The organism is Amycolatopsis sp. NPDC059027 (assembly GCF_042739735.1).
Lineage (GTDB): Bacteria > Actinomycetota > Actinomycetes > Mycobacteriales > Pseudonocardiaceae > Amycolatopsis.
This window is the reverse complement of sequence record NZ_JBHYIK010000053.1, coordinates 13,972-68,171: the sequence shown is the minus strand read 5'-3', so window position 1 is coordinate 68,171 and position 54,200 is coordinate 13,972. Positions and strand designations below refer to the sequence as shown.

The following is a 54,200-nucleotide window of genomic DNA, read 5'->3' as shown; positions in this document are numbered from 1 at the left end:
GCAACGCCCGCGCCAGATCACCGCTGCGATTCTTCGTCGCGGCGGTCGCCCGGTCGTCGGCGCCCCCGGCGGCTGACAGGTGCACCAACTCGCAGACACAACCGGTCGACAACGCGCCCCCCCCCCCCCCCCATTACTGGTCAGCTGGCGGGCCAGCGCAGCGCGTGTAACTGACTGTCCCCCGCGGTGTGCCCGATACCGGCGATCGTGCCGTCGGTGGTGATCCCTTCGGCGTTGGTGTCCCCGCCGTCGGGCAGCGCGCCGAGATCGGTCACGGTGCCGTCGAGGTTCCAGCGCACCGCGTGCGACGGCGCGCCCGTCGAGTTGGAGAACCCGACGACCACACCAGCCCTGTTGATGCCCCCGGCGCCGCTGTTGTCCCCGCCCGGCAAGGTGGGCAGCGTCGTGACCGTGCCGTCGGTATTCCAGCGCGTCGCGTGGTTCTTCCTGGCCGCCGTCTGCGACGTCCCGGCAATGGTCCCGCCGCCGTTGATCGCCAGTGCCCAGCTGACGGCAGCCCCAGGCGCGGTGCCGAGGTCGGTGACCGTGCCGTCGGTGTTCCAGCGGATGGCGTGCCAGCGCTTGTAGTCGCTGTCCATGGCTTCTCCGACGATCGTGCCGTCGTCGTTGATCGCGTGGGCCTCGCTGACTTCGTAGCCTTCGGGCACCCCCAGGTCGGTGCTCGTCCCGTCGGCGTTCCACCGCACCGCGTGCTTGATCGAGCTGAAGCTCAGGTAGGCGTAGCCGACGGCGACCCCGGAGTTGTTCACGCCGTTGGCGCCGCTGTAGGTGCTTCCGGGCAGGGTGCCGAGGTCGACGGCGGTGCCGTCCGGCGTCCACCGCACCGCGTGCACGCCCACGTTTCCCGCGTCCGCCTGGCCGACGACGACGCCCGAGTCGTTGATGGCACGCGCGCTGCTGGAGGTGCCGCTGCCCAGCGCGGGCAACGCGACGGCAGTGCCGTCGGCGTTCCACCGCACCGCCCGCGTCGGCCCGGTTCGCGTGGAGGACCAGCCGACGACCACACCGCTGTCGTTGATACCCGTGGCCGTGGCCTGATATCCGCCCGGCAGCGGCGCGAGCTCGACGGCCGAAGCAGGGGCCGCCGACGCCGGTACCGCCAGTCCGATGGTCAGCGCGACCGCGATTCCGGGCATGACGAATCTTCGTTTGTGCACAGTGGACTCTCCCCAGTGGAAGGATCTTGACGTACGCAGACTAGCGCCGGAACTCCAGCCGTAACCAGATCCGGAGTGCGGTCTTCCTCGCTCAGCCCGCGTCGCGGGGCACAGTCCAGTTCGCCAACGAAGCGGCGACGTCGCGATAGGCCTCGGCGCCGGTCGCGGTCGCGATCACCAGGTTGTAGGCGTCGTCCTCCGGTGCGTCCAGGTCGAGTCCGTTCAGTCCGCAGAAGACGAAGGCGGCCATCCAGCTCAGCCGCTTGTTCCCGTCCACGAGCGGATGATTGCGGACGATCGACTCCAGCAGCACAGCGGCTTTTTCGACCGGCTCCGGATAGGCGTCCTCCCCCATGACGGAGGTCCGGGGCCGCTCTGCCGCCGCATCGAGCAGACCGAGATCACGCACCTGGGGCACCCCGAGGTCCGCGGCAATTGTCAGGAGATCGTCCAGCGTCAGGTACTCGGCCATCATTGCGCCAGCCGATCGAGCAGCAATGCGTACCGGGTTCGTCCTTCTCGGGACAGGGCCGCAATTCGCCCGGCTCGCACACGCGCGGCTGCCTCGGTAATGGCGCGTACAGCCGCATCCTGCTCGCTGAGGCCGTCCGCCTCGGCGAGCTGCCTGAGCGCGTGCGCCTGCTCTTCGGTCAACCGCAGTGTCATGTCCACCCGATCAACCTACCGCCATGACCTGAGAGGCAGCGACTTCTTTGTGGCAGCAAGGAAATCGTGCCGTTCAGCCGGTCTAGGCTTTCGCTCGGAACCAGCCATCCGAACGGAGGAGCACACCATGATCGACGTGACGGTGAAGGACCAGGAGAACGCAATTCTCCAGGTGGGACCCCACTGACCTGAAACTGGCCAAAACCTGTGGGCGGGCGTGAGGGATTCCTGATCCCGCGCACGGCGGCTACCCGATCCGAAACCGCTCCCGGTACTCGCCCGGCGTCGTGTTCAACGTCCGCCGGAAAGACCGTGTCATCGTCGAGACAGTGCCGAAACCACAGGTGCCGGCAATGCGCGACAAGGTCTCGTCGGTCGTCTCCAGCCTGTGCCGAGCCGCCTCGACGCGGGCGTGCTCGACATAGGCGGCGGGAGTCATCCCCAGCTCGGCCTTGAACACCCGCGTAATCTGCCGATCCGTGACGTGCGCATGCGCCGCGAGGTCGGCGACCGTCAGCGGCTCCGCGAGGTGGGCGGCGATGTGGTGACGTAGCTCGTCGACCCGCCGGGTCGCGGACACCGGCTCGAGCGACACGCTGAACTGACTCTGCCCGCCCGGCCGCCGCAGGAACATCACGAGCTGGCGCGCGACCCGGGAGGCCAGTTCCGGGCCGAAGTCGTCGGCCACCAACGCCAGGGCGAGGTCGAGACAGGCACTCAGCCCGGCCCCGGTCCACACCGTGCCGTCGTGGATGAAGATCGGGTCGGCGTCGACGGTGACCTCGGGGTGCTCCGCGGCGAGTTGCCGGGCGGTGGACCAGTGCGTGGTGGCGCGCTTGCCGTCGAGCAGCCCGGCCGCGGCGAGGATGTGCGCGCCAACGCAAACCGACGCCACGCGGCGGGTGTGCCCGGCCAGCAGCCGCACCGTCTCGACCACGGCGGGGTCGCATCGGGCGACGATCTCCCGGCCCTCCCCGACCGTCACCGCCCCCGGCACGACCAGGGTGTCGATCGCCTTCCCGGACAACTCCCCGAAGGTCACGTCCGGCAGGACCCGCACTCCGGCGGAGGTGGTCACCGGGTCCAGCGTCTCGGCGGCGAGGACCACGCGGTAGCCCGTCGGACGCTCCATTTCCCGCTGGAGCAAGGAAAAAACCTCGGCGGGACCGGTCACGTCGAGGAGGTCGATCCGGTCGAACAGGACCACGGCGATGAGTCTCTCGGGGGCCTGCCGTTCCGATCTCTTCATCCCACTCCGCTCCGCCATGTCGGTTTCTGCGCTTTGCATGTCATTGCCGACATCCTCCCCCGAGTCTAGCGTCGGTTGTGCCTGGTCAAAGGGCGGGCAAAGAACGAACGAGAGGACATCCGAACATGGCGAGGACGACGCTGCGGGAGCTCAACGGGTTCGACCAGACCCCGGCGGCGCTGGCCGGCTCGACGCTGATCATGGTCGACTACCAGAACACCTACACCCGCGGCGTGATGGAACTGGAGGGATGGCGGCCCGCGCTGGCCGCGGCCAAGGACCTGCTCGCCAAGGCCCGCGCCGCCGGAGCGAAGGTGATCCACGTCGTCAACGACGGTGGGGAAGGCACGCCGTACGACGTGCGGGCCGAGATCGGCGGTATCCACCCGGACGTCGCCCCGGCCGAGGGCGAGCCGGTCGTCGTCAAGGGCGCGCCGAACGCCTTCGTGAACACCGACCTTGGCGAGCAGGTCGACGCCGCCGGGCACGAGAACGTGGTCATCGCCGGGTTCATGACCAATATGTGCGTCACGTTCACCGCCGAGGGCGCGTTCCTGCGCGGCAACCGCCCGACAGTCGTCGCCGACGCCTGCGCCACCCGGCCGTTGACGACGCCGGTCGCGGAAGTGAGCGCCGAGCAACTGCACCACAGCGCCTTGGCGACCATCGCCGACCTGTACGGCGTGGTCGTCCCCGGCGTCTCCGGTCTGCAGTAGTCAGAGAATCCGGCCCGAGATCCGGTCCTCATTCCGGGAGCCCCGGCAGGATCACCATCCCGCTGGGGCTTCCATCCGACTACCGACTAGACATTGAAGCGGAACTCGACCAGATTACCGTGCCATGCATTGCCGTCGGGCCCCAGGCATCAGACTGGGCTCCTCTTCGCGATTCCGATGTCCTATCCCCGAGCACCTGTGACCGTCAGCAAGGTGTCCCAGCTATTCGACTGGCTCAGATGCTCCTCGGTGGCGAACAGGTACTTCCATGTCCCGAACTGCCCAAGTTCGGTTACTTCCTTCGCCCATGCTTCGGCGGCCTCCTTCTTAGCGAGCACCGACTCGCTGGCCGCCTCCGCGTTGGATTTGCCCTCGACGAGCCAGCGCACGCCATCCTTGTCTATGGCGATGAAATCAGGGTAATAACGCGCCCCGCTGGCGAGCTGGATGTACGTACCGCTTCGCGATTCGAGCCGCAACCACCACTCAATCTTGGAACTATCGTCCATTAGATTGGCAAGCTTGACCTCAGTCGACAGCGCGTCGAAGTGCACGACGGGGAGAATGGAGCTACTCCAATCCGTGTAGCCCATGCCCTTGATGACTTTGCCGATAATCTGCATTTTCGGCATCGTCGGTACCGGCCACGACTGAGCCGGAGGCGGAACGATCACGGTCACGAGCTCGTACTCGGATGTCGCGAGCTTCTGCTTGAAGCTGGAGGCCACCAGATTCTCCAACTGTGACAGCGCGAGATCCGCCCGAGCTTCCTCCCAGGGCGTACTGTCCTCCGCGTCAACCTCGATCGCTGCGCCTTCGATCGCCGCGCCGAGGAACACTCGCACGATCTCCTGCGCAGCGTTGACCTCCTCCGTTGTGAGCTTCAACTGCGGCAGGTTAAGGATCCGTTCTTCGAGGTCCTCCCTGACTTTCGAAATCGGCCAACTACGTTGAGTCGCGACGCTGGACTTCTGATCCTGCGTGTGAATAGTTACCGTGCCGTCGAGCCCGCGCGAGGCACTGATCGCCTTACGCTTCAAGTCAACCTCTATCACATCCTTGAATCGCTTCCCCATGTTCACGACAGCGTCAGGGTTTACGAAGGAGAGACTATACGTGTCCGGCTTCTCCAACAGACGCTTGCTGGGGAACTTGATACTCGGCGCCCCCTCGGCAGGCTTCATGACCTGCCGGATTTGCTTCTTCTCGACCCCGGCTTCAGCAAGCCGGTGCTCCATATCCGCCAAGCCGATGAATGCTGCCTCAGACGTCTCCGTGCCGAAACCACCGTCCCTAACGGGCGCCCCGGCGGTGAAGACCAACATCCCTTGTGTCTCGACCTCCCTGTATCCCGGCAAGGGACTTGCGCCACCGGGCCGGGGAACCCCGACGCCAGCCTTCGCGGCCTTCTGAGGAAGGACATGTTCTAGTAGCGCTTCCTTCGAGGCCAGGAGCTTTCGGTACGAGTCGTGCGCAATGATGTCGACGGTGTCGACCATTGAGAACCCGACGCGCTCGCCGTAGGGGAGGCGGAGACCACGACCAAGGATCTGCTCGGTAAGGGTCTCGGAAGCGAGGGTGCGCAGCGCGACGATCACGCTGATGTTCTTGACATCCCACCCTTCCTTGAGCATGTTGACGGACACGACTGCCCGCACCGGGGAATCGGTGTCCTCAATGCCTGCCAGCGCTTCGAGCGCGTCCTCCTTGCTGCCCGAGGTGATCTGCAATACCGCTTCGGGGTCATCGATGAATCCGGGACCGGTCAGCATGGCGGCTACTTCGGTGGCCTCGGCGACGCTCTGGCACACAACAAAGAGGACGGGGTTGACCATAGGCAGCCTGTTGCTTTCAGCCCAGTCCCGAGTCGTCTCCTCCTTCACTCGGCGCAGCTGACAAGCATCGGCTAACTGGGTAGCGATGTCCGTGTGCCCGTCCTCCCGATAGACGATGACGGGGATCTTCACCAGCCCATCCGCGATGGCCTCGGCGAGTGAATACTGGAACACAACCCGGTCGGGCACCCTGCGATCCGCCTCGTCAGGGGTAGCCGTAAGACCCACAAGCGCGCGAGATTCAAGATCCCGGACCGCTTCGTGGAACTTTTTTGCCTCGCTGCGGTACACGTGGTGCTCATCTGCGATGATGACCAAATCTTCAGCCGTACGCAGATGGTCGTAGAGCGCGGTCCCGATGAACTCATCGGTCATGTGCGCAGTACGCGAGGTCTTGGCAGTCGGTTTCGTAAGCAACTGGACGTTGAAGATGAAGACCTTCAGCGCATCAGGATCATGCAGCGCGTCGCCAACTCGCCCTCCGGCATAGTTCTCAGGCGTGATAACGATGGGCTCGTAGTTCGCCCCAGGAACAAACTTCGGGTGACCGGGATTAAAGTTATTGACGGTCTTCCTCTGGATGGTTCGGCCCGGAGTGACGATCAGAATGTTGCGAACGCCCTGGTCTGCGAGATAGTCGATCAGAGCTCGGCAGATGTAGGTCTTTCCCACGCCAGTTGCCAGATCGCAAACGATTTCTCGCCCGTCCCCCGACTGAATCTCCTCAACGATCTTGGCCACGGCGCGACTGTTTGGGTCCCGCAGCTCCATGCGAGTAGCAAGGTCCTCGATCGTCGCCTGGTCGTACCTGATCCAGCTCAACGCAGTACACGTCCCTTCATGTCCAACAGGTCCTGAGGAGCCTTCTTGATACGCGAGCCGGGGCTAATGTTCTCCAGTAAGCTTGCTGCCTCACGCAAGTAACTCTTGGCAACGATGAGCACCCTCTCGTTCTCACTCAAGGCCTCAACAACAGACCGAACCGTGCTCTCGGATACAAGCCCGTCGACAACAGCGAGTCGCTGTCGCCCCTTTCGGCCGACAAACGGCCGCTCGGCACCCAGCTCCAACTCGAAGCCAGGGAGCTGCGCACAGGCAGTCTCGACGAAGGCGTCCCCGACCACCCAGGAGGCAAGGAGTAGCCGCTTACCTACGCATTCGTACATGCTGGGAGCAACTTCGAGATAGCGGAATCCTCCGCCTTTCTCCCACCCTGATGAGTCCGTAATTCCGCCGGAATCGTCTCCGTTGACAACCTTCTCAAGCCGGGGACGAACGAAACTCTCCACAGTATCCGCTTCACGCTCGACCGTTACCCATCTGCGCCCCAGCTTGTGCGCAGTGGCGACTGTGGTCCCTGAGCCGCCAAAGCAGTCCAGGACGATGTCCTCCGGGTCGCTCGCGATCGTGATAACCTGGCGCAGAAGTCGCTCAGGCTTCGGAGTAGCGAAAACATCACCCACCAGAGCGCGGACCTCCTCCTTGCCGTTTCGGACGAACCCCACCTCTTCTGGATGCCAGACCGAAGATGGGACACGCCCCTGTTTCACCTCGGTGAGGTATCGCTTCAAATACGGTCGGCTGTTTCCATCCGGCCCCCAGTAGATCCGACCTTCAGCGTCGAGGCGCTTCAACTCCTCCTCGGAGACACGCCAATAGCTTCCTGACGGAGGACCGGAGATCTTCCGACCACTAGGGGTTACAACAGGGTAGGTTCCCTTGGAGTAGTAATTCCGGGCTGCGAGGTCACCGCGCCGCCACGGTCCACGAGGATCGCTGTCGGGGTTGGTGTAGGCGGAGTCCATGGCCTCGGTGCGCGGAAGCTTGTTGAAGTTCAGCGCATCAATGTTCTTGGCAAACACCAAGATCGAGTCATGATCACCCGAGAGGTACTGCGCCGTGTTACGGGGATCGTTCCGGCGCTTCCAAACGATCGTTGAGATGAAATTCCTGCGGCCGAACACTTCATCCATGAGCACCTTGCAGTAGGCCATTTCCGCGTCATCGAGGTGCACCCAAACGCTTCCAGAGTCGGCCAGAAGTTCGCGAATGAGTAAAAGTCGATCGCGCATCATCGTGAGCCAAACGGAGTGCTCAAGCCCGTCGTCATAGTGCTCGAAAGCCTGCCCCGTATTGAAGGGCGGGTCGATGTATACGAGCTTCACCTTTCCCAGATACTTGTCCGAAAACTCAGGAAGTCTCGTGAGAGCCCGCAGCGCGTCCCCACTATCCCCCGCAATCAACAGATTGTCTTCGGCGCGCTTGAGATCGTCGTGCACCTCTCCCACCACCGCGACATCACGGAGGAGGCGTGTCTCGGACACCCGGAAGTCATCCCGGTCGACCCACTCATAGCCACCGTTCTGGGTGCTGATGAGCGACCTGTCCTTATTGATCCACGACAAGCTGAGACGCCCCGAAGTACCCATGTCTTTCCTCCAACCGTGGTGACCTTGGGAAGCGTACCGGGACCAGGCCGCACTGACGCCGAAGGCCGGTTCGCGGTTCGTCCGGCACAAACGCCTCAGTCACGGGACACCGCTCGCTGCCCCCTCTGGACTTGCGAGGGAACCGCCCCCTTGCCACAGAAGCGACCCCCTTAGCCACCCCGCTGATGGCGACGCACGGGCGGTCGTCATAGCCCTCGACGGTCGCCGTATCCGTAGCGACAGTCACTGTGGCCACCTGGGGCTAGGACGGTTGTCGTCCTCGCCCGCCACAGCGATGCTTGCAATGCGTGGTAACCAAGGCTGGGTTTGACCTGTGTCCAACCTGCCAGTTCGAGCGTGCCCTGTTGGCATCCCACGTCAGCAAAGAAGGGGTTCTGAGGGGTGCTTCCAGGTCAGCACAGGCACGGGTAAGAGGTTGATCCTGAAAGACCAAACCTACCTGACCTGCATGGTTGCAAGATCACCAATGTGGTGGTATGTCGCACTTCAGACGTTGAAGCGGAATTCGACGACGTCGCCGTCGGCCATGATGTAGTCCTTGCCCTCCATGCGGACCTTCCCGGCGGAGCGCGCGGCAGCCATGGCGCCGGCCTCGATCAGGTCCGCGTAGGAAACGACCTCGGCCTTGATGAAGCCACGCTCGAAGTCGGTGTGGATGACCCCGGCGGCCTGCGGCGCGGTCGCGCCCTGCGGGATCGTCCACGCGCGAGCCTCCTTCGGGCCCGCGGTGAGGTAGGTCTGCAGGCCGAGGGTGTGGAAGCCGGCGCGCGCCAGCGAGTACAGGCCCGGTTCGTTCTGGCCGACCGACTCCAGCAGCTCGCGGACGGACTCCTCGTCGTCCAGCTCCAGCAGCTCGGCCTCGACCTTCGCGTCGAGGAAGACGGCGTCGGCCGGGGCGACCAGCTTGGTCAGCTCCTCGCGGCGGGCCTCGTCGGTGAGCACGGCCTCGTCGGCGTTGAAGACGTAGAGGAACGGCTTCGTGGTGAGCAGGCTCAGCTCCCGCAGCGCCTCGAAGTCGACCTCCTTCTGCGCCTGGAACAGGGTCCGCCCGGCGTCGAGGATCTCCTTGGCCTTCTGCGCGTTGTCCAGCGCGGGCTTGTTCTCCTTCTTCGTCCGCGCTTCCTTCTCCAGCCGCGGCAGCGCCTTGTCCAGCGTCTGCAGGTCGGCGAGGATCAGCTCGGTGTTGATCGTCTCGATGTCGCTCGACGGGTCGATCCGGCCGTCGACGTGCACCACGTCCGGGTCGTCGAAGACGCGGATGACCTGGCAGATCGCGTTCGCCTCGCGGATGTTCGCGAGGAACTTGTTCCCGAGCCCGGCGCCCTCGGAGGCGCCCTTCACGATGCCCGCGATGTCCACAAAGGACACGACGGCGGGCACGATCTTCTCCGAGCCGAACACCTCGGCGAGCTTGTCCAGCCGCGGGTCGGGCAGCGGGACGACACCGACGTTGGGCTCGATCGTGGCGAACGGGTAGTTCGCGGCGAGCACGTCGTTGCGGGTCAGCGCGTTGAAGAGGGTGGACTTGCCGACGTTGGGCAAGCCGACGATACCGAGGGTAAGGCTCACGACCCCGCAGTGTACGTGGCGCCTCCTCCGCCGCTGTGCACCAGCACCCACTCGGCGACTTCGACATGGGAGCCGTACCAGACCCCGTCGTGACCTGCGATGTGTTCGACGAGTTCCCGCAGCGCCACCAACCGTGACCGGTGGCCGATTACGTGCGGGTGCATGGTGAGCTGGAACACCCCGCCCTCGGCGTAGGCGGCGTCGAACTCGTCACGCCAGATCTCGAGGACCTGCCGCGGCGCCATGGCGGGCCGCGTCGGGTCACGCGGGAAGAACGGCGCGTCGTCCCGGATCCATTCGACCGGGATCTCGACCAGCCCGGTCGGTTCGCCGTCGGCCAGCACCTCGTACGGCTCGTCGTCGGCCATCAGCGAGGAGTCGTAGCGCAGGCCCAGCTCCCGAATCACGTCGAGCGTGTCGGTGCTGAAGTCCCACGACGGCGTGCGGAGGCCGACCGGCCGGGTACCCGCCAGCCGCTCCAGCGTATCCGCGCTGCGCAACGTCAACTCGCGTTCGACGCCGGGCGGCAACGCGGTGTTGCGCTCGTGGATCCAGCCGTGCAACGCGACCTCGTGCCCGCCCTCGACGAACGCCGTGATGTCGCCGGGATGCAGGAGCGCCGACACCGCCGGGACGAAGAACGTGGCGGTGATGCCGTGCTCGGCCAGCAGTCGCAGCACCCTCGGCACACCGGCCCGGCTGCCGTACTCGCCCTGCGACAGCTGACAGGGGCTGAACTCCTTGTCCCGCAACGGAATTGTCTCGTGGTCGGAATCGAACGACAGGGCCACCGCGACCTTCGCCCCACCAGGCCAGTGCTCGGGCACCAAGCGCCTGCCCGCGCGCACCCGGCCCACCTGGCCGCGCCACTCCGGTTCGTCCCACTCCCATGGATGCCCGGCGATCGTCATGCCGTCACAGTATCCCCGCGCCCGCGAACGTCCTGTCGGATTTCCGCCAGTCACACGTCTGACCTGCTGGCATCATCGAAGTCATGACCCAGCAAACCGCCACCGCGCCGCTCTCGGCGGCCCCGGCGATCTGGCGCGACACCGAGCGCTGCTACCGGGTGGTGGCCGCCCGCGACTCCCGCTTCGACGGCCAGTTCATCATGGCCGTACGCACGACGGGCATCTACTGCCGTCCGTCGTGCCCGGCGCTGACGCCGAAGGCGAAGAACGTCAGCTTCTACCCGACGTCCGCGGCCGCGCAGGCGAACGGCTACCGCGCGTGCCGCCGGTGCCTGCCCGACGCCGTGCCCGGGTCGCCGGACTGGAACATCCGCGCCGACCTCGCCGCGCGGGCGATGCGGCTGATCTCGGACGGCACGGTCGAGCGCGAGGGTGTCCCCGGCCTGGCGCGACGGCTCGGCTACTCGGAACGGCAGCTCGGCCGGGTGCTCACCGCGGAACTCGGCGCCGGGCCGCTGGCGTTGGCCCGCGCCCACCGCGCACACTCGGCGCGGCTGCTCATCGAGATGTCCGAACTGCCCCTGACCGACGTCGCGTTCGCCGCCGGGTTCTCCAGCGTCCGGCAGTTCAACGAGACCATCCGCGAGGTGTTCGCGACGACGCCTTCGCAGCTTCGCGCCGCCAGCCTGCGTCGCGGCCGTCAGGACACCGAGGGGCTCAGTGGTGCCACGCGGCTGAGCCTGCGCCTGCCGTTCCGTCCCCCGTTCGACGCGGACGGCATCCTGCGATTCCTGGCCGATCGCGCGATTCCCGGTGTCGAGCACGTCGTGAGCGACGACAACGGCATCACCGGCTACGGCCGCACACTGCGGCTCGCACACGGGAGCGGCACGGTGTGGCTGAGCCCGCGACCGGATCACGTGCGCTGCGAACTGCACCTGACCGACCTGCGGGATTTGAGCAGCGCGGTCAGCCGCGTCCGCAGGCTGCTCGACCTGGACGCCGACCCCGAAGCGGTCACCCGGGTGCTGGGCGCCGACCCGGCACTGGCACCGCTCGTGGCCGCGGTACCCGGGATGCGGGTGCCGGGGGCGGTCGACGGGGACGAGCTGGTCATCCGCGCCCTGCTCGGGCAGCAGGTCTCGGTCGCCGCCGCGCGGACGGCGGCGGGCTCACTCGCGGACGCGCTCGGCGAGCCGGTGCCCGGCGGGGACGCCCCGCTGGAGCGGCTCTTCCCGACATCCGCCCGCATCGCCGCCGAGGGCGCGGACATCCTGCGCGGGCCGAAGCGGCGTATCGAGGCGATCACCTCGGTGGCGGCCGCGCTCGCCGAAGGCGCCCTCGACGTTCACATCGGCCGCGACGCCGAGGAACTGCGCGACGAGTTGCTCGCCTGTCCCGGAATCGGACCGTGGACAGCCGACTACGTGCTCATGCGCGTACTCGGCGCGCCCGACGTCCTTCTGGCGGACGACCTGGCGCTGCGGCGCGGCGCGGAAGCGCTCGGCATCGACGCCGCCACGCTCGCTGAACGAGCCCGGGGCTGGCAACCGTGGTGTTCCTACGCCGGTATGTACTTGTGGCGAGCCGATCTCTGATTCGCCCCGCCTGATTCACCTGATTCTGTTTCACCGCCAAGGAGAAGTTTCGTGAGTATCGCGTATTGGTCCACTGTGGACACCAAGGTCGGGCCGTTCAGCACGGTCGTGACCGGGGACGGGGCCGTCCTCGCCTCCGGCTGGACCGGCGACGTCGCCGAGCTGACGCCGCTGATCTCACCGTCGCTGGCTCCCGGCGAGCTGACCGAACGGCGCGACCTCGGACCGGTCACCACCGCGATCCGCCGCTACCACGCCGGGGAACTGGACGCCGTCGACGGCATCGAGGTCCGGCAGCGTTCGGGCGCCTTCCGCCAGCACGCCTGGGACGTGCTGCGGAAGGTGCCCGCCGGGCAACCGGTCAGCTACGCCGGCTACGCGGAACTGACCGGGAACCCGGCCGCGATCCGGGCAGCCGCTTCGGCCTGCGCGCGCAACGCGGCGGCGTTGTTCGTACCGTGCCACCGGGTCGTGAAGACCGGCGGAGCGATCGGCAACTTCCGCTGGGGCGTCGACACCAAGCGCTGGCTGCTCGACCACGAGGCCGCCTGACGACGAAGCGAGCTGGCTCGACCGGTTACTCGCCGCTCTTAAGCTCGTCTTCCATCGCCTCGAGTTCGTGCGCGACCGCGGCCTGCACCGGGGTGCTCTCCGGCCCCTGCCACACCACGGCCTGCGCGACGATCACCTGGTTGCCGTCGTGCGTGGCCGCCGGTGAGCCGTGGAGCGCGTATCCGGCGTCCAGCGCATCGCTGACCCTGCGGCAGAAGTGCGCGTCGTCAGGTCCCGTGAGCAGCCGGTATCGCGGCTCACCGTTCGGTGGCTGAGTCATGCCTCCATTTTGGCCTGATCTTCAGCAGGCGACCACCTCCAGCGTCGAACCCGCCCGTGCCTTGCGGACCCGGAGCCGGGTCGGGATCCGCTGGCGCAGCTCCTCGACGTGCGAAACCAGGCCGACCACCCGGCCGCCCGCGCGGAGCTCGTCGAGGATGTTCATCACGATGTCGAGGGTTTCGGAGTCGAGTGTCCCGAACCCCTCGTCGACGAACAACGTGTCGAGCAGTGCTCCCCCGGTCTCGGCGGCCACGACGTCGGCGAGACCGAGGGCGAGCGCCAGCGAGGCGAGGAACGATTCGCCGCCGGACAACGTCTTCGCCGGACGGACCGAGCCCGAGTAGTCGTCGAGCACGTCGAGCCCGAGCCCGCCACGTGTGCCGCGCGCACCGGCCGCGTCGGAATGCACGAAGGAGTACCGGCCCTGGCTCATCGTCCGCAGCCGGGCGGTGGCGGCGATCGCGACCTCCTCCAGCTTGGCGGCGAGGATGTAGGACCGCAGCGACATCTTCCGGCTGTTCTGCCCGCGGCCGTTGACCACCTCGGCCAGTGCCTTCAGCTCGGCGTACTCCTCTTCGACCGGCGCCAGCTCGGCCAGCGCGGCCTTCATCCGGCCCGCCAGGCGCGTCAGCTCGCCGTGCTGCTCGATCACCGCCCGCAGCGTCGCGAACGCCGACTCGGCCGTGACCCGGGTCCGCCGCGCCGCCTCGGCCGCCGCCGCGACGTCGATGACGTCATCCGGGGAAACGCCGGACAGCTCGGGCTGGGCGAGTACCTCCCGTGCCCAGGCCGCGGACGCCTCCGCGTCGGCGAGGCCCTGTTCCAGCTTCTTGATCTGTTCCTCGGTGCGGTGCGCGGTGCGTGCCGCGTCCAGCGTCGCGAACACCTTGGCCTGCAACGCGACCTCGACCATCATGCGTTGTTCGGCCAGCCGCTTGCTCGCGCCCTCGACCGCCGCCTCGGCCTCCGCCACGGCGTCGAGCGCGCCGGCGAGCGCGAGGAGATGCCGCCGCCGCGCGGTGACGTCGGGGAAGTCGCCACGCCCGGCGACCAGCCGCCGATCACGTTCGGCGATCCGCTCGTCGAGCACGCCGACCTCGGCCATCGCGGTGGCCCGAGCCTGTTCGGCCAGCCGCAGCCGTTCGGACTGTCGCTCGGCCTCCCGTTCGAGCGTGGTGATCCGTTCGGTGAGCCGGGCCTTGCGGCTCGCCCGCTCGGTAAGGTCGGTGACCTGTTCCCGTGCCTGCGCTAGTTCGGCGGCCACCGACTCGGCGGTCCGCTCACCCAGCCGGTTCCGCAGTTCTTCCAGCCGCGCCTTGGCTTCGTGCAGCGCGGACAGCACCCGCTGGCGGAAGGCCTCCGCCTGCTGCTCGGCCTCTTCGGCGGCACGTTCCTCCGCCGGGTCGACCAGCGCGACCTCGTGGTTCGCGGGTGCCGGGTGGTCCGCGGAACCGCACACCGGACACGCCGCGCCCTCGGCCAGCCCCGCCGCCAGTTCGGCCGCCATCCCCTCCAGCCGCCGCTCGCGCAGGTCGAGGCGATGCTGCCGGGCCGTCTGATGCGCGTCGACGACCTCCCGCAGTTTGGCCTCGCCCCGCCCGACCTTCTGCTCGGCCGCGGGCAGTTCCGCGACATCCCGCGCTACCGCCGTGAGGTCCTCGACTCTCGCCTTCGCACTGTCCACAGTGGCCACCGCGGTGGCCGCGGCCTGCTCGGCCTCGCGCAGCTCGGCCAGCTTCGCCGGGATCTCGGCCTGCCCGCGGGTCAGTTCCTCGACCTCGGCGGCCGCCCGATCCGCGACCTGCTGCCGCTCCAGGCGGCGGGCGACGTCGGCGCGTTGCTGCTCGGCCTCGGCGACCAACTCGGCGAGCGCGCCTGCTTCCTCGCGCACCGTGCCCGCCTTGGCGCGCAGCCCGGCGTGGTCCAGCCCGGCGGCGTCGAAACCCAGCTTCGCGAGTTCCCCGCGACGAGCCTCCGCCTTCTCCTCGGCGTCATCGAGCTCGGCCGTGCGCCGGTCCAGCGCCTCGGCCTCGGGCATCACCCCGGCGGCCCGCCGCGCCGCCGCGATCTCTTCCGCCCATTCCGCGCGCTGGCCCGCCTGCTCCTCGATCTCGGCCAGCCGGGTGTGGGCCCGCCGGACCTGGCGAACCCGGTCCGCGTCGGCCTCACGTTCCTTGAGCGCAGCCTCCGCCTGTTCCGCGGCCTTCCGTGCCACCTCGTGCTCGGCCTTGTGCGACTCGACCCGCTCGGTGACCTCGCGCAGCACGTCGTCGACCCACGCGGCGTGCCCCTCCTCCGGCGGATCCTGCTGTGCCGCCTGCGCGTACCGGGCCACCAGCTCACGCACCGACTGCTGGCGCTCCTGCAGCGTCCGGCCCCGTTCGGCACGCAGATCCGCGAACCAGCGCTCGACGTCGGAGAACCGTTCGGTACCGAACAAGCGCTCCAGCAGCTTTTCGCGCTCGGTGGTGTCCGAACGCAAAAACCGCGCGAACTCGCCCTGCGGCAGCAAAACGACCTGGAAGAACTGGTGCGCCGTCATGCCGAGAAGCCGCTCGACGGTCCGCGCGACCTCCTCGATCCGGATCAAGCCTTCCGGTGGCAATCCGTGCGGTGGGTCGCCGATCCAGGTCAGCGACACCTTCGCCTGCTGCGTCGTCGTGCCCTCGCCCCGGCGCTTCGGCCGCTGGTACTCCGGGCTGCGCACGATCCGCAGCCGCTGACCCTGCACGGTCAGTTCGAGCACGACCTCGGTCAGCTGGTCCGGCTGGGCGAGATCGCACCGCAGCCGTTTGACCTCGCCACGCGCACCGGGCACCACACCGAACAACGCGAAGGCGATCGCGTCGAGCAGCGTGGTCTTGCCCGCGCCGGTTTCCCCGTGCAGCAGGAACAGGCCGTCGGCACCGAGGACGTCGAAGTCGACCTCCTCGCGCCCCGAGTACGGACCGAACGCGGCGACCTCCAGGCGATGCAGTCTCATTTCGCGATCGCCCCACGATCGGCCGCTTCCAGCGCGGCGAACACCAGCCGCTCCTCCCGCTCGCTCGGGCCCGTGCCCCGGCAGTCCTCCAGGAAGCTGCGGGTGATCTCGATGTCGGACCGGCCACGCACGTTTTCCGCGTACTTCAGCGCTTTGCCCGCATGGCCGCCTTCGGGTTCCCAGTCCATGTGCACCGCGTACGGGAACCGCTCGCGCAGTTTGCGCATGGCGTCGACCGGACGCACCCTGTCGGTCACCGTCACCGACAGGAAGTGCTCGGTCCATTCGTCGTGCTCTGGGGCCGAAAGCAGCTCCTCCAGCTCGCCTTTCAGCGTGCCCAGCGGCCGGGGTACCGGCAGCTCGTGCCTGCGGACCTCGGCGAGACCGTGCTCGTCGAGATCGACCAGCCAGACCGATTTACGTTGCCGCGCCTCGGAAAACGAGTACGCCAGCGGGCTGCCCGAGTAACGCAGGTGCTCGGCCAGCGTCTGCGGGCCGTGCAGATGGCCGAGCGCGACGTAGTCGACACCGTCGAAGACCGACCCCGGCACCTGCTCGACCCCGCCGACCGCGATCGGCCGCTCCGATTCGCTCGGCGCGCCACCGGTGACGAACGCGTGCGCGAGCACCACCGACCGCGTCCCGGCGCGCTCGGCGAGGTCGGCGCGGACCCGCCGCATCGCCTCGGTGAGTACGCCGGTGTGGCCGCGCGCTTCCGGTACCCCGAGCGCGTGCCGGGAGGGTTCCGGCTCCAGGTATGGGATGCCGTAGCAGGCCACCGGGCCGTGTTCGTCGGCCATCAGCACCGGCTCGGCGATTCCGGCGACCGTGGCGCGCAGATGCAGCCCGCCCGCCGCGGCGAATTCGGCGAACGCGCCGAGCCGCGGCGCCGAATCGTGGTTCCCCGGCGTGATCACCAGCTGCGCGCCCGCCGCGCGGATCCGGCCGATCGCCGTGGTGGCGACCCGGACCGCCTCCGCGGACGGCACAGCGCGGTCGTAGATGTCCCCCGCGACCAGCACAGCATCGACCGCCTCGTCGACCACGAGGTCGGCGAGGTGCCCGAGCACGGCTTGTTGCTCGGAGAGCAGATCGGCCCCGTGGAAGGTGCGGCCGATGTGCCAGTCGGAGGTGTGGAGGAGTCTCACGCGGCCCAAGGTAGGACCTGAGCCCGACAAGAAGGGGGAGGCACGCCGCCTGCTCCACTCGAACGTGTGAGCTACTTCGTCCAGGTCCCCTGGTGGGCGGCCGAATGTCCGAACGGCTTCCTTCGAGCGGCCTTGCCGGGCGTGGCGAACGCCGGGAACCCCGCCGGGACGGACACACTGGCAAGGCGCCGGATTCCGGTCATCGCTACGCAGTGCGACCAGCCGGTTCCGCGTTTTGTCGGTGCCGTCCGCCATGATGGCCCCCTCGCGTTCGGCGGGTGCCGAGCCGGAAGACCCGGAAAGAATGAGGAGGAGGATCGGTGAGCACGGTGATCACCACCGCGGCCGTGGTGCTCGCACTGCTGCTGCTCGTCGCGATCGCCGTGCTGTGGCGGCTGTACAACGACGGCATGCGGCGGGCGGACGCTGCGGCGAAGCTGGTCGCGGCCGAGCGTGCCCGCACCGATCAGCAGCAGCTCGCGCTGCGGCGCTACGAGGTCGCGTTCGCCTCGATCAGCGGGCGGGGCGAGCTGGGCGAACAGGTACTGGTGGAAACCGCGAGAGCGCTCGGGCTGCGCGAGGAACTGCACTTCACCCTGCAGACCGACCTCGCGGGCGGCGGCGCGGCGAAACCGGACATGGTGCTGCGCGTCGGCGGCGGCCGTACGGTGCCGGTGGACGCCAAGGCGAGCATGGCGTGCTGGGCCGAGGCGGTGGAGACCGACGACCCCGAGGAGCGGCTGGACGCGCTGCGCGTGCACGTCCGGCAACTGCGGTCGCGGGCCGCCGAACTGGCCGGGAAGGGCTACCAGCGCTGGGCGGACGCGATCTACGGCACGATCATGTTCGTCCCGTCGGACGCGGCCGTGGTCGCGGCGCTCGACACCGACCCCGAGCTGCTGCGCTGGCTCATCGACCGCCGGGTGTTCCTGTGCGGGCCGACCGGGTTCGGCGTGCTGGCCTCGGCCGCGCTGTTCGCCGGGAGCGACCGGGCACTGGTGGAGGACGTCGAACAGGTCCGGGCGGGGGCCGCGGCGGCGCATCGGGCGGCGGGTAACGCGGTCGAGGCTCTTAACCTTTCGGGCACACATCTGCAGCGCTTCATCTCCGCCCGGCGCCGGGAACTGGAGGCGCTGGAGAACTTCCGCGCCACGGTCGCGCCGCTCACCGACGCGGCGGGCAGTCCCGCGGAAGTCCCGCAGGTCAGAAAGGGGGACGAACTGGCCGCGAGCTGACACCGGGCACCAGACCAGTAGGCCTTCCGGTACGCACAGGGCGTCACGCCGCCGGGTGGTGAGTCCGCCATGTGCGCGGATGGGTAGCAAGATCTTTACAACTACCGGATACGGTGTTGCCTTGTGACCGCGATACGCGATCGCCAGAGCGATCCAGATGCCGACGACGTACCAGTGCCATGGGACGAGCGTCCGCTCGTGGGGGCGAGGCGCGGCCTCCCCTGGTGGGGGGCGGTGCTGGTCTGCCTCGGCTTGGCGGTCGTGAGCGCCTTCGTCGCCAAGAAGGCCACCGGTGACCTGGGCATCCTGTTCCAGATCTGCTACGTCGTGGGAGCCGTGGCCGCGGTCGTCGCGGTGCAGCGTCGGGCGTTGTTCGGCCCGATGGTGCAGCCGCCGCTGGTGCTGGCCATAACGGTGCCCGCCATCGTGCTGCTCACCTCCAGCTCGGAGAACGGCGGCGGCGACATGTTCTCGCGGATCTTCAACATCGGCCAGCCGCTGATCAACAGCTTCCCGGTGATGGCGATCGCCACCGTGCTGACCCTGGCCCTCGGCTTCTTCCGGATCTATCGCGAACGTGACCCGAACGCGCCGGTCGCCGTCAAGGGCAAGGCAAAGCCGGAACGTCGCCGCGAAGACGACGAGCGCCCGCCCTCGCGCGCAGCGGCCGCCGCCGGTCGCCCGCGCCCACCGGGTTCGAGAACCGGGCAGACACCGCTGCCGCCGGACGCGCGCCGGGGCGCCGGACGCGACGGCGAACCGCCTCGACGTCCCCGTCCGCCCGCCGAAGGCGGTGGCCGCGCGGCGCGTGGCGGCCGGGAACCGCTTGATCGCGAGCCGGGCACGCGCGCCGCACGCACTCCGCCGCCGGGCGGTGCCCGGCAGCCGCGCGCTCCGCGGCCCATGGACGGCGAACCTCCGCGTCGCCGCGAGCCGCGAGGCGGCGAACCGCCTCGTCGCCGCATCCCGCGCGAGGATCCTCGCGGTGGGGACGCCCCGCCCCCACGTCGCACCCAGGGCCGTCCGCAGCCCCGGCGTCCGCGGCCTTGGGACGACGAACGCTGAGTCCTCGGAGATTCCCGAGCCTGGAAAACGCATTCAGCCGCAAGGCCTCGTCCGAGGCCTTGCGGCTGAACTGTTTCTTGAGCTTGTTACAGGGCCTTGCGCAACTCGGGCGGGAGCGCGAACGCGATCTTCTCGTTCGCCGTGGTGACCTCGTCGACGTCGGCCCAGCCGCGTTCGGCGAGCCACGCCAGCAGGTCCATCACCAGGTTGTCCGGCACCGAGGCGCCGCTGGTGACGCCGACGGTCGTGACGCCTTCGAGCCAGCTCTCGTCGACCTCGCGGGCGAAGTCGATCAGGTGCGCGTCGCGGGCACCGGCCTTGAGCGCGACCTCGACCAGCCGCTTGGAGTTCGACGAGTTCGTCGAACCGACGACCAGCACGAGGTCGCATTCGGCCGCCATCGCCTTGACCGCGACCTGGCGGTTCGTGGTGGCGTAACAGATGTCGTCGCTCGGCGGGTCGGCCAGGCCGGGGAAGCGCCCGCGAAGCTGGTCGACGCGTTCCATCGTCTCGTCGACGCTCAACGTCGTCTGGGACAGCCACACGACCTTGGACGGGTCGCGAACCTCGACCTTGTCGACGTCCTCGGCGGTGTCGACGAGTTGCACCTTCTCCGGGGCTTCGCCCGCGGTGCCCTCGACCTCTTCGTGCCCTTCGTGGCCGATCAGGAGGATGTCGTAGTCGTCCTTCGCGAACCGGTTGACCTCCTTGTGCACCTTGGTCACCAAGGGGCACGTGGCATCGATGGTGCGCAGGTTCCGGTCCGCTGCCTCGGCGTGCACCGCGGGCGAAACGCCGTGCGCGGAGAACACCACGAGCGCGCCCTCGGGCACTTCGGTGGTTTCGTCGACGAAGATCGCGCCGCGCTCGCGCAGCGTCTCCACGACGTGCTTGTTGTGCACGATCTCCTTGCGCACGTACACCGGCGCGCCGTACACCTCGAGTGCCTTCTCGACGGCGATGACCGCGCGGTCGACGCCGGCGCAATAACCACGTGGCTTGGCGAGCAGCACTCGCTTGCCGGTCGCGCCGGAGTCACTGATCGTCGGGGTGTCCGCCTGCTCGATTCCGGGACTCGCAGAACTCATGCCCCCCAGGGTACGGGCAGCCCCGTACCGCATTCGAAGTCCCGTTCGAGTGAGCTGCGTCCCTCGTCCGTGGTGTGCCCGCAGTCACGTCGGGGTAAGAGACCCACCCGTTCGGTTGGGCAGGATGGCGTAGATGCGGCAGGCTAGACGCATGAAGCCTCTCCCGCTCCCCCTCCGGGTCGCCGCGGGCCTCGCCGTCACCACCGCCGAGCGGGTTCGCGAACTCCCGAAGCAGCTCACCGGGCTCCCGGTCACCGTGGTCAGCCAGGTGCTCCAGTTCTCCATGCGCGTCCAGCAGCACGTCACCGAGCTGGCCATCAAGGGTGACGACGCGCTGGCCGGACTCCGCCCCGTCGAGGACACGCCCAGCTGGGCGACCTTCGACGAGGACCTCGAACCGGACCTCCCGCCCGCCCGGCCGACGCTCACCCCGGTCGCGGACGTCCCGGAGCCACGCGCGGAGGTCAACGGTCACCCTGTGTCACCGGCCGACCTCGAAGCGGAACTCGGCGATCCGTGGGCCGAAGAAGAGCGCGCGCTCGCCGCGGAGCACCTCGACGGCGAGTTCGACAGCACTGGCGAATCGACCGGCTCCGGTCCGGCCGGGCTGGCAAACTACGACCAGCTGACGCTGCCCCAGCTGCGTGCCCGGCTGCGCAAGCTGTCCGTCTCGCAGCTCGAGGAACTGCTCGCCTACGAGCGGGCCAACGCCGACCGGCCCTCGTTCGTCGGAATGCTCGCGCGCCGCATCGGCAACGCGCGCAAGGCCGAGGACGACGGCAACGGCGGCGAGGAAGGGAACGGCACGGAGGGCCGGTGAGCACGGAATCCTCCGCCGCACCGGCGGCTCCCTCGACAAGTGCGGAGCACCCCTGGCCGGTCCGCACGGTCGCCCGCAAGATCGGCGACTGGATCCACCGCCTCGGCGCGGTGTGGGTCGAAGGCCAGGTGACCCAGATTTCGGCGCGCCCCGGCACGTCGACGGCGTTCCTCACACTGCGCGACCCGTCCGCGGACGTCTCGATGTCGGTGACCTGCCCGATCGGCTTGTTGCGCTCGATCGACCCGCCACTGCGCGAAGGCGCGAGCGTGGTGCTGCACGCGAAGCCGTCGTTCTTCCTCGGCCGCGGCACGTTGAGCTTGAGGGCCAACGAAATCCGCGCGGTGGGCATCGGCGAACTGCTCGCCCGTATCGAGCGGCTGCGTAAGCTGCTGGCCGCCGAAGGGCTGTTCTCCTCCGCGCGCAAACGCAGGATTCCCTTTCTGCCGCAAGGCGTCGGCCTCATCACGGGCCGGGCGTCCGCGGCCGAGCGCGACGTGCTCGTCAACGCGCAGGCGCGCTGGCCGCACGTGCTGTTCAAGGTCGTCAACACCGCGGTGCAGGGGCCGCAGGCGGTCCCGCAGATCATCCGCGCACTCTCCACTTTGGACAGGGACCCGGCGATCGACGTCATCGTGATCGCGCGGGGCGGCGGCAGCGTCGAGGATCTCCTCCCGTTCTCCGACGAGGCACTGTGCCGCGCGGTGTCGGCCGCCGGCACGCCGGTCGTCAGCGCGATCGGGCACGAACCGGACACCCCGCTGCTCGACCACGTCGCGGACCTGCGCTGCTCGACGCCCACCGACGCGAGCAAGCGGATCGTCCCGGACGTGCGCGAGGAGACCGAGCGGGTGCGGCAGATGCGCGATCGCGGGCGCCGCGCGCTGCACGGCTGGGTCGACACCCAGACGAGGCTGCTGAACCAGCTGCGTAGCCGTCCGTCGCTGGCCGATCCACTGGGCCCGATCGAGCGTCGCGCCGACGACGTCGACGTCCATCGCGAACGCGCGCGCCGCGCGGTGCTCGGCCTGCTCGCGAAGGATCAGGCGGAACTGGCGAGCGCCAGGGCCCGGCTCACCGCGCTCGGCCCCGCCGCGACGCTGGCGCGTGGCTACGCCGTCGTGCAGTTCACCGACGACGAAGGCAACCTCCAGGTACTGCGCTCCGTCTCCGGCATCGAGGGAGGTGCCCGGCTTCGCATTCGCGTCGGCGACGGAGCGGTGGGCGCCGTCACCGACAACGCGTCGCCCACGGATGGAGAACGGTCGTGAACCACCGGTCACCGGCGTTTCTCCCGCTGACCGTGGACGCTGCGGCCCGGCTCGACGCAGCGCCGCTGCTGCGCCAGGCGATCAGGACCGATCAGGCGGCCAGCGCGTGCTGGACGGCGCTGCTGGCGGGATGCGGCGCGGCCGCGCGGCGCGAGCTGGGACCGCAGTTGCGCAGGCTGTCCGAGGCGACGTCGATGCAGGTCGGCACCCGATGGTGGTTCGCGGATGGTGCCGGGCACCGGCGGCGGGTCGCGGGCGCGCAGGAGCAGATCGAAGAGGCCATCGCGGACGGTGACGGCCAGGAGTTCGCGCTCGCCTTCGTGGGGTACGACCACGCGATGGCCAGCGCGGTAGTGTGCGCTCACACCGCCGCCGACGCGGAGGCGGCAGGCACCGGAAAACACCGCAAGGTGGGAGATCTTCGAGCGTGAGCGAACCTGGCAGCGAGACCGCCGAACTCGGCTACGAACAGGCCCGCGACCGGCTGGTCGAGGTCGTGCGCGAGCTCGAGGCGGGCGGCCTGTCCCTGGAGCAGTCGCTTGCCCTGTGGGAAAAGGGCGAGGAACTGGCGAAGCTCTGCGAACGGCATCTCGAAGGCGCACGTGAGCGGATCGAGGCCGCGCTGGCCTCGGTCGAGGACACCGGCGACGACTCCCAGTGACGTTCACCATGCCGCTGGGCGACCGCAGCGGGTTCGCGATCTGAGAGACTGGGCACCCGCCCTGCTCAGAACCCGGGAGGCCCGCATGTCCACCGTCAGCGAGTCCGCCAGCGCCCCGCGCCGTCGCGAAGCGCCCGACCGCAACCTCGCGATGGAGCTGGTCCGAGTAACCGAAGCCGCCGCGATGGCGGCCGGGCGCTGGGTGGGCAAGGGCGACAAGATCGGCGGCGACGGCGCCGCTGTCGATGCCATGCGCCAGCTCGTCTCGACCGTCTCGATGCGCGGCGTCGTCGTCATCGGCGAGGGCGAGAAGGACGAAGCGCCGATGCTCTACAACGGCGAAGAGGTCGGCAACGGCGACGGTCCCGACTGTGACGTCGCGGTCGACCCGATCGACGGCACGACGCTGATGGCCAAGGGCATGCCGAACGCGCTCGCGGTGCTCGCGGTCGCCGAGCGCGGCGCGATGTTCGACCCGTCCGCGGTGTTCTACATGGAGAAGCTGGCCGTCGGCCCCGAGGCCGCGGGCACGATCGACCTGTCCGCGCCGATCGCGGAGAACATCCGCCGGGTCGCGAAGGCGAAGAACAGCAGCAAGGGCGACGTGACCGTGTGCATCCTGGACCGGCCGCGGCACGAGCAGATCATCAAGGAGGTCCGCGAGGCGGGCGCCCGGATCCGGTTCATCTCCGACGGTGACGTCGCGGGCGCGATCGCCGCGGCCCGGCCGACCACCGGTGTCGACATGTTGATCGGGATCGGCGGTACCCCCGAGGGCATCATCGCGGCGGCCGCGATGAAGTGCCTCGGCGGCGAACTGCAGGGGCGGCTGTGGCCGAAGGACGACGCCGAGCGGGAGAAGGCGGTCGGCGCCGGCCACGACCTCGACCGGGTACTCACCACCGACGACCTGGTGCGCGGCGACAACGTGTTCTTCTGCGCGACCGGCGTCACCGACGGCGACCTGCTGCGCGGGGTGCACTACCGGGCGGGCGGCGCGACGACGCAGTCGATCGTCATGCGGTCCAAGTCCGGAACGGTCAGAATGATCGATGGCTACCACCGGCTGAACAAGCTGCGGGCGTACGCCTCGGTCGACTTCGACGGTCACCTCGGCGACTCGCCCGACGCCGACGTCGTACCCCCGCTGCCGTAAGGAGTCCCGGTGACCGAGCTCGAGGCACGTACCCCCGCCGCGAGCGCGAAGCCACCGCGCCCGCTGGTGCTGCTATTGGCGCTCGTGGGCGCGTTGGCACTGGTCACCGGCACCGCCGCGGCGGACAACGACATCGTCGGCGGCAAGGACGCCGATCAGCCGTACCCGTTCACGGTGTCGCTGCACACCTCGGGCGGGAAGCTGTTCTGCGCGGGCGCGCTGATCGCGCCGACCTGGTTCGTCACCGCCGCACATTGCGTGGACGGCAAGAAGCCCGAGGTGGTGACCGCGCGGATCGGCAGCAACGACAGCGGTCAGGGCGGCGAGACGGCGCAGCCCGCCGAGTTCGTGGTCAACCCGGCGTTCAACCCGGACAAGCCGGATGTCCCCGGCGGCGACATCGCGCTGGTGCGGCTTTCCGCCCCGGTCAAGACCGCGCCGATCGCGCTCGGCACGGTCACCGCACCAGGCACGGTGACGCGGCTGCTCGGCTGGGGCCAGACCTGCCCGACCCTGGACTGCGGGAAGCCGCCAGCCACCCTCCAGCAGCTGGACACACACGTCGTCGACGCGAAGGGCTGCGTCGCGCCGTTCGACGCCAAGACGGAACTGTGCACCGAGAACCCCGGCGGCAAGGCCGGTTCGTGCTACGGCGATTCCGGCGGCCCGGAGATCGCGAAGGACGGCGACCGATGGCTGCTGCTCGGCCTGACCAGCCGCCCAGGCAACGGCGACGCGACCTGCGCGACGGGACCGTCGATCTACACCTCAGCGGTCGCGTACACGTCGTGGATCGCCGAGAAGACCGCGCCGAAACCGCCACCCGCTCCCCCGAAACCCACCCCCTGACCTGCGGAAGAAGAGCAAGGGACCTTTGCTAACGCTCGTCAGCTTGCCAACGATTAGCACGCTAACGGACGCTAGCAAAGGTCCCTTGCTCCACTCCGGGCCTAGTCGGCGTTGCTGGAGTGACCGGGGAACAGATGCGCGTCCGGGTCGAGCGCGACGGCGATGTTGTTGACCGCAGTCGCGGCCTCGCCGAACCCGGTGGCGATGAGTTTCACCTTCCCCGGGTACGCCGCCACGTCGCCCGCCGCGTAGACACGCTCGCGAGCGGTGGCCATGGTTGTGTCGACGCTGATCGCGCGGTGGTCGATCTCCAGCCCCCAGCTTTCGATCGGGCCGAGGTCCGCGGTGAAGCCGAGCGCGGCGACGACCGTGTCGGCGGACAGCCGCTCGTCGTCGGCGCCCTTGATCTGGACGTCGACCGCCGTCAGCGCGCCGTCCGGCGTCTCCACGAACCGCGCGACCTCCGCGTCGGTGATGATCCGCACGCCCAGTTCCCGCGCCTGCCGCACGATCGACTCGGCGGCGCGGAACTTCGCGCGCCGGTGCACGAGGGTCACGCTGGCCGCGATCGGGTGCAGCGCGAGCACCCAGTCGAACGCCGAATCACCGCCGCCGACGACCACGACGTGCTGCCCCGCGTGCGCTTGCAGCGCCGGGACGAAGTGCACCATGCCGCGGCCGAGCCAACCGTCCCCGGCGGGGAGCGGGCGCGGGGTGAACTCGCCGATGCCCGCGGTGATCAGGACCGCCCCGGCACGCAGGGTGTCGCCACCGTCGAGGGTCAGGATCAGGCCGCCGCCGTCGGCGTTCTCGAGCTTCTCCGCCTTGCGGCCGAGGAGATAGTCCGGTTTCCACGGGGCGGCTTGGTCGACCAGTCCTTGGACGAGGTCGCGTCCGCGCACGGCGGCGAACCCGCCGACGTCGTAGATCATCTTTTCGGGGTACATGGCGGTGACCTGTCCCCCCGGCTCCGGCAGTGAATCGACCACGGCCATGGAAAGGCCGCGGAATCCGGCGTAATACGCGGCGAACAGGCCGGTCGGGCCCGCGCCGATGATCACGAGGTCGTATGAGGGTTCCCCAGAAGGCAGTGTCATGGGCTCGCTCCAGCCAGTGGTGGATGGCAGTGATCGAGAACACGTCCGACCCTACTCCCGACCGGGTGCCCAAGGACACGAGGCGGGGCCGCCGCCGCTGCGCGAAACTGGGACCATGGCTGAACAGGAATACCGGATCGAACACGACACCATGGGAGAGGTCCGCGTCCCGGCCGACGCCCTCTACCGCGCGCAGACGCAGCGCGCCGTCGAGAACTTCCCGATCTCCGGCCGTGGCCTGGAACGCGCCCAGATCCGCGCGCTCGGCCTGCTGAAAGCGGCTGCGGCGCGGGTCAACGCCAAGCTCGGCGTGCTCGACGCCGACCTCGCCGAAGCGATCGCGAAAGCCGCCGACGAGGTCGCGGGGGGCGCCCACGACGCGCACTTCCCGATCGACGTGTTCCAGACCGGTTCCGGCACCTCGTCGAACATGAACGCCAACGAGGTCATCGCGACACTGGCCAGCCGCGCGCTCGGCCGCGACGTGCACCCGAACGATCACGTCAACGCGTCGCAGTCGTCCAACGACACGTTCCCGACCACGATCCACGTCGCCGCGACCGAGGCCGTGCTGACCGACGTCATCCCGTCGCTGGAACACCTCGCCACCGCGATCGAGGCGCGCGCCACGGAATGGGCGGACGTCGTCAAATCCGGCCGCACGCATCTGATGGACGCGGTACCGATCACGCTCGGCCAGGAGGCGGGAGCGTGGGCCTCGCAGGTGCGGTTCGGCATCGAGCGGCTGCGCTCCGGCCTGCCACGGCTGGGTGAACTGCCGATCGGCGGAACCGCCGTGGGCTCCGGGCTCAACGCACCCGACGGCTTCGGCGCGGCCGTCTCGGCCCAGCTCGCCGAGGAGACGGGCCTGCCTCTCACCGAGGCCCGCGACCACTTCGAGGCGCAGGCGACCCAGGACAGCGTCGTCGAAACCTCCGGGCACCTGCGGACCGTGGCGGTGTCGTTGAACAAGATCGCGAACGACCTGCGGTGGCTGGGCTCCGGTCCGCGCACCGGCCTCGCCGAATTGGCGCTGCCGGATCTGCAGCCGGGGTCGTCGATCATGCCGGGCAAGGTGAACCCGGTGATCCCCGAGGCGACGCTGCAGGTCGTCGCGCAGGTGATCGGGAACGACGCGGCGGTGGCGTTCGCGGGCGCGGCGGGGAACTTCCAGCTCAACGTGAACCTGCCGGTGATCGCCCGCAACGTGCTGGAGTCCGCACGGCTGCTCGCGGCGGTGTCCCGGCTGCTGGCGGACAAGGTCTTCGCCGGGGTCACCGCGAACGTCGACCGCGCACGGCAGTACGCCGAGGGCTCGCCCTCGATCGTGACGCCGCTGAACAAGTACATCGGCTACGAAGAGGCCGCCGCGGTCGCGAAGCAGGCTTTGAAGGAGCTGAAGACGATCCGCGAGGTCGTGCTGGAACGCGGCTATGTCGCGGACGGCAAGCTCACGGAGGCCCAGCTCGACGAGGCACTCGACGTCCTTCGCATGGCACGCGGCGGCAAGTAGCCGAGGCCCGAAAAGCGAAGCAAGGGACCTTTGCTATCGCCGAGCGGTAGCAAAGGTCCCTTGCTACTCCTGCTCGTCCGCGAGGGCGCGAAGCCCAGCGTGAACCGGTTTCGCGAGCAAGCCAGCCAGGCCATCCGACGGCGCCGGCTCTTGCAACAGGTGAAGCCAGGCGAAAACCGATCCGAGCAACATCGCGTGTACGGCCACGAGGTCGGGTTGCCGCGCGAGTTCGCCACGGGCGACGGCTCTGTCGAGCATCTCGACGAGGTACGCCCGCTCTCGCGCCAGAAACACCTCGCCAAACCGCGCCGCCAGTCCGGGGTCGGCCTGGACATCGGCCAGCAGGCCCGGCAGGGCGCTGCGCACCTGCGGTCCGTCCAAAGAGGACTGGATGGCTGCCAGCACTTCTCCCACGTCTCCCCGCAACGTCCCGGTATCCGCCGGGGAAGCCAGCGCGTCGCCGTGGATGGCGGCCGCGAAAACCAGTTCCGCCTTGGATTTCCAGCGCCGGTAGAGCGCGGCCTTCCCGACCCCGGCCCGCGCGGCGATCGCGTCTACCGTGCACCGCTGATACCCAACTTCCCCGAGCAGGTCGTTCACCGCCGACCGCACGGCGTCGTCGATTCCCCGCACCCGCGGCCGCCCACGTCGGTTGTCCGTCATAGGTCACAGTTTACGAGACCGACAGTTCCGTATATCGTCGGGCCATGACCTGGACCAGAACCTCGACCCGCACCCTTCCCGCGGACCCAGCCGCGCTCTGGGATGTCCTCGCCGACATCGCGAGCTGGCCCCGCTGGGATCCCGACCTCGCACGTGTAGTGATCCACGGACCGCTCACGGCGGGCTCGACGGGTTTCTTCCATCCCACCGGCCGGATCCGCGGCCGTGGCCACTCACTGCTCGCGGACGACTTCACTGTCACGGCTTGCACCCCGGGCAGCGAAATCGCGGTACGCCAGCCCATCCCCCTCGGGCACATGGACCTCGCGTTCACCCTCGCCGCCGACGGTGACGGGAACACCGAGTTCACCCAGCACATCACCCTCCACGGACCGCTGCGGACCGTCATGGTGTGGATCATCGCCGGTGACATTGTCCGGAACTTCGACCGGAAGTGCTCGGCGTTGCTCGGCCTTGCCACGGCGCAGGCCGGCCACCACACCCAATGACACCAGTACGACACCGGCGAGCTGGCCGAACCGGAAGTCCTGCGCTCCCAGCGCCAGCGACACGATCAGCCCGGAAACCGGCATGAGGCCGATCAGCACGCCCGCGCGGTCGGCTCCGAGCGCCGCCACGGCCGAGTACCACAACACGAACGCGACCGCGGTGACCAGAACTGCGAGCACCAGCATCGCGGCGAGCTGACGCCCGTCCGGCCACCGCCAGGCACCGGCCGGATCCGCCACCGTGCCGAGCGCCGCGCCACCGATCGCCGCGGCACAGCAACTCCACGTCGAGGTCGCCAGCGGCCCGAGCCGCGCGACAAGCCCGACGGCCAGCAACGTGAACAAGGCCTCGCACAACATCGCCGCCGCGGCGAGCAGGAGTCCCGGCCCTTGCGCCGCTCCCCCACCCGACAGCACCGCGATACCGAGGCCGGCCAGCACCGCACCGGCGATCGGCGCCACGGACGGACGTCGCCGGGCCAGCAGAGGCGCGACAATCGCCAGCACCAGCGGGCTCCCGCCGAGAAACGCCGCGACCAGACCCGGTTCGGCATAGCGCTGCGCCAGCAACAGACACGCCTGGAAACCGACCATTCCCGTCGCGGCCAGTGCGACCAACGTCGGAACGTCCCGAAGCCGCGGCAGCGGCAACGGCCTGCGCATGAGCCGTGCCCAGCTCAGGAGCAACAGACCGGCGAGCGCGTAACGCAGCGCTTGGCCGGTGAGCACCGGATAGTCGTCGAGCATGCCCGTCACCGGCACCGAACCGCCGACGATCACCGCGGTCGACACCCCGTACGCCACTCCCGCACGTGCGCCCTTGGGTCGGAGTACTGCCATGCCGACAGCCTTGCCGCCTCAGTGGTCCAATCTCTAGAGCCACTCTCCCTTCTATAAAATAGACCAGTTCATCGGCGACGCAACGTCTTGTCGGCCAGGGCCGGCGGCAGGTAGTCGGCGTCGAGCCGGTTGAGGTCGGTGCCCGGCGGCACGATCTCGTCGATCCGGTCCAGCACGTCGTCGTCCAGCACGAGATCCGCGCCTGCCAGCAGGTCGTCGAGTTGTTCCGGCGTCCGCGGCCCGATGATCGCCGAGGTCACCCCCGGGTGTGCTCGCACGAAGGCCAGCGCGAGATGCGTTAGCGGACGCCCCAGGTCCGCGGCCACCTTCGTCAGCTCGGCCACCGCTGCCAGCTTGGCGGCGTTCGCGGGTAGCGCCGGGTCGAACTTGTGCTGCTGCAATACTTTCCTCCCCTCGCTGAGGTCCACATCGGACGCCGAGGTGTACCGGCCGGAGAGCCAGCCGCTGGCGAGCGGGCTCCAGGTGAGCACCCCCATCCCGTATTTCCGCGCGGTCGGCAGGACCGCGGCTTCGATCGCCCTGCTGAAGATCGAGTACGGCGGCTGCTCGGTCCGGAATCGAACATGTCCTCGTTTCTCGGACACCCACTGCGCTTCCACGATCTGCTCGGCCGGGAAGTCGGACGAACCGACCGCACGCACCTTCCCGGAGCGCACGAAGTCCGACAGGGCGGACAGCGTCTCGTCGATGTCGGTCGTCGGGTCGGGGCGGTGAACCTGATAGAGGTCGATGTAGTCGGTGTCCAGTCTGCGCAGGCTGTCGTCGAGCGCCCTGGTCAGCCAGCGGCGTGAGGCCCCGCCGGTATTCGGGTCCGTCCCCGTCTGGAAGAACCCCTTGGTGGCGAGGACCACGTCGTCGCGCCGCCCCTTGAGTGCCTTCCCGATGATCCGCTCGTTCTCCCCGTCGGAATACATGTCCGCGGTGTCCACGAAGTTGATGCCGGCGTCGAGCGCGGCGTGCACCATCCGGACCCCGTCCTCGTGGTCCGGGTTGCCCCATTTCCCCAGCATCATCGCGCCGAACGCGTACTCGCTCACGGAGATACCCGTGCCACCCAGAATTCGCCGTCGCATCTTGTTCCTCCTCGTCGTCGCTCTGGCAAGGTCCACTGTGGGCACGACGGAAAGGACGGACCAGGTCACGGTCAACCTAGGTCTGGCAGTACCAGGCAATGCACCGGGCGGGCGTGGATACTCGGTGCCATGAGTGACGCAGCTGAGTTCGGCGCCTTCCTCAAGGCCCGTCGCGCCGCCCTGGACCCCGCCGACCTCGGTCTGCCCGACGGGGTCGGCAAGCGACGGGTCGCCGGGCTGCGCCGCGAGGAGATCGCGCAGCTCGCCGGGATCAGCGTCGACTACTACACGCGGCTGGAACAGGGCCGTGCCCGCAACGTCTCGGATTCGATCCTCGACGCGCTCACCCGGGTGCTCGGGCTGAAAGACGACGAGGTGACCTATCTCCGCAACCTCGTCGCCCCGAAACAGCGCCGCCCCGCCCGGCAGCGGCCCCAGCACGTGCGGCCCGAACTGCGGCTCATGCTGGACGCCATCCAGACGCCCGCGTTCGTCTTCGGCCGCTACCTCGACGTCCTGGCGTGGAACACCCTCGGCGGCGCGCTCAGCTTCGATCTGCCCGCCATCCCGCCCAGTGAGCGCAACATCCCCAAGATGTTCTTCCTCGACGAGAGCACCAAGGAACTGCATCCCGAGTGGAACACCGTCGCGGGCGAGATCGTCGCGAACCTGCGCGCGGAGAGCGGGAAGTACCCCGACGATCCACGGCTCGCCCGGCTCATCGGCGAACTTTCGCTGGGCAGCGAACACTTTCGCAAGCTGTGGGCGACACACGCGGTGCACGAGAAGGCGCGCGGCCGCAAGATCGTCCGCAACGCGGTCGTCGGGGAACTCGACCTGTACTACGAGACGCTGCGCCTGCCCGAAGATCCCGACCTGGCACTGGTCGTCTACACCGCGCAGCCCGGTTCGGAGACCGAGCGGGCACTGGGTCTGCTCGCCAGCTGGATCACCGACTCGACCACCACGGCCCCCGAGGAGGAACGGATTCGCCCTTGACTCAAGTGGTCCAGGCGTAGTCTGACCCGGCAATGAAGACTGAATGGACCACTCTGCGCGAACTGCTCCTGCCCGCGGTGTCCGCCTCAGGCGGGCGGCGAGGCCGCGCGGTCGAAGCGGCGCTCCGGGAGGCGATCCGCACCAGGGCGCTCGCGACCGGCACGCGCCTGCCCTCCAGCCGGGATCTCGCCGGTCAGCTCGGGGTGGCCCGCGGCACCGTGACCGCGTTGTACGAGCAGTTGATCGCCGAGGGGTACCTGATCGGCAAACGCGGTTCCGGCACCCACGTCGCCCCGCTCGGGGACACCGGGACGCCGCCGTCAGCACCTCCGCCGGAACGGGCTCGCTGGGATTTCGACCTCCGTCCGGGATTGCCCGCGCTGTCGGCGTTCCCCCGCGCGGAATGGCTGGCCGCTGAACGTGAAGTGCTGGCCACCGCGCCGGATTCCGCACTCGGCTATCCCGATCCGGCCGGGCATCCCGCGCTGCGCGCCGAACTCGCCGCCTACCTCGGCCGCGTCCGGGCGCTGCCCACCCGGCCGGACGACCTGGTGATCACGAGCGGAGCCGCCGAAGCACTGTCCCTGTTCGGCGCCGCGTTGCGTGAGCAGGGGTTGCGCAGGATCGCCGTCGAGGACCCGAGCCATCCCGGGCAGGCGGAACTGTTCCGGCGGCAATCCCTTTACCCAGTGGGCATTCCCGTGGACGACAAGGGAATCGACGCCGCTCGTCTATCCACTTCGGACTGCCGCGCGGTCGTGGTCAGCGCGGCCCACCAGTTCCCGCTCGGTGTCGCCCTGCATCCCGACCGCAGGCGCGAGCTGCTCGGCTGGGCGGCCGAGGTGGACGGCGTGGTCGTGGAGGACGACTACGACGCCGAACACCGGTACGACCGGCCCGCTCTGGGTGCTGTGCGGGCGTTGGATCCGGAGCGTGTCTGCTATATCGGCAGTGTCAGCAAGGTGCTCGCCCCGGCGCTGCGCATCGGCTGGCTGATCCCGCCGCCCAGGCTGCGGGAGACGATCGTCGCCACCAAGCACATGCACGACCTCGGCTGCGCGCCGCTACCGCAAGCGGCGCTCGCGCGGCTCATCGCCTCCGGCGGGTACGACCGGCACCTGCGGCGCACCCGGCGGCTCTACCGGCAGCGCCGGGACACGCTGCTCGACGCGCTCGCCCGGCGGCGCCCGGACTGGCGGCCGGTCGGCATCGCGGCGGGTCTGCACGTCGTGATGCGCCTCCCCGCAGGCACGGACGACACCGCGACGCAAGCCATGCTCGCCGAACGCGGGGTGAACGCCCCCGCGTTGTCGCAGTTCACGCACAACCCGGCAGGGCCCCCGTTTCCTGGGCTCGTGCTGGGTTACGCCGCGCTCCCGCCGGAGCGGCTCCGCGCCGCTGTCGATCGGATCGCGGGCGGCTGAACCGGCGGATCACCACGCGGCTGCTCGACCGGCTCCACCTGCACCCAGACGCCTGACGAGGCACTTCAGCCAGAAAATGTCGGTGGTCCGGGTCATGATGATTGACGTGCTCCTCACCGACATCGTCACCGCGTCCGCCGAACTGGCGGCGACCAGGTCCAGGAAGGCGAAGATCGCCGTCCTGGCCTCGCTCCTGCGTGCCTCCGGCGAGGACGAGCTGCCCGCGGTGATCGCGTACCTCACCGGCCAGACCGCGCAGGACCGGCTCGGCGCGGGCTGGCGCACCCTGGCCGAACTCGCCACCCCGCCCGCCGCTGAGCCATCGGTCGCGGTCGCCGAGGTGGACGTCGCGCTGGGTGAGGTCGCGGCGGCCTCGGGCGCGGGTTCGGTGAAACGCCGTGCCGACGTACTGAGGGCGTTGTTCGCGCGGCTGACGAAGGCCGAGCAGGAGTTCCTGTTCCGGTTGGTCACCGGCGAGCTGCGACAGGGTGCGCTGGAGGGAGTGATGGTCGAGGCGATCGCGGTCGCCGCGGAGGTCGGCGTGGAGCATGTGCGGCGGGCGTTCATGCTTTCCGGACGGTTGCCGGTCACCGGGCTGGCGGCGCTGACCGGCGGCGAGACACGGCTGGCGGAGTTCCGGCTCACCCTGGGGCGGCCGATCCGGCCGATGCTGGCTTCCCCCGCCGAGTCGCTGGACGAGGCCGTCGCCGAGCACGCGCATGCGCTTGTCGAGTACAAAATGGACGGTGCACGGATCCAGGTGCACCGGCTCGGCGACGAGGTCCACGTCTACACGAGAACCTTGCGCGAGATCACCGGCAGTGTCGCGGAACTGGTCGAGCTGGTGCGTGGGCTGCCGTGTGAATCGGTGGTCCTCGACGGCGAAACACTCGCGCTGACCGATGACGGGCGGCCTCGGCCGTTCCAGGAGACGATGAGCCGCTTCGGCAGCACGCGGGAGGAGCAGGTGCGGGCATTGCTGCTGCGGCCGTATTTCTTCGACTGTCTGCATCTCGACGGCGCCGACCTGCTCGACGCACCACTGTCCGAACGCAACACGGCCCTCCGGAAGGTTGCCGGGGACCACGTCATCCCCGGCGAACTCGCGCCGGCGGACGCGGCCTCGGTACTGGAAGCGGCCATGGCGGCCGGGCACGAAGGCGTGATGGTGAAAGACCTCGCCTCGCCGTACGCCGCGGGCAGGCGGGGCCGCGCGTGGCTCAAGGTGAAACCGGTGCACACCATCGACCTCGTGGTGCTCGCGGCCGAATGGGGGCACGGCAGGCGGACCGGCACGCTGTCGAACCTGCATCTCGGCGCGCGTGACCCCGACGGTGGCCCGCCGATCATGGTGGGCAAGACGTTCAAGGGGATGACCGACGAGTTACTGGCGTGGCAGACCGAGAAGTTCCAGGAAATCGAGACCCGCCGCGACGACTGGACGGTGTACGTGCGGCCGGAGGTCGTGGTCGAGATCGAACTCGACGGCGCGCAGGTGAGTACCCGGTATCCGGGCGGGCTCGCGCTGCGCTTCGCGCGGGTGGTCCGCTATCGGCCGGACAAGGACCCTGGTGAGGCCGACACGATCGACACCGTGCGAGGGCTGCTGCGCGGAGGCCCTGCGGAGGTCACCGAAATGGAGTAAAAACTGATCCTGTCACGAGAATGCGTCATTTCCGACATCGCTGTCCTTTGTGGTTCCTTTCCGGTAAAAGGCCAGACGAAAGTCGATGTTCCCGCTCCCCCGGATCAACCAGAGTGAGTCTTCGGACCTCTCCGCTCGTTCAGAATCCGGGAGACACGAATGACTCTTCGAGTGCCCCATGCCGTCAGGAAGCTCAGACGGCCCGCCGTCGCTGCGACCTTGCTCGCGAGTTCGGCACTGCTCGTGACGGCGTTCGCGACGCCCGCGGGCGCGACACCGACTCCGGACGTGGCGCACCAGCCGTCGAAGCACCACTTCTCCGCGGCAGCACAATCGTTCGTCGGCGCGAACACCGTCGAACAGCGGGTCGCGAAACTCGAAGCAGCGATGGCCACGCTGCCGAAGGAAAGCACCGCGTACAACGCCACGAAGCTGTGGAACACGGGCGTCACCGGCGCGGGCGCTTCGGTGGCCACTCTGGTGTCCTTCGGCGACGACAAGGTCAAGGACGTACTGGACGCCTACTCGAAGAGCCACGGCCTGCCGCCGGCCAACCTCGAGGTCATCCAGCCCTCGGGCCCGGTGCCGTCGTGCACCGCCCCGGGCGTGGACACGAAGACGTGTCAGGGCTGGGGCGGGGAGACCGACCTCGACGTCACGATGATCCACGCGATGGCGCCGAACGCGAAGATCATCGTCGCCGCGACCCCGGTGGCGGAGACGCAGGGCTTCACCGGACTGCCGGAGATGATGCACGCGGTCGACTACATGACCGAGCACAAGCTGGTCGACGTCATCTCGATGAGTTTCGGCACGACCGAGGAGAACTTCCCCTCGTTCGAGTCGATCAAGACGCTCGACCCGGCGCTGGACCGCGCGAGCAGGGCCGGGATCACGATGGTGGCCTCGTCCGGTGACGACGGTCCGACCGGCGGTTATCTCTACGGCCCGGGCAACTACCCGTACCGCGTCGCCGAATGGCCGGCCAGCGACCCGCGCGTCACGACGCTCGGTGGCACGCAACTGCACCTGGACGCCAGCGGCAACCGCACCAAGCCAGACGACGTCGTGAATGTGGCGGACAACGGCTTCGGCTCGGGCGCAGGCCTGTCGAAGGCCTATGCGCGGCCGTCGTGGCAGAACGGCGTCAAGACCATCACCGGCAGCACGATGCGGTCGTTCCCGGACATCAGCATGGAAGGCGTGCAGGGCACGTCGCAGTCCGCTCCGCTGTTCGCCGGCGTGCTCGCGCTCGCCGTGCAGGCCCACCACGGCAAACTCGGCCAAATCAACCCCGCCCTGTACACGAAGCTCGGTCCGCAGGGCACCAAGGCCGGCATCGTCGACGTCGTGACCGGCGACAACAGCCAGGACGGCGTCACCGGCTTCACCGCCGCGAAGGGTTTCGACATCGTCAGCGGCTGGGGCACGATCGACGCCTCGGTCTTCGTCCCCGCCCTGGTCAAGGCGCTGCGCTAGGCGCGAAAAGGAGCAAGGGACCTTTGCTATCGTCTCTTGGCTCGCTAATGATTAGCGCGCTAACAAGCGTGAGCAAAGGTCCCCTGCTCCCTCACGAGCCACCAGCCGCGCCGTTCGGGTGAGGTCCACGGGTATCGGGGCGTACCCCGGGTACGGTCCCAGGAATGCCGGAGTCGAAGATCGCCCGTGGTTGGTTCGCGCTCACCGCGCTGGCTGCGCTGACGGGACTGGTCACCCAGGTCATCGCCACCTCGAACGTCGCAGAGGGCCGCTTCGCCACCGCGGCGGGCCGCGTCGCGAACCTGCTGTGCTTCTTCACCATCGACTCGAACGTGCTGGTCACCATCACGACCGCGCTGCTCGCACTCGGACTCGCCCGCACCACGGGCCTCTTCCCGGTGTTGTGGCTGTGCGCGCTCGTCGGCATCACCGTGACCGGCGTCGTCTACCAGGTCGCGCTCGCCGGGTTGTACGAACTGCACGGACTCGCGCTGTTCGCGGACACGATGCTGCACAAGGTCTCGCCGATCATGTGCGTGCTCGGCTGGTTGCTGTGCGGGCCGCGCGGCCTGGTGCGCTGGAGCACGGTCTGGTGGTCACTGCTCTACCCGCTCGCCTGGGTGACCTTCACGCTGATCCGCGGCGCGATCATCGACTACTACCCGTACCCGTTCATCGACGCCACGAAGCTCGGCTACGGCCGGATCACGCTGAACTGCGCGATCATCGGCTTGTTCTTCATCGCACTCGCGATCGGCGCGCTGGGGCTCGACAGGCTGTTCACTCGCCGCGCCGACGCCAAGGCGGTCGCGAAAACCCCGGCGCAGCCCGAGGCCGCGGACGCTGGTTAGCCGCGGACCCGGCGGAATGCGTTGAGCGGGTCCGCGAGCCCGCCCTGCACGAGGGTCCGGAGCGGACCACGCCGCCGATCGACCGGCTTCCCTGCCGCGACGCGGTGCATCTGCTGCGTGTGCCACTGGATTTCGAGCAGGCTGTCGGCGAGCCGGATGCCCGTCTTCGGGCACAGCCGCTGGGCTTCGACATCCTCTCCGGCGAGCAGCCGTCCTGGGAGGCCGACATCGACGGTCATCGGCCTGCCGAGACCGATGACGTCGAGCGCGCCCGAGCCCAGTGCGTCGGCCATGCCCTCGGCCGTGGCGAAACCGCCGGTCACCATCAACGCGACATCGCTGACTTCGCGCGCTTTGGCCGCGTAGTCCAGGAAGTAGGCCTCGCGCTTGCGCGTACTCGCCCTGCCGGCGCCCATCATCGCGGCTTTCTCATACGTGCCACCGGAAATCTCCAGCAGGTCGAGTCCCGCCTCGCCCAGCAGGCGAACCACTTCGAGCGATTCGCCCTCGTCGAACCCGCCCCGCTGGAAGTCCGCGCTGTTGAGCTTGACCGACAGCGGGACGTCGTCACCGATCTCCGCCCGGACCCGCCGCACGAGTTCCAGCAGGAACCGTCGACGCCGCGCCGCGTCACCGCCCCATTCGTCGGTCCGCAGGTTCGTCAGCGGCGAAAGGAACTGCGAAATCAGGTAGCCGTGGGCACCATGGAGCTGGATTCCGCTGAATCCGGCCTCGACGAATACCCGAGCCGCGAGCGTGAACCGGTCGATGATCCCCTCGATCTCATCGCCGTTCAGCGCGCGGGGCGCCGCGAACGCGGTCCGGATGCCACGGTCGCCGAATGGCACGGCCGAGGGCGCGACCGGTTGCCGGGAAAGGAACCGTGGGCTCTGCCTGCCGGGATGGTTGAGCTGGACCCACAGCTGCGCGTCGGTCCCCTCGACCGAACGCGCCCACGGCCGGAACTCGGCCGGGTCGGGCTCCGCGGGCAGAGCGACGTTGCGGGGTTCGCCGAGCGCGGTGGGATCGACCATGACATTGCCGGTCACCAGCACTCCGGCGCCCCCCTCGGCCCACGTCCGGTACAGCTCGGCGAGTTCACGGGTCGGGCGGTTGCGGCGGTCACCGAGCTGCTCGCTCAGCGCCGACTTCGCGATCCGATGCGGAAGAACAGCGCCGCAGCGAAGCTTCAGCGGTTCGGACAGGAGTTCTCGGACAGCCGTCATCTCACGCTCCCTGACCCGGTTCTTACTGGCAGTAAGGATACCTTCCGGTAGATACCGGCGGTATGTCAACCTTGGATAGGGTCGTCCCATGACGGCAACGGTGCGGAACGTGGTGACCTCCGGCGTCTTCGAGCTCGACGGCGGCAGCTGGGACGTCGACAACAACGTCTGGCTCGTCGGCGACGAGTCCGAGGTGATCGTGATCGACGCGGCCCACGACGCCGGGGCCATCGCGGACGCCATCGGTGGCCGGAAGGTGCGGGCGATCGTCTGCACGCACGCGCACAACGACCACGTCAATGCCGCCCCCGAACTGGCGGCGGAAACAGGAGCACCGATCCTCCTGCACCCCGAGGACCGCGTCGTCTGGAACCTCACCCACCCCGACCGCGCGCCCGACGGCGACCTCGCCGACGGGCAGACGTTGACCATCGCAGGCACAGCGCTGCGCGTCCTCCACACGCCGGGCCACGCGCCGGGCGCGATCTGCCTTCACGCCGAAGAGCTCGACATCGTCTTCACCGGCGACACGCTGTTCCACGGCGGGCCAGGCGCGACAGGGCGGTCGTACTCGGATTACCCGACGATCGTGCGCTCGATCCGGGACAGGCTGTTCACGCTGCCGGACACGACCTCGGTCCGCACCGGCCACGGCGAAAGTACGACGATCGCCGCCGAGAAGGCCCGATCAGCAGCGTGGTCGACGCCCTGACCTGCAAAAAGAGAGCAAGGGACCTTTGCTATCGCCGGGCGGGAGCGAGGGATTTTTGCTATCGCTGCGGGGTAGCGAGGGACCTTTGCTATCGCTGTGCCCCGGGACGTAGGCGCGGCGCGACCGGCTCCACCCGAACCCGGTCCTTCGCCTCCGCGGCGAGCGAGCGCGCCCACTCCTGCAGCCCCGCGACGTCGATCCCGTGCGGCGGCTCGGCACGGAACGGTTCGATATTGGCCGCGCCCCGCTCGAGCAGCGCCGCCGCGCCGACGCAGTTGCCGCGCGCGGCGTGGGTCAGGCCGACGGCGAGTTGCGCGAGACCTCGCCAGAGCTCCCGGGTCGGTCCGTCCGTGGCCTTCCAGGCGTCTTCGAACACCTCGTGCGCGTGGAACGGCTTTCCTTCGTCGAGCAGGCGCTGCGCCTCGATCACGGTCTCGGCTGGGGTCCGGGCGATCCCCTCGGGCTGACGCTCGACCCCTTCGGCGCCGTAGGGCAACGGCCTGCCGAGGCCGTCGCGCGGGCGGGCGTTGCGGGCGCGGCCCGCCTCGTCGCGATCCCGGTTGCTCATGCGATCGACTCGCTCCGCGAGGCTGCGTCCAATCCCTCAAGGCGCATGATGCCCATGATTCGCTCGCAAGCGTCGCTCATGCACTCAGTGTGGCATGCAGGTATCCTGGCGACTCGTGCGCTTTCTCACTGGGCATCAGCCCGCTCACGACCTGACCTACGACGACGTGTTCCTGCTGCCGAACCGGTCCGCCGTGGAGTCCCGGTTCGACGTCGATCTGTCCACTGTGGACGGCACGGGCGCGACGATCCCCATCGTGGTAGCCAATATGACCGCCGTCGCCGGGCGCCGCATGGCCGAAACCGTCGCCCGCCGTGGTGGCCTCGTCGTGCTGCCGCAGGACGTCGACAGCGCCGCCGTCACCGACATCGTCGCCTGGGTGAAGAGCAGGCACCCGGTGTGGGACACCCCGCTCGTGCTGACCGGCGGTGACGCCGTCGCGGACGCCCTCAACCTGGTCCACAAACGTGCCCACGGCGCCGTGGTCGTCGTGGACGACGACGGCCGCCCTGTCGGCGTCGTCGACGAGGCGTCCTGTGCCGGTGTCGACCGCTTCGCGCGTCTCGCCGACGTCGCGGAGCCCGCGCTCGTCAGCGTCCCGCTGAACACGTCCCCGCGCGAGGTCTTCGAGCGGCTGCACGACCACGGCGGCCGCCTCGCGCTCGGTCTCGACTCCGACGGCAAGCTCGCCGGGGTGCTCACCGAGGTCGGCGCGCTGCGCTCCGAGATCTACACCCCCGCGGTCGACGACTCGGGCAGCCTGCGCGTCGCCGCGGCGATCGGCGTCAACGGCGACGTCGCGGCGAAGGCCGAGGCGGTCCTCGCGGCCGGTGTCGACGTGCTCGTGGTGGACACGGCACATGGCCACCAGGAGAAGATGATCGCCGCGCTCAAGGCCGTCCGCTCGGTGTCGCCGCGGGTCCCCGTCGTGGCTGGGAACGTCGTCACCGCCGACGGCACCCGAGACCTCATCGAGGCGGGCGCGGATGTCGTGAAGGTCGGCGTCGGCCCCGGCGCGATGTGTACGACGCGGATGATGACCGGCGTGGGCCGCCCGCAGTTCTCCGCCGTCGCCGACTGTGCGGCCGCCGCGCGCGAGCTGGGCAAGCACGTCTGGGCCGACGGCGGTGTCCGCCACCCCCGCGACGTCGCGCTGGCGCTCGCCGCCGGCGCGTCGATGGCGATGGTCGGTTCGTGGTTCGCCGGTACCTACGAATCCCCCGGCGACCTGCGGTTCGACGAGCAGGGCAAGCCGTACAAGGAGTCGTTCGGCATGGCGTCGAAGCGCGCGGTGGGCGCGCGGACGCGCACCGACAACGTCTTCGACCGCGCCCGCAAAGCCCTGTTCGAGGAAGGAATCTCGTCCTCGCGCATGGCGCTGGACCCGGCCCGCCCCGGCGTCGAGGACCTGCTCGACTCGATCGGTTCCGGCGTCCGGTCCGCGTGCACCTACGCGGGCGCGCGGACACTCGAAGAGTTCCACGAGCGCGCGTTGCTCGGCGTCCAGTCGGCCGCCGGGTTCGCCGAGGGCCGCCCGCTGCCCACAGGCTGGTGACGTGCCGTGAAGGCCTCCTTACCGGCACTGGGCGCCGGTAAGGAGGCCTTCACGGACAGTCGATCAGCCGTGGTCCTCCAGCATCTCGGTGACCAGCGCCGCGATCGGCGAGCGCTCCGAGCGCGTCAGCGTGACGTGCGCGAACAGCGGGTGCCCCTTGAGCTTCTCGATCACGGCCGAAACGCCGTCATGCCGCCCGACCCGCAGGTTGTCCCGCTGTGCGACGTCGTGGGTGAGCACCACGCGTGACGCCGTGCCGAGCCGCGAAAGCACCGTCAGCAGCACATTGCGTTCGAGGGACTGGGCCTCGTCCACGATGACGAACGCGTCGTGCAGCGACCGGCCGCGGATGTGCGTCAACGGCAGTACTTCGAGCATGCCGCGGTCGAACACCTCGTCCAGCACGTCCTGGCTGACCAGCGCGCCGAGCGTGTCGAACACCGCCTGCGCCCACGGCTGCATCTTCTCGCTCTCGGAGCCCGGCAGATAGCCGAGTTCCTGGCCGCCGACGGCGTAGACCGGCCGGAACACCACGACCTTGCGGTGCTGGCGGCGCTCCATCACCGCCTCCAGCCCGGCACACAGCGCCAGCGCCGACTTCCCGGTGCCCGCGCGCCCACCCAGCGACACGATGCCGACGTCGGAGTCCAGCAGCAGGTCCAGCGCGATCCGCTGCTCCGCGGAACGACCGTGCAGCCCGAACGCCTCGCGGTCACCGCGCACCAGCCGGATCCGTTTGTCCGCGGTCACCCGCCCCAGCGCGCTGGAGTTGCCGCCCAGCAGCCGCAGCCCGGTGTGGCACGGCAGCTCGCCCACGTCGTCGATCCCGAACTCCACCGGATCCGCGGAGTTCGCGCTGAACAGCGTGTCGATCAGCTCCTGCGGGACGTCCACGTCCGCCATGCCCGTCCAGCCCGACGGCGTCACCTCCTGCGCCCGGTACTCGTCGGCGTCGAGGCCGACGGCGCCCGCCTTGACCCGCAGCGGGATGTCCTTGGTCACCAGCGTGACCGAGTCCCGTTCGACCGCGAGGTTCAGCGCGCAGGCCAGGATCCGGTGGTCGTTGGAGTCGGTACGGAAACCGACCGGCAGCACCGTCGGGTCCGAGTGGTTCAGCTCCACCTGCAGTGTCCCGTCGTGCTCGCCGATCGGGATCGGCGCGTCGAGCCTGCCGTACTGGCGGCGCAGGTCGTCGAGCAGACGCAGGGATTCACGAGCGAACCAGCCGAGCTCGGGGTGGTGCCGCTTCGCCTCCAGTTCACTGATGACGACCAGCGGAAGCACGACGGCGTGTTCGGCGAAACGGGTCACCGCCCACGGGTCGGAGAGCAGGACCGACGTGTCGAGCACGAAGGTGGACCGCTGGATTTCGGGCGAGATCGAGGCTTTCTCCGGGCCAGATTCGGCACCGGTCGAAGAACGGCCAGAGGCCTTGCGGGGCAAACGCTGCGCAGTCACGACGGCATCTCCCTCGAGGGCGTGTGCACCCCACGCCCGCACTCGCTGGGCCGGGCACCTCCCTGGCTGAAACCGCTTCCTCCGACGCTGGATGCGTCAGCGGACACGGCCACGAGGGCCGGGTGCCGGCCCCCTCGTGCATCTCGTGGGCGGCTGCGCCGCCCCTTCGATCACCGCCACGACCAGGGCCTCCCGCGAGGACCCGCACGGTACGCGCGCCCTCACCTCCGGAAGGTACCTACGTCCGGAGGATCGTGCAGGCAGCCACACAGGTGATTCGCCAATTCGTCATCTCACCGTCAGTCGTCCGACATCGACCACCCGTAACCGTGACTCTGCGTGATCGACAGCGCGAAATCATCTTCCCTCGACAGAATTGTCTCGGCGAATTCACTGACTCAACGTGTTTATTCGATCGGCTGACAGCTTTTACCACGAAAGATTTTCAGGCGCATTTTGCGACCGGGAAAGAGAACCGGACCGAGTGAAACCGCCTGGTCAAGGCTCACACGATAGGTGCACCGGGCAAACGTATCCAGTGATAAGCGAGTAATTTTCCAACTACGGGGTCACCCCCTTGGAGTCCCCAGTTCCCCCAATCCCGAAAGTTCTATCGAGGAGCAATAAGTGCTGAAGAAAGCTGGATTCGTCGCTGCCACCGCCGCCGGTCTGATGATGCTGGGCGGCACCGCGTTCGCCTCCACGGGCGGCGCCGAGCCGACCGGCGCCCCGGACCCGACGTTCGGTGACGCGTACACCACGTTCATCCACGGCGGCGGCGCCCTCGGCTACGGCGCGGCCTCTTTGGTGGCGGGTGCCTACACCGGCATCGCCACCACCCCTGCCCTGGTCGCGCACTCGTTCGCGAACCACTGAGCCAAGCAGGTCGAGGGGCCCCGGAGTTCGCTCCGGGGCCCCTCGCGCGTCAGGCGCCGAACCTACGGTGACGCCAGGCGTAGTCACGCATCGCGCGCAGGAAGTCGACCCGGCGGAAGGCGGGCCAGTAGGCCTCGGTGAACCAGAACTCCGAATGTGCCGACTGCCAGAGCAGGAACCCGGAAAGCCGCTGCTCCCCGGAGGTACGGATGATGAGGTCCGGATCGGGCTGACCCGACGTGTACATGTGCTCGGAGATGTGATCGACGTCGAGGATCTTCGCCAGCTCGCGGATCGACGTGCCCTCGTCGGCGTGCTGGAGCAGCAGCTTCTTGACCGCGTCCGCGATCTCCTGGCGGCCGCCGTAGCCGACGGCGATGTTGACCTCCATGCCCGGCCGGTTCTCCGTGCGCGCCGCCGCCGCGGTGAGCCGCTCGGCGACCTCGGCAGGCAGCAGGTCGAGCGCGCCCACGATCCGCAGCCGCCACGGCGTGTCCGGCCCGGCCAGCTCGTCGGTGACGTCGGTGATGATCTTGAGCAGCGGCGTCAGCTCGTCGGGATCCCGGTTGAGGTTGTCGGTCGAGAGCAGCCACATCGTGACCACCTCGACGTTGGCTTCCTGACACCAGCTCAGGAAATCCGCGATCTTCTTCGCGCCCGCGCGATGCCCGTCCGCGACGTCGGTGAAGCCCGCTTCCCTGGCCCAGCGGCGATTGCCGTCGAGCATGATGGCGATGTGGCGCGGATGGCGGCCTGCGGCCTGCTGGATCAGGCGCCGCCCGTACGCGCTGTAGACGATTGTGGACAAGAAGGACCGGAGACTCACGTCACGGGAGCGTACGCACCCTCGGAGAGACGTGTGACTCGCCACGGGTACTGGCGAAAAACCTACGGTTACGTAGCCTTGGCATGTGACCCTCGCGACTGAACCCCAGCCGTCCAGCCCGCTGCCCGTGGACTCCCGCCCGCGGCTGCGAGGGCATATCCACTTCTGGTCCTTCTTCGGCGCCGTCGCCGCCGCCGCGACCCTGATCAGCCTGGCCGCGTCCACGGTGTCTCCGGTCGCCGCGCTGGCTACGAGCGTCTACGGCCTGACGGTGCTCGGCGTCTTCGGCGTCAGCGCGCTCTATCACCGTCGTGTGTGGAGCCCGACCGCGTACAAGTGGATGAAACGGGCGGATCACTCGATGATCTTCCTGTTCATCGCGGGCACCTACACCCCGTTCACCCTGCTCGCGATGCCGAAGCCGACCGGCTACGTCATCCTGGGCATCGTCTGGGGCGGCGCCATCCTCGGCGTCACGCTCAAGATGCTCTGGCCGACCGCCCCGCGCTGGCTCGGTGTGCCGATCTACATCGCGCTCGGCTACGTCGCGGTCTTCGTCATGCCCGAACTCGCCACCCACGCCGGCGTCGCCGCGCTCGTGCTGCTGTGTGTCGGCGGCCTGTTCTACACCCTCGGCGCGGTCTTCTACGCGACGAAGTGGCCGAACCACTGGCCGGACACCTTCGGCTACCACGAGTACTTCCACGCCTGCACGGTGCTGGCGGCGGTGTCGCACTACATCGCCATCTGGCTCGCGATGTACGCCTAACGCTGGCTCTGGAGCCACGCCGAGACCTCGCCGGCCTTCCGCCGCTCGTAGTCCGCCCAGTACAGAGCCTCGTGATGATGTCCTCGATCCACGTCGGCCACCATCTTGTATATGCGCTCATTGCCCTGGTGGAACGCCAACCACGACGAAAGCTTCGCGTCTGACGCTGGACGTCGCCGCTGCACGACCTCGTGTGCCGCGATCAAGGTCTGGGGCTCAGTTTCGGTGGTCATCGCACACCTGCCGCCGAGTCAAACCGAACCCGTTCCAGCTGGCTGTCATCCGCGTTCCTCCTCAAACCATCTAGCCAGTGGGCAGGTTTCCCGATTCACCCGGACGCGAGAACCACACAGCGGGACTTCTGTGGACATCTCGCGCTACGGTGAAACGTCCCAACAAGTCCCCGGGGTGTTCCATGCCGAACGAACGGCTGCGAGACGCGTTGCTACGCAAGGGGTTCAACCTTGACGAAGTAGCAGCGGCAACGGCTGTCGACCGTAAGACCGTCGAGCGGTGGATCACCCAAAGCCGAGTTCCCTACTCACGCCACCGACACACAGTGGCAGCGCTGGTCCAGGAATCGGAGAACTATCTCTGGCCCGACGCGGTAGCCCCGGAACGCAAAGCCGCGATCGGCGCCTCCGAGGTGATCGAAATCTACCCGCACCGGCACTCGGCACCGTACGACCTGTGGAGCCGACTCATCGACCAAGCCCAGGAACGGGTCGAGATCCTGGTCTATTCGGCGATGTTCCTCACGGACGACCCGACTCTCGTCAGACGGCTTCGTCAGAAATCCCGCAAGGGCACCAAAGTCCGGCTGGTCGTCGGCGACCCCACCAGCCGCGAGGTCGCCCACCGGAGCATCGAGGAAGGTATCGGCAAGACCACCCTCGCCGCCAAGGTCCGCAACGCCCTCGCCTTCTATCGGCCGCTCGACGGCGAATCCGGCATCGAGATCCGCTGTCACGCGACGACGTTGTACAACTCCCTCTACCGATTCGATGACGACATGCTGGTCAACACCCACGTGTACGGCTTCGCGGCCGCTCACGCACCGCTCATCCACCTGCGTCGTTTGACCGGCGGAGACCTCTTCGAGATGTACGCGGACAGTTTCGAGAACGTGTGGAGCGGCGCCAAACCACCGAAGTGGCCCTAAGGAGACCGATGGCACGCGTCGACTACTACCAGGACCCGAACGCTCCTCAAGCGAACAGCATCGTGGTCGCCGTGACCGCGTTCATTCTGGACGAGACGGGCCGCCTGCTGCTGATCCGCCGAAGCGACAACGATCTCTACGCCATCCCAGGCGGTGCTCAGGAGATCGGGGAAACGATCTCGGAAACCGTAGTCCGCGAGGTCGAAGAGGAAACAGGGATCCGCGTCGAGGTGACTGGCCTGATCGGCATCTACACCAACCCAGAGCACATCATCGCGTTCACCGACGGCGAAATCCGTCAGGAGTTCTCCATCTGTTTCCGCGCCCGCCCTGTCGGGGGCGAGCTACGCACCAGCGACGAGAGCAAAGAAGTCCTGTGGGTCGAACCTGACCGGCTGGACAGCCTCAACATCCACCCGGCTAACCGGCTCCGCATTCAGCACGGCTTCGAGGAACGTACCGAGCCCTACTACGCGTAGTCGACCCCCGCGTCCCGTAAGCGGTGCTCAGTCCGCTCTACCGCGCCAACCAACTCGGGCGCTGCCAGCTGGATGGCCCGAGTGACCAGATCATCCGGCCCGTAGCGGGCTTCGATCTCAGCTATTCGCTGCTCGACGGTAGTTAGCGCTCCGTGAGGAGTCGTCGTCATGTCCGCCCACCATAGCGCGTCACGAAGAGGCGAGGATTCGTCCGGAAACTCAGCCACTTCCCGAGTCAGGCCGCGGAGCCCCGCTTCCTTGACCGAGCATGAGTGACGCGCAACCAAATTGACCAGACGATCCATAATCCCGGCGCCTTTCAAATACCGAGCACCGTCAAGCGGATGAAATCTCGTTTTAGCAAGCCTTGACGAGTAGCCAATATCATGCAGCAGTGCGGCGCCAACCAGCACTTCCGATTCACTCTGATCAAATAGGTGCGACGCCACCAGGGCCCGTCGGCCTACCCCTCGGACATGCGCCCAGCGCAAAGGAAGCGACTCCGCAAGCTGCAACCTCGCTTCTCTCCTTGCCCATATCACCAAGTCCATGAATGTAGACGATAGCGGCACCCTCAGCAGACGATGACAACCGCTCCTCTAATAACCCAACGATGCCAACCTTCACGCACTTCATCCAAGACTCGACGACGTAAATCCGGACCTGAAAAACTCCGCAAGCACGCACAGTGCGGCGACTCTTTGAGTGGCACACCAAGGCCCGGCTGGCAGCGAATCTCGAAAGGCACCTCTCGCTCTACATCAACGCAGAGTTTTACTTCCTGACCATGACTCCTGCACTGAATTATCACGTTGACATGATCCGGCAACCCCACCCGGACCACCTCCCACTCCGACCTTTTCATTGATCAGGCTTTCGCCTTGCCTCACACCGTCGCCACCAGGACTAAAAATGTTAGAATTTAGCGCAAATAGTTTCCATCATGAATCCCGATCGAAATACTGGCCACCAATCACTTTCCGGCCGACCGGTGAACCAATTTCACACCAGGTCAGCAGTATGAAACTAAGTCGGCAGCCTGATTCGCGAACCCGCAGCCCAAGAGCGAAGGGGTCAAGATCGCAGCATAGGTGCGGCCAGGAATTGTTCGGGGACGGCGAAAGCGTCCACGAGTGTCCGCGCGTGGGGGCGCAGAGCGGCGCACAGGGAGTTGACGGCGGCGGTCAGGGACTTGGAGCGGGCGGCGGTCAGGCGACCGTGTTCGAGGAACCAGGCGCGGTCGGCTTCGAGAGTGGAGAGGGCGTAGAGGTCGCAGACCCGCTCAAGCAGAGAACGGGCGTCCGGGTCCGCGCAGCGGGAAAGAGCCGAGACGAAAGCTTGCAGGACCAAGTTGTCGACGTGGACGCGGCCAGCACGCAAAACATGATCCTGCGCGGAATTGAACACAGAGAAGGCATCGTCGGAAGAAGCGCGGCGTAGACGTTGGGCGACGCCACTCAGGACGTGTTCTTCGCGGTCTTCGAACATGCGGAGTTGCCAGTCGCGGTCGAACAGGACCTCGGAGTCGGCGGATTCGGTGAGGCGTTCGAGGAACTTCAAGGCGGCCGTGCGTTCCAGAACCGCGTCCACCACCTGTTCGGCGACGAAGCGGGCGGTGGCCAGCGGGCTCAGGTCGGAGAAGAATTCCTTGTAGCTCGTCAGCAGGCCCTTCGCGACGAGTTGCAGTAGCACCGTGTTGTCGCCTTCGAAGGTGGTGAAGACGTCGGTGTCGGCTTTCAGGGCGGGCAGCAGGTTTTCGGCGAGGTAGCCGGCGCCGCCGCAGGCTTCGCGCGCGGCTTGGATGGTGGACGTCGCGTGCCAGGTGGCGACGGCTTTCAGGCCCGCGGCGCGGGATTCGAGTTCGCGTTGTTCCTCGTCGGGGGCGTCGGCGGGGATGTCGTGCAGCTTCGAGACCAGTTCTTCCTGGGCGAAGTGCAGGGCATACGTCGACGCCAGGGCAGGGAGCAGTTTCCGCTGGTGGCCGAGGTAGTCCAGGATCGCGACCTCTTCGCCGTCCGGTTTGGCGAACTGGCGCCGCGTTTCGCCGTAGCGCACGGCCAGGGTCAGCGCGCGTTTCGTCGCGTTGCCCGCACTGCCCGCGACGCTGACACGCCCGCGGATCAACGTGCCGAGCATGGTGAAGAAACGTCGTCCGTCGCTCTCGATCGGACTCGAGTACGTCCCATCCGGGGCGACGTCGCCGAAGCGGTTCAACAGGGCCTCGCGCGGGACACGGACGTGGTCGAAGCGCAACCGTCCATTGTCGACACCGTTCAGGCCCGCCTTGACCCCACAGTCCTCAATGGACACACCGGACGCGGGGCCGCCGTCGACGCGGATCGGGACCAGGAAGGCGTGGACGCCACGGGATTCGCCGCCGGTCACCAGCTGGGCGAACACAACGGCCAGTTCGCCGTCGCGGGCGGCGTTGCCGATGTACTCCTTGGCCGCGTCGGCATCCGGGCTGTGCACGACGAATTCGCCAGTAGACGGATCGTAAGCAGCCGTCGTCCGCAGATGCTGGACGTCCGAGCCGTGCCCGTGTTCCGTCATCGCGAAACAGCCGAGCAGGTCGAGATCCTTGATCCGCTGGAGGTACCGCGAGTGGTGCCGCGACGTCCCCAGCAGTTGCACGGCACCGCCGAACAGGCCCCATTGGACCCCGGCCTTCACCATCAGCGACAGGTCCCCGAAGCCGAGCATCTCGAAGGACGTCACCGAACCGCCGACGTCTCCCCCACCACCGTACGCGGGATCGAAACCCAGGCCGGGCAGGTCCGTGGTGGCGAGCTTCCGGAGCTGGTCCAGCACCTGCGCGCGGTGTGCCTCGACGTCCAAACCCACTGTCTCGCGGAAGGACGCGGCCGTCATCTGCGCGCGGACGTCCCGCCGCAGCGCGGCCCATCGGCCGTCGAGCACGGCGGTCAGCGCGTCCGGATCCACTTTGGCGGGTACTGCTGGGACGTCCACGATTCCTCCGGGTGCGGCAGGCTGGTTTCCCTTACCCGCCAGCCTGCCGCACCACTGCGGATCTCGCAGGTCAGAGTCAGACCTGCAGGCGGCTCGTGAAAAACGAGACGATCTCACGGACGGCGCCGCCGCGCTGTTGTGCCGGTGTCAGCTTGCCGACGCAGCTCGCGGGCGCGTCGTCCTCCCCGCCGATCTTGCCGGGCGACCATTCGGTGTTGAAGAAGTTGTGGTTCGCCCCGGTGAGCGTCACCGCGCTGGCATCGGAGTTCTTTCCCTCGACGTCCTTGACGTATTGCAGGCCCACGACGCCGACAGCGCCGTCGCAGCTGGCGACAATGACCTTGAACGGCACCCGGGTGACCAGCACGTCACTGTTGTTCTCCTCGGGGTAGTTGAAGTAGACCGGCGCGAGCGGGACGACCGCGCGGATCCGGACGCCGGCGGGCCACTCGGGCGTGTGCTTGTCGGAGGCCTGCCACATCACGCCCTTGCCGCCGCGGGAATGTCCCATCGTGCCGACGCGGGTGAGGTCGACGTGCCCGCGGAACCGTCCGAGGGCACCCGCCAGCGGCCCCTCGCCGCGCGCCAGGTCCCGCCACAGCTCCAGGTGCTTGTTGACCAGATGCGCCCGGGAAAAGTAGCCCTCCTCGCCGAGGAGATGCGCGTTGATGGCGTTGGCGCTGATCGAGACGACGATGAAACCCCGCTCGGCCAGCTTCTCGCCGAGATAGTCGTAGCCACGGAAGCTCGGCAGCGGTCGCTGCCCCGCTGGGCACGGCCAGTCGCCCTGCGGTGTCTTCGCGACGGGGTCCACACAGCTCCACCAGCTGCCGTGCTCCTGCACGATCAGCGGATGCGGACGTCGGCCGAGGTCGCGCGGGTAGTGCACGACGGCGGCCAGCTCCATCGGCACGGACACGGTGGGATCGCGGAACGCCTGATCGCCGAGGTTGTACTCGACGACGCCGACGCCCTGCGTGGCTGCCGCCTGCGGCGCCGTGACGGTCACCAAGGCCAGAATCAATGCGGCGACCGCCGCGCGAAAGAACTTCATGGCGGACAGGGTGCCGAAGAAGTGTCAAGGACTCATGAGCGCCGCCGCCGCGCCTGCACCCGCACAGTCGGCTCGCGTACCTGAGCGGTCGGCTGACGTACCCAGAGGGTCGGCCCGTGAGCCGACCCTCTGGGTACGCGAGTCAGCCCAGGTCCGGGCCTTTGGCGCGCAGATCGTCCACTTTGGTCATGGCCTCGCGTAGTTCGGCCAGCCAGGTGTCGGCGTGCTGGCCGACGAGGCGGACCGCCCACGCCAGCGCTTCCGACCGCGAGCGCGCGACGCCGGCGTCGACGAGCGTGTCGAGGACCTGACGTTCCGGTTGCCGCAGGCGGGTCATCACCGGCGCGGACAACGTCGTGAACAGGACCTTCGTGCCGCCGATCCGGGCGCCCCAGGCGACCTTGCGCTGATAGCGGTGTTCGGCCTGCCGCGCGATTTCGATGCGCTCGTCCCGCGTTTCCTCGCGGAACCGGCTGATCCGGCCCTCTTCCGCGGCCGCGCGGGCCGCGTCGTCGGCATACTCACCGGTCAGTGACGGCAGCTCACCGACGACGACGATCTCGTCCCGGTCGACGGTGACCTCCGCGTCCCCGGTGAACCAGCCGTCCGGCAACCGCCCGCCGAACCACGCGGCCGCGTCGTCCGCCGAGGGCACCTCGGTCTGCTGCCAGCCACCGCGGCCCTTCCATCCTCGTCCCATGTGTCCCACCACCCCGAAGCACGTGTTCATGGTCGCCTCCAGCGACGATTACATAATTACATCACTACTGACGATACGCCGAATACAACCGTTGACCAGGGTGTTCGCTGTCAGCGCACGCTCAGAGCTGGGCGGCAACGGCCTCGGCGGTGGTCACCGGCCGGTCGCAGACGTAGCCCCGGCAGACGTAGGCCGCCGCGACGCCGTCGACCAGCGGGCGGTCGGCCAGCAGCGGGACGCCGGGAGCGTCCGGGGCGCCGCCGAGCACGATGCCGCCGCCGTGGATCGCCCGCGCGGCCGCGGTGACCAGCTCATCACGCGCCGAACCCACCACGGCGACCTGCACCGGGCCCGATTGCGCCGCCTCGGCGACGGAAAGCCAATGCCCGGCGAACCGCGGCACGCGCGCGGCCAGCAGGCCGACCCGGCGCAGGGCCTGCTCGGCGGCCTCGCGATACCGGGCCGAGGACTCGACGCCGGTGAGCGCCGACGCCGTCAGCAACGCGCCCGCGAGCGCCGAAGCGCCGGACGGGGTGGCGTTGTCCCCGGGGTCGGAAGGACGCTGTACCAACGTTTCCGCGTCGTCGGCGGTGTCGTAGTAGGCACCGGGGGCGTCCTCGACGGCGAAGTGCGTCAAAGCGAGGTCGAGCAACCGAGTGGCCTCGGTCAGCCAACGCGGTTCACCGGTCGCTTGGTGCAGCGCGAGCAGGCCGTCCGCGACGCACGCGTAGTCCTCCAGCACACCGGCTGCCTCGCCGACGACGCCATCGCGCGAACTCCGGCGCAGCCTGCCGTCGACGACGTGGACGTCCAGCAGCAATTCGGCGGCGCCACGAGCCAGGTCTATCCATTGTGGACGGCCCAGCGCGACACCGGCCTCGGCCAGCGCGGCGACGGCCAGGCCGTTCCACGCGGCGATCACCTTGCCGTCCCGGCCCGGCTGCGGCCGGATTTCCCGCGCGTCCAGCAAGGCCAGCCGCACCCGTTCGAAGCGGTCCGCGTCTTCCGGGTCCTGCAGCAGTCGCAGCGTGGAAGCACCTTCCTCGAACGTGCCGGATTCGGTGACACCGAACAACTCCGCGGCCCACGAGCCCTCATCGTCACCCAGCACCGAACGCAACTGCGAGGGTGTCCAGACATAAGTCAGGCCCTCGACACCCTCGGTGTCGGCGTCGAGGGACGCGGCGAATCCGCCTTGCTCGGTGAGAAGGTAGCCCTCCAGGAAGGACGCCGTTCCCTCGGCGACACGCCAAGCCGTCGCGGAGCCGGTCCGCCGCGCCAGATGGGCGTAGAAACGCAGAAGCAAGGCGTTGTCGTACAACATCTTCTCGAAATGCGGCACCACCCACGCGGCGTCGACCGAGTACCGTGCGAAGCCACCGGCGAGCTGGTCGCACATGCCGCCACGTGCCATCGCCTCGGCCGCGGAGTCCACAAGCGACAGTGCGATGTCCGAGCCCGTTCGCTCATGGTGCCGGAGCAGGAACTCCAGCACCATGGACGGCGGGAACTTCGGCGCCCCACCGAAGCCGCCGTTCACCGGATCGGCTTCCTCCCGCAACTTCTCGACGGCGGCGGCCAGCACCGGAGAGTCCACTTCGGACTCATTTAGCGGGCCGCTCCGCTCGGCCAGCGCCCCCACGATCTGCTGCGCCCCGGAACGCAGCTCGTCGGGCCGGTCCTGCCACGCCTCGGCGACCGCGACCAGGAGCTGACTGAACGACGGCATCCCGTGCCGCGGCGTCGGCGGATAGTAGGTGCCGCAGTGGAACGGTTTTCCTTCCGGGGTCAGGAAACACGTCATCGGCCAGCCGCCCTGGCCGGTCATCGCCTGTGTCGCCGCCATGTACACGGCGTCGATGTCGGGACGCTCTTCGCGGTCCACCTTGATGTTGACGAAGTGCGCGTTCATCAACGTCGCGGTCTTCTCGTCTTCGAAGGATTCGTGGGCCATGACGTGACACCAGTGGCAGGCCGCGTACCCCACCGACAGCAGGATCGGCACGTTCCGGCGCCGCGCCTCCGCCAGCGCCTCCTCGCTCCACGGCCACCACTCCACCGGATTCTCGGCGTGCTGAAGGAGGTACGGGCTGGTCGCGGTCGCGAGTCGGTTCGCCATGCCCTCAGGGTCGCACGCCCACGCTCAGGACGCGCCACCGGCGAGCTGCCGCGTCGTCACGTTGATCCGGTTCCACGCGTTGATCGCCGCGATCGCGACCACCAGCGCCGCGAGGGATTCCTCGTCGAAGTGGTCGGCGGCGTCGTCCCAGACGTCGTCGGGCACCGGGTCCGACCGGTCGGCCAGGCGTGTCGCGGCCTCGGTCAGCGCGAGCGCCGCGCGCTCCTCGTCGGTGTAGTACGGCGCCTCGCGCCACGCGGCGACCGACCACAGCCGTTCGTCGGTCTCCCCGGCCTTCTTCGCGTCGCGGGCGTGCATGTCGACACAGAA

General features: G+C 68.5%; 50 protein-coding genes and 1 pseudogene. 24 read left to right on the top strand and 27 right to left on the bottom strand.

Features of this window, described 5'->3' with window-relative positions; genetic code table 11:
* Positions 1–140: 140 nt before the first annotated feature.
* From ACFWY9_RS31260 to ACFWY9_RS31245, 4 genes are all read right to left on the bottom strand, one after another.
* On the bottom strand, positions 141–1,157 hold the full coding sequence (locus tag ACFWY9_RS31260) for a DUF3466 family protein (protein ID WP_378340556.1): 1,017 nt from the start codon (positions 1,155–1,157) through the stop codon (positions 141–143).
* 112 nt (positions 1,158–1,269) lie between these two features.
* The gene (locus tag ACFWY9_RS31255) at positions 1,270–1,650 is read right to left on the bottom strand and encodes a type II toxin-antitoxin system death-on-curing family toxin (RefSeq protein WP_378340559.1); all 381 of its coding nucleotides are present in this window, start codon (positions 1,648–1,650) and stop codon (positions 1,270–1,272) included.
* Entirely contained in the window at positions 1,650–1,844 is a 195-nt protein-coding gene (locus ACFWY9_RS31250; protein ID WP_378340558.1) for a CopG family transcriptional regulator, read from the bottom strand. Before ACFWY9_RS31250 ends, ACFWY9_RS31255 begins: the two co-directional genes overlap by 1 nt.
* A gap of 247 nt (positions 1,845–2,091) precedes the next feature.
* Positions 2,092–3,093: a GlxA family transcriptional regulator gene (locus ACFWY9_RS31245; RefSeq protein WP_378340555.1), complete on the bottom strand. Its 1,002-nt coding sequence runs from the start codon at positions 3,091–3,093 to the stop codon at positions 2,092–2,094.
* A 125-nt stretch (positions 3,094–3,218) separates the two neighbouring features.
* Between ACFWY9_RS31245 and ACFWY9_RS31240 the strand changes: the two genes are divergently transcribed.
* Complete coding sequence (locus tag ACFWY9_RS31240; RefSeq protein ID WP_378329857.1) at positions 3,219–3,809, top strand: isochorismatase family protein; 591 nt, start codon at positions 3,219–3,221, stop codon at positions 3,807–3,809.
* 182 nt (positions 3,810–3,991) lie between these two features.
* Here ACFWY9_RS31240 and ACFWY9_RS31235 read toward each other — a convergent pair whose 3' ends face one another.
* The 4 genes from ACFWY9_RS31235 to ACFWY9_RS31220 all read right to left on the bottom strand — a co-directional run bounded on the left by ACFWY9_RS31235 (position 3,992) and on the right by ACFWY9_RS31220 (position 10,574).
* Positions 3,992–6,415: a DEAD/DEAH box helicase gene (locus tag ACFWY9_RS31235; RefSeq protein WP_378329858.1), complete on the bottom strand. Its 2,424-nt coding sequence runs from the start codon at positions 6,413–6,415 to the stop codon at positions 3,992–3,994.
* Between the two features lie 47 nt (positions 6,416–6,462).
* The gene (locus ACFWY9_RS31230) at positions 6,463–8,073 is read right to left on the bottom strand and encodes a site-specific DNA-methyltransferase (RefSeq protein WP_378329859.1); all 1,611 of its coding nucleotides are present in this window, start codon (positions 8,071–8,073) and stop codon (positions 6,463–6,465) included.
* 507 nt (positions 8,074–8,580) lie between these two features.
* Positions 8,581–9,663 carry a redox-regulated ATPase YchF gene (ychF, locus tag ACFWY9_RS31225; RefSeq protein ID WP_378340554.1) on the bottom strand — a complete coding sequence of 361 codons (1,083 nt, stop codon included), beginning with the start codon at positions 9,661–9,663 and terminating at the stop codon, positions 8,581–8,583.
* Positions 9,660–10,574 carry a polysaccharide deacetylase gene (locus tag ACFWY9_RS31220; RefSeq protein WP_378329861.1) on the bottom strand — a complete coding sequence of 305 codons (915 nt, stop codon included), beginning with the start codon at positions 10,572–10,574 and terminating at the stop codon, positions 9,660–9,662. The genes ychF and ACFWY9_RS31220 overlap by 4 nt, the downstream gene beginning before the upstream one ends.
* Before the next feature lie 83 nt (positions 10,575–10,657).
* Here ACFWY9_RS31220 and ACFWY9_RS31215 point away from each other — a divergent pair, with 83 nt between their 5' ends.
* Both ACFWY9_RS31215 and ACFWY9_RS31210 read left to right on the top strand, forming a co-directional pair.
* Positions 10,658–12,172 carry an AlkA N-terminal domain-containing protein gene (locus ACFWY9_RS31215; RefSeq protein WP_378340553.1) on the top strand — a complete coding sequence of 505 codons (1,515 nt, stop codon included), beginning with the start codon at positions 10,658–10,660 and terminating at the stop codon, positions 12,170–12,172.
* 51 nt (positions 12,173–12,223) lie between these two features.
* Entirely contained in the window at positions 12,224–12,724 is a 501-nt protein-coding gene (locus ACFWY9_RS31210) for a methylated-DNA--[protein]-cysteine S-methyltransferase (protein ID WP_378329863.1), read from the top strand.
* A gap of 25 nt (positions 12,725–12,749) precedes the next feature.
* On the opposite strand, the gene ACFWY9_RS31205 is transcribed toward ACFWY9_RS31210, so the two are convergent.
* Genes ACFWY9_RS31205 through ACFWY9_RS31195 form a run of 3 tightly spaced genes read right to left on the bottom strand, consistent with a single transcriptional unit; the run spans position 12,750 to position 17,137 of the window.
* Entirely contained in the window at positions 12,750–13,004 is a 255-nt protein-coding gene (locus tag ACFWY9_RS31205) for a DUF1737 domain-containing protein (RefSeq protein WP_378329864.1), read from the bottom strand.
* Between the two features lie 21 nt (positions 13,005–13,025).
* The gene (locus tag ACFWY9_RS31200; RefSeq protein WP_378340552.1) at positions 13,026–15,989 is read right to left on the bottom strand and encodes an AAA family ATPase; all 2,964 of its coding nucleotides are present in this window, start codon (positions 15,987–15,989) and stop codon (positions 13,026–13,028) included.
* Positions 15,986–17,137 carry an exonuclease SbcCD subunit D gene (locus tag ACFWY9_RS31195; protein ID WP_378340551.1) on the bottom strand — a complete coding sequence of 384 codons (1,152 nt, stop codon included), beginning with the start codon at positions 17,135–17,137 and terminating at the stop codon, positions 15,986–15,988. Before ACFWY9_RS31195 ends, ACFWY9_RS31200 begins: the two co-directional genes overlap by 4 nt.
* Before the next feature lie 320 nt (positions 17,138–17,457).
* On the opposite strand from ACFWY9_RS31195, the gene rmuC reads away from it, so the two are divergent.
* The gene (gene rmuC, locus ACFWY9_RS31190) at positions 17,458–18,372 is read left to right on the top strand and encodes a DNA recombination protein RmuC (protein WP_378329867.1); all 915 of its coding nucleotides are present in this window, start codon (positions 17,458–17,460) and stop codon (positions 18,370–18,372) included.
* A 198-nt stretch (positions 18,373–18,570) separates the two neighbouring features.
* Positions 18,571–19,437, top strand: a complete 867-nt coding sequence (locus ACFWY9_RS31185) for a DUF6542 domain-containing protein (protein ID WP_378329868.1) — start codon at positions 18,571–18,573, stop codon at positions 19,435–19,437.
* Positions 19,438–19,523: 86 nt separating this feature from the next.
* Here ACFWY9_RS31185 and ACFWY9_RS31180 read toward each other — a convergent pair whose 3' ends face one another.
* The gene (locus ACFWY9_RS31180; RefSeq protein ID WP_378329869.1) at positions 19,524–20,525 is read right to left on the bottom strand and encodes a 4-hydroxy-3-methylbut-2-enyl diphosphate reductase; all 1,002 of its coding nucleotides are present in this window, start codon (positions 20,523–20,525) and stop codon (positions 19,524–19,526) included.
* A gap of 151 nt (positions 20,526–20,676) precedes the next feature.
* On the opposite strand from ACFWY9_RS31180, the gene ACFWY9_RS31175 reads away from it, so the two are divergent.
* The 6 genes from ACFWY9_RS31175 (at position 20,677) to ACFWY9_RS31150 (ending at position 25,282) form a co-directional block, all read left to right on the top strand.
* Positions 20,677–21,345: a lipid droplet-associated protein gene (locus tag ACFWY9_RS31175; protein WP_378329870.1), complete on the top strand. Its 669-nt coding sequence runs from the start codon at positions 20,677–20,679 to the stop codon at positions 21,343–21,345.
* Positions 21,342–22,616, top strand: a complete 1,275-nt coding sequence (xseA, locus tag ACFWY9_RS31170; protein ID WP_378340550.1) for an exodeoxyribonuclease VII large subunit — start codon at positions 21,342–21,344, stop codon at positions 22,614–22,616. Before ACFWY9_RS31175 ends, xseA begins: the two co-directional genes overlap by 4 nt.
* Positions 22,613–23,047, top strand: coding sequence for a hypothetical protein (locus tag ACFWY9_RS31165; protein WP_378340549.1), 435 nt, complete (start codon positions 22,613–22,615; stop codon positions 23,045–23,047). The genes xseA and ACFWY9_RS31165 overlap by 4 nt, the downstream gene beginning before the upstream one ends.
* Positions 23,044–23,277, top strand: coding sequence for an exodeoxyribonuclease VII small subunit (locus ACFWY9_RS31160; protein WP_378329873.1), 234 nt, complete (start codon positions 23,044–23,046; stop codon positions 23,275–23,277). Before ACFWY9_RS31165 ends, ACFWY9_RS31160 begins: the two co-directional genes overlap by 4 nt.
* Before the next feature lie 85 nt (positions 23,278–23,362).
* Positions 23,363–24,433: a class II fructose-bisphosphatase gene (gene glpX, locus ACFWY9_RS31155; protein WP_378329874.1), complete on the top strand. Its 1,071-nt coding sequence runs from the start codon at positions 23,363–23,365 to the stop codon at positions 24,431–24,433.
* A gap of 69 nt (positions 24,434–24,502) precedes the next feature.
* Positions 24,503–25,282 (top strand): S1 family peptidase, encoded by a 780-nt coding sequence (locus ACFWY9_RS31150; protein ID WP_378329910.1) that lies wholly within the window; start codon positions 24,503–24,505, stop codon positions 25,280–25,282.
* Positions 25,283–25,383: 101 nt separating this feature from the next.
* On the opposite strand, the gene ACFWY9_RS31145 is transcribed toward ACFWY9_RS31150, so the two are convergent.
* Complete coding sequence (locus tag ACFWY9_RS31145) at positions 25,384–26,379, bottom strand: NAD(P)/FAD-dependent oxidoreductase (protein WP_378329875.1); 996 nt, start codon at positions 26,377–26,379, stop codon at positions 25,384–25,386.
* Between the two features lie 115 nt (positions 26,380–26,494).
* Between ACFWY9_RS31145 and ACFWY9_RS31140 the strand changes: the two genes are divergently transcribed.
* Positions 26,495–27,892, top strand: coding sequence for a class II fumarate hydratase (locus tag ACFWY9_RS31140; RefSeq protein WP_378340548.1), 1,398 nt, complete (start codon positions 26,495–26,497; stop codon positions 27,890–27,892).
* Positions 27,893–27,955: 63 nt separating this feature from the next.
* On the opposite strand, the gene ACFWY9_RS31135 is transcribed toward ACFWY9_RS31140, so the two are convergent.
* Complete coding sequence (locus ACFWY9_RS31135) at positions 27,956–28,555, bottom strand: TetR/AcrR family transcriptional regulator (RefSeq protein ID WP_378340547.1); 600 nt, start codon at positions 28,553–28,555, stop codon at positions 27,956–27,958.
* A 44-nt stretch (positions 28,556–28,599) separates the two neighbouring features.
* Between ACFWY9_RS31135 and ACFWY9_RS31130 the strand changes: the two genes are divergently transcribed.
* Positions 28,600–29,064 carry an SRPBCC family protein gene (locus tag ACFWY9_RS31130; protein WP_378340546.1) on the top strand — a complete coding sequence of 155 codons (465 nt, stop codon included), beginning with the start codon at positions 28,600–28,602 and terminating at the stop codon, positions 29,062–29,064.
* Here ACFWY9_RS31130 and ACFWY9_RS31125 read toward each other — a convergent pair.
* Both ACFWY9_RS31125 and ACFWY9_RS31120 read right to left on the bottom strand, forming a co-directional pair.
* A pseudogene (locus tag ACFWY9_RS31125) lies at positions 29,062–29,904 on the bottom strand (DMT family transporter); the annotation flags it as partial. The gene ACFWY9_RS31130 and the pseudogene ACFWY9_RS31125 overlap by 3 nt on opposite strands.
* A 68-nt stretch (positions 29,905–29,972) precedes the next feature.
* Complete coding sequence (locus ACFWY9_RS31120; RefSeq protein WP_378340545.1) at positions 29,973–30,998, bottom strand: aldo/keto reductase; 1,026 nt, start codon at positions 30,996–30,998, stop codon at positions 29,973–29,975.
* A gap of 129 nt (positions 30,999–31,127) precedes the next feature.
* Between ACFWY9_RS31120 and ACFWY9_RS31115 the strand changes: the two genes are divergently transcribed.
* The 5 genes from ACFWY9_RS31115 (at position 31,128) to ACFWY9_RS31095 (ending at position 37,396) form a co-directional block, all read left to right on the top strand.
* Positions 31,128–31,997, top strand: a complete 870-nt coding sequence (locus ACFWY9_RS31115) for a helix-turn-helix transcriptional regulator (RefSeq protein WP_378329880.1) — start codon at positions 31,128–31,130, stop codon at positions 31,995–31,997.
* Between the two features lie 32 nt (positions 31,998–32,029).
* Positions 32,030–33,421, top strand: a complete 1,392-nt coding sequence (locus tag ACFWY9_RS31110; RefSeq protein ID WP_378340544.1) for a PLP-dependent aminotransferase family protein — start codon at positions 32,030–32,032, stop codon at positions 33,419–33,421.
* 106 nt (positions 33,422–33,527) lie between these two features.
* Positions 33,528–35,066: an ATP-dependent DNA ligase gene (locus tag ACFWY9_RS31105; protein ID WP_378329911.1), complete on the top strand. Its 1,539-nt coding sequence runs from the start codon at positions 33,528–33,530 to the stop codon at positions 35,064–35,066.
* Positions 35,067–35,225: 159 nt separating this feature from the next.
* On the top strand, positions 35,226–36,545 hold the full coding sequence (locus ACFWY9_RS31100) for a S8 family serine peptidase (RefSeq protein ID WP_378329882.1): 1,320 nt from the start codon (positions 35,226–35,228) through the stop codon (positions 36,543–36,545).
* Between the two features lie 164 nt (positions 36,546–36,709).
* Positions 36,710–37,396, top strand: a complete 687-nt coding sequence (locus ACFWY9_RS31095; RefSeq protein ID WP_378340543.1) for a Pr6Pr family membrane protein — start codon at positions 36,710–36,712, stop codon at positions 37,394–37,396.
* Here the strand turns inward: ACFWY9_RS31095 and ACFWY9_RS31090 are convergent.
* Entirely contained in the window at positions 37,393–38,622 is a 1,230-nt protein-coding gene (locus tag ACFWY9_RS31090; protein WP_378329884.1) for an NADH:flavin oxidoreductase/NADH oxidase family protein, read from the bottom strand. The genes ACFWY9_RS31095 and ACFWY9_RS31090 overlap by 4 nt on opposite strands.
* An 88-nt stretch (positions 38,623–38,710) precedes the next feature.
* On the opposite strand from ACFWY9_RS31090, the gene ACFWY9_RS31085 reads away from it, so the two are divergent.
* Positions 38,711–39,334 carry an MBL fold metallo-hydrolase gene (locus ACFWY9_RS31085; protein ID WP_378329885.1) on the top strand — a complete coding sequence of 208 codons (624 nt, stop codon included), beginning with the start codon at positions 38,711–38,713 and terminating at the stop codon, positions 39,332–39,334.
* An 88-nt stretch (positions 39,335–39,422) separates the two neighbouring features.
* Here ACFWY9_RS31085 and ACFWY9_RS31080 read toward each other — a convergent pair whose 3' ends face one another.
* The gene (locus ACFWY9_RS31080; RefSeq protein WP_378340542.1) at positions 39,423–39,902 is read right to left on the bottom strand and encodes a DUF309 domain-containing protein; all 480 of its coding nucleotides are present in this window, start codon (positions 39,900–39,902) and stop codon (positions 39,423–39,425) included.
* A 115-nt stretch (positions 39,903–40,017) separates the two neighbouring features.
* On the opposite strand from ACFWY9_RS31080, the gene ACFWY9_RS31075 reads away from it, so the two are divergent.
* Entirely contained in the window at positions 40,018–41,457 is a 1,440-nt protein-coding gene (locus ACFWY9_RS31075) for a GuaB1 family IMP dehydrogenase-related protein (protein ID WP_378329887.1), read from the top strand.
* A 63-nt stretch (positions 41,458–41,520) separates the two neighbouring features.
* Here the strand turns inward: ACFWY9_RS31075 and ACFWY9_RS31070 are convergent, their stop codons facing one another.
* Positions 41,521–42,807, bottom strand: coding sequence for a PhoH family protein (locus tag ACFWY9_RS31070; RefSeq protein WP_378329912.1), 1,287 nt, complete (start codon positions 42,805–42,807; stop codon positions 41,521–41,523).
* Positions 42,808–43,542: 735 nt separating this feature from the next.
* Here ACFWY9_RS31070 and ACFWY9_RS31065 point away from each other — a divergent pair.
* Positions 43,543–43,791 (top strand): hypothetical protein, encoded by a 249-nt coding sequence (locus tag ACFWY9_RS31065; RefSeq protein WP_378329888.1) that lies wholly within the window; start codon positions 43,543–43,545, stop codon positions 43,789–43,791.
* A 49-nt stretch (positions 43,792–43,840) separates the two neighbouring features.
* Here ACFWY9_RS31065 and ACFWY9_RS31060 read toward each other — a convergent pair whose 3' ends face one another.
* Positions 43,841–44,617: an isoprenyl transferase gene (locus ACFWY9_RS31060; RefSeq protein WP_378329889.1), complete on the bottom strand. Its 777-nt coding sequence runs from the start codon at positions 44,615–44,617 to the stop codon at positions 43,841–43,843.
* A gap of 127 nt (positions 44,618–44,744) precedes the next feature.
* Between ACFWY9_RS31060 and ACFWY9_RS31055 the strand changes: the two genes are divergently transcribed.
* Positions 44,745–45,386, top strand: coding sequence for a hemolysin III family protein (locus ACFWY9_RS31055; RefSeq protein WP_378340557.1), 642 nt, complete (start codon positions 44,745–44,747; stop codon positions 45,384–45,386).
* Here the strand turns inward: ACFWY9_RS31055 and ACFWY9_RS31050 are convergent.
* Positions 45,383–45,619 (bottom strand): AMED_5909 family protein, encoded by a 237-nt coding sequence (locus ACFWY9_RS31050; protein ID WP_378340541.1) that lies wholly within the window; start codon positions 45,617–45,619, stop codon positions 45,383–45,385. The two genes, ACFWY9_RS31055 and ACFWY9_RS31050, sit on opposite strands and share 4 nt — an antisense overlap.
* A 182-nt stretch (positions 45,620–45,801) precedes the next feature.
* Between ACFWY9_RS31050 and ACFWY9_RS31045 the strand changes: the two genes are divergently transcribed.
* Positions 45,802–46,548, top strand: coding sequence for an XRE family transcriptional regulator (locus ACFWY9_RS31045; protein WP_378340540.1), 747 nt, complete (start codon positions 45,802–45,804; stop codon positions 46,546–46,548).
* A gap of 8 nt (positions 46,549–46,556) precedes the next feature.
* Positions 46,557–47,027: an NUDIX domain-containing protein gene (locus tag ACFWY9_RS31040; protein WP_378340539.1), complete on the top strand. Its 471-nt coding sequence runs from the start codon at positions 46,557–46,559 to the stop codon at positions 47,025–47,027.
* Here ACFWY9_RS31040 and ACFWY9_RS31035 read toward each other — a convergent pair.
* The 6 genes from ACFWY9_RS31035 to ACFWY9_RS31010 all read right to left on the bottom strand — a co-directional run.
* Complete coding sequence (locus ACFWY9_RS31035) at positions 47,018–47,578, bottom strand: HD domain-containing protein (protein WP_378340538.1); 561 nt, start codon at positions 47,576–47,578, stop codon at positions 47,018–47,020. The genes ACFWY9_RS31040 and ACFWY9_RS31035 overlap by 10 nt on opposite strands.
* Positions 47,579–48,101: 523 nt before the next feature.
* Positions 48,102–49,997, bottom strand: a complete 1,896-nt coding sequence (locus tag ACFWY9_RS31030) for an acyl-CoA dehydrogenase (RefSeq protein WP_378340537.1) — start codon at positions 49,995–49,997, stop codon at positions 48,102–48,104.
* Positions 49,998–50,073: 76 nt separating this feature from the next.
* Positions 50,074–51,051, bottom strand: a complete 978-nt coding sequence (locus ACFWY9_RS31025) for an alpha/beta hydrolase family protein (protein ID WP_378329892.1) — start codon at positions 51,049–51,051, stop codon at positions 50,074–50,076.
* A gap of 142 nt (positions 51,052–51,193) precedes the next feature.
* On the bottom strand, positions 51,194–51,751 hold the full coding sequence (locus ACFWY9_RS31020) for a hypothetical protein (RefSeq protein ID WP_378329893.1): 558 nt from the start codon (positions 51,749–51,751) through the stop codon (positions 51,194–51,196).
* A gap of 121 nt (positions 51,752–51,872) precedes the next feature.
* Positions 51,873–53,870, bottom strand: coding sequence for a thioredoxin domain-containing protein (locus ACFWY9_RS31015; protein WP_378340536.1), 1,998 nt, complete (start codon positions 53,868–53,870; stop codon positions 51,873–51,875).
* A 24-nt stretch (positions 53,871–53,894) separates the two neighbouring features.
* On the bottom strand, positions 53,895–54,200 hold a 306-nt coding region (locus ACFWY9_RS31010; RefSeq protein ID WP_378340535.1), incomplete at its 5' end, for a carboxymuconolactone decarboxylase family protein.

Bases quoted from the DNA above. Each gene is read 5' to 3' on its own strand.
- ACFWY9_RS31260 (WP_378340556.1), bottom strand. From the start codon at position 1,157: ATGCCCGGAATCGCGGTCGCGCTGACCATCGGACTGGCGGTACCGGCG.
- ACFWY9_RS31255 (WP_378340559.1), bottom strand. From the start codon at position 1,650: ATGGCCGAGTACCTGACGCTGGACGATCTCCTGACAATTGCCGCGGAC.
- ACFWY9_RS31250 (WP_378340558.1), bottom strand. From the start codon at position 1,844: ATGACACTGCGGTTGACCGAAGAGCAGGCGCACGCGCTCAGGCAGCTC.
- ACFWY9_RS31245 (WP_378340555.1), bottom strand. From the start codon at position 3,093: ATGAAGAGATCGGAACGGCAGGCCCCCGAGAGACTCATCGCCGTGGTC.
- ACFWY9_RS31240 (WP_378329857.1), top strand. From the start codon at position 3,219: ATGGCGAGGACGACGCTGCGGGAGCTCAACGGGTTCGACCAGACCCCG.
- ACFWY9_RS31235 (WP_378329858.1), bottom strand. From the start codon at position 6,415: ATGGAGCTGCGGGACCCAAACAGTCGCGCCGTGGCCAAGATCGTTGAG.
- ACFWY9_RS31230 (WP_378329859.1), bottom strand. From the start codon at position 8,073: ATGGGTACTTCGGGGCGTCTCAGCTTGTCGTGGATCAATAAGGACAGG.
- ACFWY9_RS31220 (WP_378329861.1), bottom strand. From the start codon at position 10,574: ATGACGATCGCCGGGCATCCATGGGAGTGGGACGAACCGGAGTGGCGC.
- ACFWY9_RS31215 (WP_378340553.1), top strand. From the start codon at position 10,658: ATGACCCAGCAAACCGCCACCGCGCCGCTCTCGGCGGCCCCGGCGATC.
- ACFWY9_RS31205 (WP_378329864.1), bottom strand. From the start codon at position 13,004: ATGACTCAGCCACCGAACGGTGAGCCGCGATACCGGCTGCTCACGGGA.
- ACFWY9_RS31200 (WP_378340552.1), bottom strand. From the start codon at position 15,989: ATGAGACTGCATCGCCTGGAGGTCGCCGCGTTCGGTCCGTACTCGGGG.
- ACFWY9_RS31180 (WP_378329869.1), bottom strand. From the start codon at position 20,525: ATGAGTTCTGCGAGTCCCGGAATCGAGCAGGCGGACACCCCGACGATC.
- ACFWY9_RS31175 (WP_378329870.1), top strand. From the start codon at position 20,677: ATGAAGCCTCTCCCGCTCCCCCTCCGGGTCGCCGCGGGCCTCGCCGTC.
- glpX (WP_378329874.1), top strand. From the start codon at position 23,363: ATGTCCACCGTCAGCGAGTCCGCCAGCGCCCCGCGCCGTCGCGAAGCG.
- ACFWY9_RS31145 (WP_378329875.1), bottom strand. From the start codon at position 26,379: ATGACACTGCCTTCTGGGGAACCCTCATACGACCTCGTGATCATCGGC.
- ACFWY9_RS31140 (WP_378340548.1), top strand. From the start codon at position 26,495: ATGGCTGAACAGGAATACCGGATCGAACACGACACCATGGGAGAGGTC.
- ACFWY9_RS31135 (WP_378340547.1), bottom strand. From the start codon at position 28,555: ATGACGGACAACCGACGTGGGCGGCCGCGGGTGCGGGGAATCGACGAC.
- ACFWY9_RS31130 (WP_378340546.1), top strand. From the start codon at position 28,600: ATGACCTGGACCAGAACCTCGACCCGCACCCTTCCCGCGGACCCAGCC.
- ACFWY9_RS31120 (WP_378340545.1), bottom strand. From the start codon at position 30,998: ATGCGACGGCGAATTCTGGGTGGCACGGGTATCTCCGTGAGCGAGTAC.
- ACFWY9_RS31115 (WP_378329880.1), top strand. From the start codon at position 31,128: ATGAGTGACGCAGCTGAGTTCGGCGCCTTCCTCAAGGCCCGTCGCGCC.
- ACFWY9_RS31110 (WP_378340544.1), top strand. From the start codon at position 32,030: ATGAAGACTGAATGGACCACTCTGCGCGAACTGCTCCTGCCCGCGGTG.
- ACFWY9_RS31100 (WP_378329882.1), top strand. From the start codon at position 35,226: ATGACTCTTCGAGTGCCCCATGCCGTCAGGAAGCTCAGACGGCCCGCC.
- ACFWY9_RS31095 (WP_378340543.1), top strand. From the start codon at position 36,710: ATGCCGGAGTCGAAGATCGCCCGTGGTTGGTTCGCGCTCACCGCGCTG.
- ACFWY9_RS31090 (WP_378329884.1), bottom strand. From the start codon at position 38,622: ATGACGGCTGTCCGAGAACTCCTGTCCGAACCGCTGAAGCTTCGCTGC.
- ACFWY9_RS31085 (WP_378329885.1), top strand. From the start codon at position 38,711: ATGACGGCAACGGTGCGGAACGTGGTGACCTCCGGCGTCTTCGAGCTC.
- ACFWY9_RS31080 (WP_378340542.1), bottom strand. From the start codon at position 39,902: ATGAGCAACCGGGATCGCGACGAGGCGGGCCGCGCCCGCAACGCCCGC.
- ACFWY9_RS31050 (WP_378340541.1), bottom strand. From the start codon at position 45,619: ATGACCACCGAAACTGAGCCCCAGACCTTGATCGCGGCACACGAGGTC.
- ACFWY9_RS31045 (WP_378340540.1), top strand. From the start codon at position 45,802: ATGCCGAACGAACGGCTGCGAGACGCGTTGCTACGCAAGGGGTTCAAC.
- ACFWY9_RS31040 (WP_378340539.1), top strand. From the start codon at position 46,557: ATGGCACGCGTCGACTACTACCAGGACCCGAACGCTCCTCAAGCGAAC.
- ACFWY9_RS31035 (WP_378340538.1), bottom strand. From the start codon at position 47,578: ATGGACTTGGTGATATGGGCAAGGAGAGAAGCGAGGTTGCAGCTTGCG.
- ACFWY9_RS31025 (WP_378329892.1), bottom strand. From the start codon at position 51,051: ATGAAGTTCTTTCGCGCGGCGGTCGCCGCATTGATTCTGGCCTTGGTG.
- ACFWY9_RS31020 (WP_378329893.1), bottom strand. From the start codon at position 51,751: ATGGGACGAGGATGGAAGGGCCGCGGTGGCTGGCAGCAGACCGAGGTG.
- ACFWY9_RS31015 (WP_378340536.1), bottom strand. From the start codon at position 53,870: ATGGCGAACCGACTCGCGACCGCGACCAGCCCGTACCTCCTTCAGCAC.